Source organism: Streptomyces humidus, from assembly GCF_014649655.1.
In the GTDB taxonomy this organism is placed as follows: Bacteria; Actinomycetota; Actinomycetes; order Streptomycetales; family Streptomycetaceae; genus Streptomyces; species Streptomyces humidus.
Map to the genome: position 1 here is coordinate 115343 of NZ_BMTL01000001.1, position 57671 is coordinate 173013.

44 protein-coding genes and 5 pseudogenes (2 of these 49 running past the window's edge) are annotated in these 57671 nt (G+C 71.9%); 22 read left to right on the plus strand and 27 right to left on the minus strand.

Annotation, left to right across the window (positions count from 1 at the left end; translation table 11 throughout):
* A protein-coding gene (locus IE239_RS00495) for a rodlin (RefSeq protein ID WP_190147181.1) crosses the window boundary here: on the plus strand, positions 1 to 117 show its 3' end. The gene continues 282 nt to the left of window position 1, outside the view; the window shows 117 of its 399 coding nt (coding positions 283-399); its start codon lies beyond the left edge, outside the window; it ends in the stop codon at positions 115 to 117.
* A 79-nt stretch (positions 118 to 196) separates the two neighbouring features.
* On the opposite strand, the gene IE239_RS00500 is transcribed toward IE239_RS00495, so the two are convergent.
* From IE239_RS00500 to iolC, 8 genes are all read right to left on the minus strand, one after another.
* Positions 197 to 1051 carry an ABC transporter permease gene (locus IE239_RS00500; RefSeq protein WP_190147182.1) on the minus strand — a complete coding sequence of 285 codons (855 nt, stop codon included), beginning with the start codon at positions 1049 to 1051 and terminating at the stop codon, positions 197 to 199.
* A complete protein-coding gene (locus IE239_RS00505) occupies positions 1048 to 3693 on the minus strand; it encodes a CocE/NonD family hydrolase (protein WP_190147183.1) in 2646 nt (881 codons plus the stop codon). Before IE239_RS00505 ends, IE239_RS00500 begins: the two co-directional genes overlap by 4 nt.
* A gap of 119 nt (positions 3694 to 3812) precedes the next feature.
* Positions 3813 to 5210, minus strand: a complete 1398-nt coding sequence (locus tag IE239_RS00510; RefSeq protein WP_190147184.1) for an APC family permease — start codon at positions 5208 to 5210, stop codon at positions 3813 to 3815.
* 298 nt (positions 5211 to 5508) lie between these two features.
* Positions 5509 to 7020, minus strand: a complete 1512-nt coding sequence (gene mmsA / locus IE239_RS00515; protein ID WP_190147185.1) for a CoA-acylating methylmalonate-semialdehyde dehydrogenase — start codon at positions 7018 to 7020, stop codon at positions 5509 to 5511.
* Between the two features lie 14 nt (positions 7021 to 7034).
* The gene (iolD, locus tag IE239_RS00520; RefSeq protein WP_190147186.1) at positions 7035 to 8912 is read right to left on the minus strand and encodes a 3D-(3,5/4)-trihydroxycyclohexane-1,2-dione acylhydrolase (decyclizing); all 1878 of its coding nucleotides are present in this window, start codon (positions 8910 to 8912) and stop codon (positions 7035 to 7037) included.
* Complete coding sequence (iolB, locus tag IE239_RS00525; RefSeq protein ID WP_190147187.1) at positions 8909 to 9739, minus strand: 5-deoxy-glucuronate isomerase; 831 nt, start codon at positions 9737 to 9739, stop codon at positions 8909 to 8911. The genes iolD and iolB overlap by 4 nt, the downstream gene beginning before the upstream one ends.
* A gap of 7 nt (positions 9740 to 9746) precedes the next feature.
* On the minus strand, positions 9747 to 10640 hold the full coding sequence (locus IE239_RS00530; protein ID WP_190147188.1) for a Cgl0159 family (beta/alpha)8-fold protein: 894 nt from the start codon (positions 10638 to 10640) through the stop codon (positions 9747 to 9749).
* Positions 10637 to 11614 (minus strand): 5-dehydro-2-deoxygluconokinase, encoded by a 978-nt coding sequence (iolC, locus tag IE239_RS00535; RefSeq protein ID WP_190147189.1) that lies wholly within the window; start codon positions 11612 to 11614, stop codon positions 10637 to 10639. Before iolC ends, IE239_RS00530 begins: the two co-directional genes overlap by 4 nt.
* A gap of 178 nt (positions 11615 to 11792) precedes the next feature.
* Here iolC and IE239_RS00540 point away from each other — a divergent pair, with 178 nt between their 5' ends.
* On the plus strand, positions 11793 to 12710 hold the full coding sequence (locus tag IE239_RS00540; protein WP_190147190.1) for a sugar phosphate isomerase/epimerase family protein: 918 nt from the start codon (positions 11793 to 11795) through the stop codon (positions 12708 to 12710).
* Positions 12711 to 12965: 255 nt separating this feature from the next.
* Entirely contained in the window at positions 12966 to 13166 is a 201-nt protein-coding gene (locus IE239_RS00545) for a helix-turn-helix transcriptional regulator (RefSeq protein WP_190147191.1), read from the plus strand.
* A gap of 130 nt (positions 13167 to 13296) precedes the next feature.
* Here the strand turns inward: IE239_RS00545 and IE239_RS00550 are convergent, their stop codons facing one another.
* Entirely contained in the window at positions 13297 to 14340 is a 1044-nt protein-coding gene (locus IE239_RS00550) for a zinc-dependent alcohol dehydrogenase family protein (protein WP_190147192.1), read from the minus strand.
* Between the two features lie 180 nt (positions 14341 to 14520).
* Between IE239_RS00550 and IE239_RS00555 the strand changes: the two genes are divergently transcribed.
* Together IE239_RS00555 and IE239_RS00560 are read left to right on the plus strand one after the other, a co-directional pair.
* Positions 14521 to 14760, plus strand: coding sequence for a heavy-metal-associated domain-containing protein (locus IE239_RS00555; protein ID WP_190147193.1), 240 nt, complete (start codon positions 14521 to 14523; stop codon positions 14758 to 14760).
* A gap of 134 nt (positions 14761 to 14894) precedes the next feature.
* Positions 14895 to 17177 (plus strand): heavy metal translocating P-type ATPase, encoded by a 2283-nt coding sequence (locus IE239_RS00560; RefSeq protein WP_190147194.1) that lies wholly within the window; start codon positions 14895 to 14897, stop codon positions 17175 to 17177.
* A 794-nt stretch (positions 17178 to 17971) separates the two neighbouring features.
* Here the strand turns inward: IE239_RS00560 and IE239_RS00565 are convergent.
* The 3 genes from IE239_RS00565 to IE239_RS00575 all read right to left on the minus strand — a co-directional run bounded on the left by IE239_RS00565 (position 17972) and on the right by IE239_RS00575 (position 22219).
* Positions 17972 to 19270, minus strand: coding sequence for a citrate synthase (locus IE239_RS00565; RefSeq protein WP_190147195.1), 1299 nt, complete (start codon positions 19268 to 19270; stop codon positions 17972 to 17974).
* A gap of 241 nt (positions 19271 to 19511) precedes the next feature.
* Complete coding sequence (recD2, locus tag IE239_RS00570) at positions 19512 to 21773, minus strand: SF1B family DNA helicase RecD2 (protein ID WP_190147196.1); 2262 nt, start codon at positions 21771 to 21773, stop codon at positions 19512 to 19514.
* Positions 21774 to 21895: 122 nt separating this feature from the next.
* Positions 21896 to 22219 (minus strand): hypothetical protein, encoded by a 324-nt coding sequence (locus IE239_RS00575; protein ID WP_190147197.1) that lies wholly within the window; start codon positions 22217 to 22219, stop codon positions 21896 to 21898.
* Positions 22220 to 22440: 221 nt separating this feature from the next.
* Here IE239_RS00575 and IE239_RS00580 point away from each other — a divergent pair, with 221 nt between their 5' ends.
* The 7 genes from IE239_RS00580 (at position 22441) to IE239_RS00610 (ending at position 30072) form a co-directional block, all read left to right on the plus strand.
* Positions 22441 to 23457, plus strand: coding sequence for a LacI family DNA-binding transcriptional regulator (locus IE239_RS00580; RefSeq protein ID WP_190147198.1), 1017 nt, complete (start codon positions 22441 to 22443; stop codon positions 23455 to 23457).
* Positions 23454 to 24998 carry a sugar ABC transporter ATP-binding protein gene (locus IE239_RS00585; RefSeq protein ID WP_190147199.1) on the plus strand — a complete coding sequence of 515 codons (1545 nt, stop codon included), beginning with the start codon at positions 23454 to 23456 and terminating at the stop codon, positions 24996 to 24998. The genes IE239_RS00580 and IE239_RS00585 overlap by 4 nt, the downstream gene beginning before the upstream one ends.
* Entirely contained in the window at positions 24988 to 26937 is a 1950-nt protein-coding gene (locus IE239_RS00590) for an ABC transporter permease/substrate-binding protein (RefSeq protein ID WP_190147200.1), read from the plus strand. The genes IE239_RS00585 and IE239_RS00590 overlap by 11 nt, the downstream gene beginning before the upstream one ends.
* Before the next feature lie 128 nt (positions 26938 to 27065).
* Positions 27066 to 28034, plus strand: coding sequence for a ribokinase (locus IE239_RS00595; protein ID WP_190147201.1), 969 nt, complete (start codon positions 27066 to 27068; stop codon positions 28032 to 28034).
* The gene (gene rbsD, locus IE239_RS00600) at positions 28031 to 28420 is read left to right on the plus strand and encodes a D-ribose pyranase (RefSeq protein ID WP_190147202.1); all 390 of its coding nucleotides are present in this window, start codon (positions 28031 to 28033) and stop codon (positions 28418 to 28420) included. The genes IE239_RS00595 and rbsD overlap by 4 nt, the downstream gene beginning before the upstream one ends.
* 16 nt (positions 28421 to 28436) lie before the next feature.
* Positions 28437 to 28661, plus strand: a complete 225-nt coding sequence (locus tag IE239_RS00605; RefSeq protein ID WP_190147453.1) for a DUF6177 family protein — start codon at positions 28437 to 28439, stop codon at positions 28659 to 28661.
* A 199-nt stretch (positions 28662 to 28860) separates the two neighbouring features.
* The gene (locus IE239_RS00610; RefSeq protein WP_190147203.1) at positions 28861 to 30072 is read left to right on the plus strand and encodes a lipase family protein; all 1212 of its coding nucleotides are present in this window, start codon (positions 28861 to 28863) and stop codon (positions 30070 to 30072) included.
* Positions 30073 to 30163: 91 nt separating this feature from the next.
* Here IE239_RS00610 and IE239_RS00615 read toward each other — a convergent pair whose 3' ends face one another.
* Entirely contained in the window at positions 30164 to 30436 is a 273-nt protein-coding gene (locus IE239_RS00615) for a GntR family transcriptional regulator (RefSeq protein WP_190147204.1), read from the minus strand.
* Between the two features lie 167 nt (positions 30437 to 30603).
* Here IE239_RS00615 and IE239_RS00620 point away from each other — a divergent pair, with 167 nt between their 5' ends.
* Together IE239_RS00620 and IE239_RS00625 are read left to right on the plus strand one after the other, a co-directional pair.
* A complete protein-coding gene (locus tag IE239_RS00620) occupies positions 30604 to 30843 on the plus strand; it encodes a hypothetical protein (protein WP_190147205.1) in 240 nt (79 codons plus the stop codon).
* Entirely contained in the window at positions 30840 to 31100 is a 261-nt protein-coding gene (locus IE239_RS00625) for a hypothetical protein (protein WP_190147206.1), read from the plus strand. The genes IE239_RS00620 and IE239_RS00625 overlap by 4 nt, the downstream gene beginning before the upstream one ends.
* A gap of 78 nt (positions 31101 to 31178) precedes the next feature.
* Here the strand turns inward: IE239_RS00625 and IE239_RS00630 are convergent, their stop codons facing one another.
* The 3 genes from IE239_RS00630 to IE239_RS00640 are packed head-to-tail and all read right to left on the minus strand — an operon-like array spanning position 31179 to position 34326.
* The gene (locus IE239_RS00630) at positions 31179 to 31979 is read right to left on the minus strand and encodes a sugar phosphate isomerase/epimerase family protein (protein ID WP_190147421.1); all 801 of its coding nucleotides are present in this window, start codon (positions 31977 to 31979) and stop codon (positions 31179 to 31181) included.
* 38 nt (positions 31980 to 32017) lie between these two features.
* Positions 32018 to 33172: a dihydrodipicolinate synthase family protein gene (locus IE239_RS00635; protein WP_190147207.1), complete on the minus strand. Its 1155-nt coding sequence runs from the start codon at positions 33170 to 33172 to the stop codon at positions 32018 to 32020.
* Positions 33169 to 34326, minus strand: coding sequence for a Gfo/Idh/MocA family protein (locus IE239_RS00640; protein ID WP_190147208.1), 1158 nt, complete (start codon positions 34324 to 34326; stop codon positions 33169 to 33171). Before IE239_RS00640 ends, IE239_RS00635 begins: the two co-directional genes overlap by 4 nt.
* 300 nt (positions 34327 to 34626) lie before the next feature.
* On the opposite strand from IE239_RS00640, the gene IE239_RS00645 reads away from it, so the two are divergent.
* A complete protein-coding gene (locus tag IE239_RS00645; RefSeq protein ID WP_190147209.1) occupies positions 34627 to 35673 on the plus strand; it encodes a LacI family DNA-binding transcriptional regulator in 1047 nt (348 codons plus the stop codon).
* Between the two features lie 243 nt (positions 35674 to 35916).
* Positions 35917 to 36711: a sugar phosphate isomerase/epimerase family protein gene (locus tag IE239_RS00650; protein WP_190147210.1), complete on the plus strand. Its 795-nt coding sequence runs from the start codon at positions 35917 to 35919 to the stop codon at positions 36709 to 36711.
* Between the two features lie 66 nt (positions 36712 to 36777).
* Here IE239_RS00650 and aroA read toward each other — a convergent pair whose 3' ends face one another.
* Positions 36778 to 38025: a 3-phosphoshikimate 1-carboxyvinyltransferase gene (gene aroA, locus IE239_RS00655; protein WP_190147211.1), complete on the minus strand. Its 1248-nt coding sequence runs from the start codon at positions 38023 to 38025 to the stop codon at positions 36778 to 36780.
* 248 nt (positions 38026 to 38273) lie between these two features.
* A pseudogene (locus tag IE239_RS00660) lies at positions 38274 to 39185 on the minus strand (EamA family transporter); the annotation flags it as partial.
* A 101-nt stretch (positions 39186 to 39286) separates the two neighbouring features.
* Between IE239_RS00660 and IE239_RS00665 the strand changes: the two are divergent.
* Together IE239_RS00665 and IE239_RS00670 are read left to right on the plus strand one after the other, a co-directional pair.
* Positions 39287 to 40213, plus strand: coding sequence for a LysR family transcriptional regulator (locus IE239_RS00665; protein ID WP_190147213.1), 927 nt, complete (start codon positions 39287 to 39289; stop codon positions 40211 to 40213).
* A 100-nt stretch (positions 40214 to 40313) separates the two neighbouring features.
* The gene (locus IE239_RS00670; protein ID WP_190147214.1) at positions 40314 to 42098 is read left to right on the plus strand and encodes a glycoside hydrolase family 3 protein; all 1785 of its coding nucleotides are present in this window, start codon (positions 40314 to 40316) and stop codon (positions 42096 to 42098) included.
* 58 nt (positions 42099 to 42156) lie between these two features.
* Here IE239_RS00670 and IE239_RS00675 read toward each other — a convergent pair.
* The 3 genes and pseudogenes from IE239_RS00675 to IE239_RS00685 form a co-directional block, all read right to left on the minus strand.
* Positions 42157 to 42567, minus strand: a pseudogene (locus tag IE239_RS00675) (transposase family protein); the annotation flags it as partial.
* A pseudogene (locus IE239_RS00680) lies at positions 42534 to 42872 on the minus strand (transposase); the annotation flags it as partial. The pseudogenes IE239_RS00675 and IE239_RS00680, both read right to left, overlap by 34 nt.
* A 72-nt stretch (positions 42873 to 42944) precedes the next feature.
* Entirely contained in the window at positions 42945 to 44192 is a 1248-nt protein-coding gene (locus IE239_RS00685; protein WP_190147215.1) for a cytochrome P450 family protein, read from the minus strand.
* A 356-nt stretch (positions 44193 to 44548) separates the two neighbouring features.
* Here IE239_RS00685 and IE239_RS00690 point away from each other — a divergent pair, with 356 nt between their 5' ends.
* Positions 44549 to 45730, plus strand: a complete 1182-nt coding sequence (locus IE239_RS00690) for a low temperature requirement protein A (protein ID WP_190147422.1) — start codon at positions 44549 to 44551, stop codon at positions 45728 to 45730.
* 104 nt (positions 45731 to 45834) lie between these two features.
* Positions 45835 to 46642: pseudogene (locus IE239_RS00695) on the plus strand (IS5 family transposase).
* A 208-nt stretch (positions 46643 to 46850) separates the two neighbouring features.
* Here IE239_RS00695 and IE239_RS00700 read toward each other — a convergent pair.
* From IE239_RS00700 to IE239_RS00720, 5 genes and pseudogenes are all read right to left on the minus strand, one after another.
* On the minus strand, positions 46851 to 48263 hold the full coding sequence (locus IE239_RS00700; RefSeq protein WP_190147216.1) for a S28 family serine protease: 1413 nt from the start codon (positions 48261 to 48263) through the stop codon (positions 46851 to 46853).
* 95 nt (positions 48264 to 48358) lie between these two features.
* Positions 48359 to 48784: a hypothetical protein gene (locus tag IE239_RS00705; RefSeq protein WP_229877642.1), complete on the minus strand. Its 426-nt coding sequence runs from the start codon at positions 48782 to 48784 to the stop codon at positions 48359 to 48361.
* Between the two features lie 204 nt (positions 48785 to 48988).
* A complete protein-coding gene (locus IE239_RS00710; RefSeq protein ID WP_190147217.1) occupies positions 48989 to 52717 on the minus strand; it encodes an ABC transporter ATP-binding protein in 3729 nt (1242 codons plus the stop codon).
* 101 nt (positions 52718 to 52818) lie between these two features.
* Positions 52819 to 53169 (minus strand): annotated as a pseudogene (locus tag IE239_RS00715) (esterase-like activity of phytase family protein); the annotation flags it as partial.
* Positions 53165 to 54022, minus strand: coding sequence for a serine hydrolase (locus IE239_RS00720; RefSeq protein WP_190147218.1), 858 nt, complete (start codon positions 54020 to 54022; stop codon positions 53165 to 53167). The gene IE239_RS00720 and the pseudogene IE239_RS00715, both read right to left, overlap by 5 nt.
* A 168-nt stretch (positions 54023 to 54190) precedes the next feature.
* Here IE239_RS00720 and IE239_RS00725 point away from each other — a divergent pair, with 168 nt between their 5' ends.
* Positions 54191 to 56443, plus strand: a complete 2253-nt coding sequence (locus IE239_RS00725; RefSeq protein WP_190147219.1) for a mannosyltransferase YkcB-related protein — start codon at positions 54191 to 54193, stop codon at positions 56441 to 56443.
* A 198-nt stretch (positions 56444 to 56641) separates the two neighbouring features.
* Entirely contained in the window at positions 56642 to 57448 is an 807-nt protein-coding gene (locus IE239_RS00730) for an endonuclease I family protein (protein ID WP_190147220.1), read from the plus strand.
* Between the two features lie 157 nt (positions 57449 to 57605).
* On the opposite strand, the gene IE239_RS00735 is transcribed toward IE239_RS00730, so the two are convergent.
* On the minus strand, positions 57606 to 57671 hold the final stretch of the coding sequence (locus tag IE239_RS00735) for a hypothetical protein (protein WP_190147221.1). The gene runs 300 nt beyond the window's last position; the window shows 66 of its 366 coding nt (coding positions 301-366); its start codon lies beyond the right edge, outside the window — the gene reads right to left on this strand; its stop codon occupies positions 57606 to 57608.

Sequence of the window (57671 nt, forward strand, 5' to 3'; positions counted from 1 at the left end):
TCGTCGCAGAACCAGCAGTGCGTCGAGAACAGCACCCAGGCCAAGGGCGACGACCCGCTGTCGCACGTCCTGGACGACATCTCGGTCCTGGCGGGCAACGGCCTGGGCAACCGCTGAGACGCTGCCTGACGTACCGCCACGGCGGGTCACCGGTTCTCCGGTGACCCGCCGTTCCGCGTTCCGCGCGGAGGGGGCGTCACGACACGACGTCCTTGCGGGCGAAGCCGCGGAATGCCAGGGCGAACAGCACCAGGGCGTAGGTCACGGAGACGGCGGCGCCCTGGATCATGCCGGACCACTCGGGGGTGGGCTGGACGGCGTCGGCCCACGCGAACTGCCAGTGCGCGGGCAGGAAGTCGCGCCAGTCGCCGAGGGCGGTGACGGCGTCCAGGACGTTGCCGACGATGGTCAGGCCGACGGCGCCGCCGACCGCGCCGAGAGGGGCGTCCGTCCTGGTCGACAGCCAGAACGCCAGCCCCGCGGTGACCAGTTGGGAGACGAAGACGTACCCGACGACGACCACCAGACGCTGGGCGGCGGTGCCCGGGTCGAGCGCGCCGCCGGTGGGCAGCTCCAGCGGGCCCCAGCCGTAGGCCGCGGAGCCGACCACGAGGGCGACGACCGGCAGCAGGACCATCGCGGCCAGGCTGAGGCCGAGCCCGACGACGAGCTTGGACCACAGCAGGCGGGCGCGGGGCACGGGCGCGGCGAGCAGATAGCGCAGGGAGGACCAGCCGGCCTCCGAGGCGACCGTGTCCCCGCAGAACAGGGCGACGGGGATGACGAGCAGGAAGCCGGCCGAGACGAACAGGTTGACCGCGGCGAAGTTGGCGCCGGACGCCGTCGCCGTGTCCATCAGGGTCACCTGGCTGTTGCGGCCGCCGGGCTCGCCGCCGATGGCGAAGGCGATGAGCAGCACGAAGGGCAGGACGGCCAGGATGCCGCCCATGATCAGCGTGCGACGGCGCTTGAGCTGGCGGACCAGCTCGACGCGCAGCGGCAGGGTGCGGGACGCCTGGTAGCCGGAGGCGACCTCGGTGAGGGTGCTCATGCGGAACCTCCGATCAGGGTGAGGAAGGCGTCCTCCAGGCGACGGTGCGGTCCGACCGAGGTCACCGGGACGTCGAGCCGGACGAGCTCGGCGACCAGGTGCTGGGCGGTGCCGTCGGGGCCGAGCCGGACCAGCAGTCCTTCGTCGGCGAGGACGGCGGAGGCCACGCCCGGCAGCGCGGCGACCTTCTCCGCGACCGGCTCTTCCACGGGGGCGGCGGTGCCGACGAGGAGGGTGTCCCCGGAGCCGACGATCTCGGCGACCGGGCCCGCCTGGACGAGCTTGCCGCGGTCCATCACCACGAGGTGCGTGCAGGACTGCTCGACCTCGGACAGCAGATGGCTGGAGACGATGACCGTGCGGCCGGCCGCCGCGTAGCGGATCATCACCTCGCGCATCTCGCGGATCTGCGGCGGGTCGAGGCCGTTGGTCGGCTCGTCGAGGATGAGCAGGTCCGGCAGGCCGAGCATGGCCTGGGCGATGGCGAGGCGCTGGCGCATGCCCTGGGAGTAGGTGCGCACCGCGCGGGCCAGGGCGTCGCCGAGGCCGGCGATCTCCAGGGCCTCCTCGAGCCGGGCGTCCTCGGCCGGCCGGCCGGTGGCCCGCCAGTACAGCTCCAGGTTCTCCCGGCCGGTCAGGTGCGGCAGGAAGCCGGCGCCCTCGACGAAGGAGCCGACGCGGGAGAGGACGGGCGCGCCGGGACGGATCGCGTGGCCGAAGACGCGGATCTCGCCGCCGTCGGGCGTGATCAGGCCCATCAGCATGCGCAGGGTCGTCGTCTTGCCCGCGCCGTTGGGGCCGAGGAGTCCGAGGACCTGGCCCTTGTCAACGCGGAAGGACAGGTCGCGGACGCTGTAGCGGTCGCCGTTCGCGTACTTCTTGCTCAGGTCGGTGATCAGCAGCGGGACGTCCGCGAGCGCGGGGTCGGGGGCCGGGCCGGCGGTGCGGCGGCGGGCGGACAGGAGCAGGGCGAGGGCGACGGCCGCACCGGCGAGGGGGAGCCACCAGACCCAGGACGGCAGCGGGGCGGCGGCCGTCGTCACGGCCGGGGCGGTGGGGACCGACAGGTCGCTCTTCAGGGAGACGGTGTACGTCGCCGGGGCCGTCGGGGAGGCGTAGCCGAGGTCGGTGGAGGCGAGGACCAGGCGCAGCCGGTGGCCCTCCTCGACCTTGTGGTCGATCGCCGGGAGGGTGATCGTGACGTCCTTGCCGGCCTTGGCTCCCTCGACGCGGACCGGGGTGACGAGCTGGGAGGGCAGCACCTGGCTGCCGCCGCCCGCGACGTCGTAGACCTTGGCGAAGAGGACGGCGGTGTCGGACGTCGACTTCACGTGGACGGTGACGGTCGGGGAACCGGTGACCCGAAGGTCGCCGGCGACCGGGGCGGAGTCGAAGGCGGCGAACTGGCCGGGGAAGTCGAGGGAGACGCCGACGCCGAGCGAGGAGAGCTGGGCGAGGCCGCCGCCGCCCAGGCCGGGCAGGGCGGAGACGGCGGGCGGGCTCGCGCCGGGCGGGTTGGCGAAGGACTGCTCCTCGCGGCGGGCGGTGAGCGGGAACGAGCGGTCGCCGTGGTTCAGGCCCGGGTAGGCGTCCGCACTCGCGCCCCTGAGCCGGGCGGCGCCGTCGGTGGAGTCGACGCCTCCGGTGCGGGTGACGCGGAAGGCGGGGCCGGTGTCGGCGGCCTTGTCGCCCTTGAGGTAGCGGTCGAACCAGGTGCGGACGCGGGTCTGGACGCGGTCGCCCTCCAGGTCGCCGCCGTCGTGGCCGCCCGCGATCCAGTCGACGTCCACGGGGGCGCCGTTCTCGCGGATCGCCTTCGCGGCCGCGTCGGACTGGGCCAGGGTGAAGAGGGAGTCGGTCTGGCCCTGGACGAGCAGGGTGGGGACCTTGATGCGGTCGGCGACGGCGGACGGCGAGCGGGCTTCGAGGAGTGCGCGGGCGGCGGCGTCCGGGGCGCCGGACTCGGCGACGCGCTCGTACATCGCGGCCGGCTCGGGTGCGAAGCGGGCGGCGCCCCCGCCGGTGCTGAAGAAGACCCCGGCCCACAGCTTCTTGAACACGCCGCCGGGGAACAGGGCGTCCGCGAGGTTCCAGTAGGTGATCTCGGGGGCGATGGCGTCCACGCGGTCGTCGTACCCGGCGGCCAGCAGGGAGACCGCGCCGCCGTAGGAGGCGCCCGCCATGCCCACGCGCGGGTCGCCCGGCTTGTCGAGCCGGACCTCGGGCTGCTTCGCGAGCCAGTCGATCAGCCGGGAGACGTCGGCGACCTCGCCCTTCGGGTCGTTCAGCCCGATCTTGCCGGTGGACCTGCCGAAGCCGCGCGCCGACCAGGTCAGCACCGCGTATCCCTCGCGGGCGAGTTTCTCGGCCTGCGGCCTGACGTCGTCCTTGCTGCCGCCGAAGCCGTGCGCGAGGAGCACGGCGGGGCGGCGGCCGGTACCGCCGGCGGTGAAGTAGGAGGTGTCCAGGCGTACGCCGTCCACCGTCATGACCCGGTCGGCGCTGTGCACGGCGGGCGTGTCGTCGCCGGCGGCGACGGCCGTCCAGGTACCGGCGCCGGCGAGTACGACGACGGCGGCCACGGCGGAGACGATCCGTCGTGGCCGCCGTGGTCCTCGCAGACCGGGCAGTCGAAGATCCATGCTTCAACCGTACGGGGTCAACCTGTCATGGGGTTGTCGACCGCAGGCCGAACCTCGCACCCTCCCGGCGGCGTACACGGATGCTCCGGCGTACCGCGGACGCGGTACGCCGGGGGGGTTCAGTCGCGCGCGTCCTCGGGGAGGGACACGAGCCAGCGGGTCTCGCGGCGCGGACGGAGGTAGAGCGCCCAGTAGAGGGTGGCGACGGCGGTGATGCCGCCGGTCCACAGGAGGTAGCTCGTCTCCTGCTGGGTCAGGACGTACGCGAGCACGGCGATCAGCAGGACCGGCAGGACCGGCCACAGGGGCATGCGCCAGGCGGAGGTGTGCCGGTGGTGGCCGCGGCGGGAGAGCAGGGAGGCGACGGCGACCAGCAGGTACATCCCGGTCACGGAGACGCCGGTGACGCCGTAGAGGGTGTCCAGGTTCACGAAGCAGAGCGCGGCGCCGGGCACGCCGACGGCGAGGGTGGCCACCCAGGGGGAGCCGAAGCGGCCGAGCTTGGAGAAGGCGTCGTTGACCGGCTGCGGCCAGGCCTTGTCGCGGGCGGAGGCGAACATGACCCGGGAGTTCTGGATGACCATGACGATGCCGGCGTTGATGATCGCGAGCGCCACGCAGATGCTGACGAACGCGCCGACCGCCGAGTTGGACCAGGCGGTCACCATGGAGCCGATGTCGCCGCCGGTGAGCTGGGCGAGGTCGGAGGCGCCGAAGGTGATGGCGACGACCGGGACCAGGATGATCACCGTGGAGATGGCGAGGGTGGCCAGGACCGTGCGGGCGACGTTGCGGCGCGGGTGCTCGAGTTCCTCGGAGAGGTAGACGGCGGTCGAGAAGCCCTGGGTGATGAAGAGGGCGATGGCCAGACCGGAGACGACCAGCATGGCGGTGACGGTGTCGGCGTGACCGTCGGCGCCGGCGACCTGCATCGAGACGAGGCTGCCCGGGCCGCGGTGCCCGTGGGCGAAGCCCAGGACGGCCACGACGGCGGCCGCGATGACCTCCAGGACCAGGAAGACTCCGGTGATCCAGGCGTTGGCGCGCAGGTCGAGCAGACCGGCGAGGGTGGCGAGCAGCATGACGCCGGCGCCCGTGAGGGAGGGGTCCAGCTGCACCACCGGGGCGAGGTAGTCGGCCGTGCCCACCGCGATCACCGGCGGGACGATCACGACGACGAGGAGGGAGAGGACGAAGACCAGCCAGCCGGCGAGCCGTCCGGCCAGCGTGGACACCATGGCGTACTCGCCGCCCGCGCTGGGGATGAGGGTGCCCAGTTCGGAGTAGCAGAACGCCACGGCGACGCAGAGCAGCGAGCCGATCGCGATCGTGAGGGCGGTCGCGGTGCCGAGCGAGCCGAACAGGTCCGGGACGATGACGAACAGGGTGGAGGCGGGGGTGACGCAGGACAGGGTCAGAAGGGTGCCGCCGACGACTCCTATGGAGCGCTTGAGCTTCTGGGGACTGTCGGACGCCTGGGGGAGGGCGGTCTCGACAGGGCGGAGCGTGTCGGTCATGCGGGATTCCGATCGACTCGTGCGGCGAGGTGAGGGGCGGGAGCGCTATCGCCTCCGGCGGCTTGGTCGTACGTCGTTCGTCCGCTCCCTGCGGCTGCATGGAATCCCGACGGAAACCGCCGCGTCAATAGGTGTTCACCTACGGAATCCGTAGGTGAGACCCTCTTCCGGCTGCGCTTACGGTCGTCCACCGCAAGTGAACACGGTGGCTCGGGTCATACGGGAACCGTAGTCGGGGTGTCGAAAAAAGGAGAAGCCGTCCGGATTCCGGACGGCTTCCCCAGGAAGAGCGGGTCGGTCAGTGGTTGCGCGGGAAGCCCAGGTCCACGCCGCCGGGGCCGTCCGCCGGGTCGGGCCAGCGAGTGGTGACGACCTTGCCGCGGGTGTAGAAGTGCGTGCCGTCGTTGCCGTAGATGTGGTGGTCGCCGAAGAGCGAGTCCTTCCAGCCGCCGAAGCTGTGGTAGCCGACAGGGACCGGGATCGGGACGTTCACGCCGACCATGCCGGCCTCGATCTCCAGCTGGAAGCGGCGGGCCGCGCCGCCGTCCCGGGTGAAGATCGCGGTGCCGTTGCCGAAGGGAGAGGCGTTGATGAGGGCCACGCCCTCGTCGAAGGTGTCGACGCGCAGCACGCACAGGACCGGGCCGAAGATCTCGTCCTGGTAGGCCTTCGCCGTCGTCGGCACCTTGTCGAGGAGCGAGATGCCGATCCAGTGGCCGTCCTCGTAGCCGTCGACCGTGTGGCCGGTGCCGTCGAGGACGACCTCCGCGCCCTCGGCCGCCGCGCCCGTCACGTACGACGCCACCTTGTCGCGGTGGACCCTGGTGATCAGCGGGCCCATCTCCGACGTCGGGTCGTTGCCGGGACCGATCTTGATCTTCTCGGCGCGCTCGCGGATCTTCTGCACCAGCTCGTCGCCGATCGCGCCGACGGCGACGACCGCGGAGATCGCCATGCAGCGCTCGCCGGCCGAGCCGTAGGCGGCGGAGACGGCGGCGTCGGCGGCCGCGTCGAGGTCCGCGTCGGGCAGGACCAGCATGTGGTTCTTCGCGCCGCCCAGGGCCTGCACGCGCTTGCCGTTGGCGGAGGCCGTGGTGTGGATGTAGCGGGCGATCGGGGTCGAGCCGACGAAGGAGACGGCCTTGACGTCCGGGTGCTCCAGCAGGCGGTCGACGGCCACCTTGTCGCCGTGGACGACGTTGAACACGCCGTCGGGCAGGCCCGCCTCGGCGAGCAGCTCGGCCAGCCGGACCGCCGCCGACGGGTCCTTCTCGCTCGGCTTCAGCACGAAGGTGTTGCCGGTCGCGATGGCGATCGGGAACATCCACATCGGGACCATCGCCGGGAAGTTGAACGGCGTGATGCCCGCGACGACGCCCAGCGGCTGGCGGATGGACGCCACGTCCACGCGGCTGGCCACCTCGGTGGACAGCTCGCCCTTCAGCTGCACGGTGATCCCGCACGCCAGGTCGACGATCTCCAGGCCGCGCGCGACCTCGCCGAGCGCGTCGCTGTGCACCTTGCCGTGCTCGGCGGTGATCAGCTCTGCGATCTCGTCCCGGTGCTCGTCCAGCAGCGCCCGGAACCTGAAGAGGATCGTGGTGCGCTTGGCGAGGGAGGAGACGCCCCAGCCGGCGAACGCCTCCTTGGCGGCGGCGACCGCCGCGTCGACCTCGTCGACGGTCGCGAACGCGACCTTGGTGGTGACGGCGCCGGTCGCCGGGTCGGTGACCGACCCGAACCTGCCCGACTCGCCCGCGGCGTTCTCAACGGGCTTGCCGCCGATCCAGTGGTTGACGATCTTCGTCATGACCGAGTGCTCCTTCACAGATGGCGGCGTCGGGTGGAGACGTGCCGTTCGTACAGCTCACGTGCCTTCACCGCGGACTCTCGGGTCGCGGTCTCGGCCACAGGTACATCCCACCAGGCCTGCGCCGGCGGCGGCCCCGACACAGTGTCGGACGTTTCCGTCTCGACGTAGACACATGTGGGAGTGTCGGCGCGGCGCGCCTCGGCGAGGGCCTCGCGCAGTTCGCCGACGGTCTTCGCGCGCAGCACGCGCATGCCGAGGCTGGCCACGTTCGCGGCCAGGTCGACGGGCAGCGGGGCCCCGGTGAACGTGCCGTCCTGCGCGGTGAAGCGGTACGCGGTGCCGAACCGCTCACCGCCGACGGACTCCGAGAGGCCGCCGATCGAGGCGTAGCCGTGGTTCTGCACGAGCAGCATCTTGATCGCGATGCCCTCCTGCACGGCCGTCACGATCTCCGTCGGCATCATCAGGTAGGTGCCGTCGCCGACCAGCGCCCAGACGTTGCGCTCGGGGGCGGCCAGCTTCACGCCGATCGCAGCCGGGATCTCGTATCCCATGCAGGAGTAGCCGTACTCCAGGTGGTACTGGTCCCGCGAGCGCGCCCGCCACAGTTTGTGCAGGTCGCCGGGGAGCGAACCGGCCGCGTTGATGATCACGTCAGACTCGTCGACGAGGGCGTCGAGCGCGCCGAGCACCTGTGGCTGCGTGGGACGCATGTCGGGGTCGTCGGCCTCGTAGCAGGCGTCGACGCGCTGTTCCCAGCGCTCCTTGTCCTCGCCGTACTCGGTGACGTAGGCGTCGGCGACCCGGTGGCCGTGCGGGCGCAGCGCCGCGGTCAGCTCGTCCAGTGCGCTGCGGGCGTCCGCGACCAGGGGGAGGCCGGCGAGCTTGTGGCCGTCGAGGGAGGCGATGTTGAGGTTGAGGAAGCGGACGCCGTCGCCCTGGAACAGGGTGTTCGACGCGGTGGTGAAGTCGGTGTAGCGGGTGCCGACGCCGATGACCAGGTCGGCGGTGCGGGCCAGTTCGTCGGCGGTCGCGGTGCCGGTGTGGCCGACGCCGCCCACGTCCTGGGGGTGGTCGTGGCGCAGCGAGCCCTTGCCGGCCTGGGTGGAGGCGACGGGGATGCCGGTGGCCTCGGCGAAGGCGGCGAGGGCCTCCTCGGCGCGGCTGTGGTGGACGCCGCCGCCCGCGACGACGAGGGGACGCCGGGCTGCCCGGATCGCCCGGACGGCCTCGGCCAGCTCGGCCGGGTCGGCGCCCGGACGGCGTACGGTCCAGGTCCGCTCGGCGAAGAACTCGTCGGGCCAGTCGTAGGCCTCGGCCTGGACGTCCTGGGGCATCGCCAGGGTCACGGCCCCGGTCTCCACCGGGTCGGTGAGGACCCGCATCGCCTGGAGCGCCGCGGGGATCAGGGCCTCGGGGCGGGTGACGCGGTCGAAGTACCTCGACACCGGGCGCAGGCAGTCGTTGACGGAGACGTCGCCCGCGTACGGCACTTCGATCTGCTGCAGGACCGGGTCCGCCACGCGGGTCGCGAAGACGTCGCCGGGCAGCAGCAGGACGGGCAGGTGGTTGACGGTGGCGAGGGCGGCGCCGGTGACCAGGTTGGTCGCGCCGGGGCCGATCGACGTCGTCACGGCGTGGGTGGACAGGCGGTTCGACTGGCGGGCGTAGCCGACGGCCGCGTGCACCATGGACTGCTCGTTGCGGCCCTGGTGGAAGGGCATGTCGTCGCCGTACTCGACCAGCGCCTGGCCGAGGCCGGCGACGTTGCCGTGGCCGAAGATGCCCCAGGTCGCGCCGATCAGCCGCTGCCTCGTGCCGTCGCGCTCGGTGTACTGGGCGGCGAGGAAGCGCACCAGCGCCTGGGCCACGGTGAGCCTGGTGGTCATCGGTAACCCCCTTCTGCGTGGGCCGGGTGGAAGCAGATCCGCCATTCGCGGGTCTCGCCGGGGCCGGCCATGACGTTGAGGTAGTACATGGCGTGGCCCGGCTGGGCGATCGACGGGCCGTGCCAGCCGTCGGGGACGAGGACGGCGTCGCCGGACCGGACCTCGGCGAGGACGTCGGATCCGCCCTCGCGGGAGGGGGACACGCGCTGATAGCCGAACCCGTGCGGGCCGTCGATCTCGAAGTAGTAGATCTCCTCGAGTTCGGCCTCCTCGCCCGGCCGGTGCTCGTCGTGCTTGTGCGGCGGGTACGAGGACCAGTTGCCGCCGGGGGTGACCACCTCGACGGCGATCAGCTTGTCGCAGTCGAAGGCGTCGGCGGAGGCGAAGTTGCGCACATGGCGCAACTGGCTGCCGCTGCCGCGTTCTTCGACGGGGACCTCCGGCGCGGGGCCGTAGCGGGCGGGGAGTCGTCGCTCGCACTTCGCTCCTGCCAGGGCGAAGCGGCCTCCCGCGCCGGAGGCGATCTGGACCCGGGCGTCGCGGGGAACGTACGCGAAGTCGGAGACCGACGCGAACACCGTTTCCCTGCCCAGGAGTTGGAACTCGTCTTCGTCTGTGCGCACGGTACATCCGCCGGCGAGGGGGAGGACGATCCACTCGCTGTCACCGGTGGTGAAGGTGTGGGCGCCGCCCGGCTCCAGCTCGACGATCCGCAGGCTGCAGTGATCCCAGCCGGCCCGGCGGGGGTCGATGTCGAGCGTGTAGTGGTCGCCGGCGGTCGTGCCCCGCGGGATGTACAGGTCGGGTTGCGGCTCTGTGTTCGTCATGCGGCCCTCACAGCAGTCCTACGGCGGTGTCCACGGCGGCGGCGACGTTCCCGTCCGCCGGGTACAGCAGCGAGCGTCCGACCACCAGGCCCCGGACGGTGGGCAGTTGCAGCGCCCCGCGCCACTTCTCGTACGCGCCGTCCTGTTCCTCGACGGAGCCGCCGACCTCGCCGCCCAGCAGGACGGCGGGCAGGGTGGAGGTCTCCATGACCTGGGCCATGTCGTCGGGGTTGTCGGTGACGGGCACCTTCAGCCAGGTGTAGGCGGAGGTGCCGCCCAGGCCGGAGGCGATGGCGATCGACCGGGTGACGGCCTCGGCGGACAGGTCGTTGCCCAGTCTGCCGTCGGGGCCGCGCCGGCTGATGAACGGCTCGACGAAGAGGGGGAGCCCGCGGGCGGCCATGTCGTCGACGGCTCGGGCGGTGGTCTCCAGGGTGGTGAGGGAGCCCGGGTCGTCGTAGTCGATGCGCAGCAGCAGCTTTCCCGCGTCGAAGTTCAGCCGCTCGATGTCCTCGGCACGGTGCCCGGTGAAGCGGTCGTCGAGCTCGAAGACGGCGCCCTGGAGGCCGCCGCGGTTCATGGAGCCCATGACGACCTTGCCGTCGAGGGCGCCGAGCAGCAGCAGGTCGTCGAGGATGTCGGCGGTCGCGAGGACGCCGTCGACACCGGGCCGGGACAGTGCGAGGCAGAGGCGTTCGAGCAGGCCGGCGCGGTTGGCCATGGCCAGCCGGTCCCCGCCGACGCCGAGTGCGCCGCGGGCCGGATGGTCGGCGGCGACGATCATCAGCCGGCCGGAGTCGCCCAGCAGCGGCCGGCGCGGCCGGCGGGCGGCCGCCTCGGCGATCGCCTCGGGGTGCTGCGAGCGCAGCCGGACGAGTTCAGCGACGTCGACGTTCGTCACCGGACGGCCCCCGCCTCGATCGCCGCTTCCACCTCGGCCGGAGTGGGCATCGCGGAGGAGCACTCCAGACGGGAGGCGACGATGGCGCCGGCCGCGTTGGCGTGGCGCATGATCTTCTCCAGGTCCCAGCCGGCGAGCAGGCCGTGGCAGAGGGACCCGCCGAACGCGTCGCCGGCCCCGAGGCCGTTGAGGACGTCGACCGGCAGCGGCGGGACCTCGACGGACTCGCCCTCGCGGTTCACGGCGAGGACGCCCTTGGGGCCCTGCTTGACCACGGCGAGTTCGACGCCGGCGTCCAGCAGCGCCCGTGCCGCGGCCCGCGGCTCGCGCACCCCGGTGGCGACCTCCACCTCGTCGAGGTTTCCGACGGCGACGGTGGTGTGCTTCAGCGCCTCGGCGTAGAACGGGCGGGCCGCCTCGGCCGGGGTGCCCCCGGACGCGTCCGTGCGGTCGTTCCAGAACATCGGCCGCCAGTCGAGGTCGAAGACCGTGATGCCGGCCTTCGCCCGGTGGGCGAGGGCGGCGAGGGTCGCCGTGCGGCTGGGCTCCTCGCTCAGGCCGGTGCCGGTGACCCAGAAGACCCGGGTCTCGCGGACGGCGTCGAGGTCGAGCTCATGGGCGTCGATCTCCAGGTCCGGCGCCTTGGGCTGCCGATAGAAGTACAGCGGGAAGTCGTCCGGCGGGAAGATCTCGCAGAAGGTGACCGGTGTGGGCAGCACGGGCACGGCCGTGACCCAGCGGTCGTCCACGCCGAAGCCGCGCAGGGCCTCGTGCACATACGTGCCGAACGGGTCGTCGCCGGTGCGGGAGATCAGCGCCGTCCGCCGGCCGAGCCGGGCCGCGGCGACGGCGACGTTGGCCGCCGATCCCCCCAGGAACTTCCCGAAGGACGTGACCTGCGGGAGCGGGACGCCCGTCTGCAGCGGATAGAGGTCCACCCCTGTCCGCCCCATGGTGATCAGGTCGTACGCCATCGAGTTCCCTTCGCAATCGGCTCGCCCCCGAGAAGACCGCTCACGGGACGTCCGCGGCGCACGTCCCGTATCGGCTCTCACGGCTTTCTAGTCCCGCACGACGGGCCCTGTCAATGTTTTGTCCAGACATTCGGACCAGCCCTTGACACCCCCTCGGTGAGACCGCACTCTGACGGCCATGACGTCGTTGTCACCTGAGTCCTCACTTTCCCGCATCCGGATCGGATCGGCCCCCGACAGCTGGGGCGTCTGGTTCCCGGACGATCCCGCCCAGGTCCCCTGGCGGCGCTTCCTCGACGAGGTCGCGCAGTCCGGCTACGAGTGGATCGAGCTGGGCCCCTACGGGTACCTGCCCACCGATCCCGCCGTGCTCGCCGAGGAGACGTCGAAGCGCGGGCTCAAAGTGTCGGCGGGCACGGTCTTCACCGGGCTGCACCACGGCGAGGCCGTGTGGGAGAAGACCTGGGCGCACGTCGCGGACAACGCGGTGCTCGCCCAGGCGATGGGCGCCCGCCACCTGGTCGTCATCCCGTCGTTCTGGCGGGACGACAAGACCGGTGACGTGCTGGAACCGGACACGCTGACCCCCGAGCAGTGGCGCAACCTGACCTCGCTGACCGAGCGGCTGGGCAAGGAGGTGCGCGAGCGCTACGGACTCCGGATCGTCGTGCACCCGCACGCCGACACCCACATCGACAGCGAGGAGAACGTCGTCCGGTTCCTGGACGGCACCGACTCCGACCTGGTCTCGCTGTGCCTGGACACCGGGCACTACGCGTACTGCGGCGGCGACAGCGTCAAGCTGATCGAGACCTACGGGGAGCGCATCGGCTACCTGCACCTCAAGCAGGTCGACCCGGAGATCCTGGCGGACGTGCGGGCGAAGGGGACGCCGTTCGGGCCGGCCGTGGCCCAGGGCGTGATGTGCGAACCCCCGACCGGGGTACCCGCGCTGGGGCCGGTCCTGGAGGCGGCGCAGAAACTGGACGTGGACCTGTTCGCGATCGTCGAACAGGACATGTACCCGTGCGCGCCGGACACCCCCCTGCCCATCGCGCAGCGGACGCGGGCCTTCCTGCGGTCCTGCGGGGCGTAGGACCCTCCCGGCGTATCGCGCGTCGTGCGCCCCGCGCACACCGGTGCGTCAGATGTGTCACCCGTGTCACAAACGCCACCCTTTCGTCACACATGTCACGTGTACGCGGGTTCTCTGTCACCGTCCGTCGACAGCCGCTTCCGCACGGTCACCGGACGCCGTTCATTGGGCACAGGCTTGGTGATCGCCAGCGCAGCGCCGGCTCCCCCGGGCGGCCTCCCGGCCGCCGCCCGCGCGCGCACGGAGGTACAGCTCATGACCGACCGAAGGCTCTGGTCGTACAAGGAGATCGCGGCGCACATCAAGGTGCAGCCGGACACCGTACGGTCGTACCGCAAACACGGACTCCTGCCCCCGCCCGACCACGTCGAGGGCGGCAAGCCCTACTGGTACGCCGACACCGTCCGCGCCTGGGTCGCCTCCCGCCCGGGCAACCGCGGACGAACCGCGGGCTGACCGGGCCCGCAGTGCCGGCAGCTGTGCCCCACCGCCACCCGGCGCGTGGGGCACAGTGCCGTGGGCCGCGGCGCGCACCGCGATCCCCGCCGCGAGCGGACCGGGCCGCGCCGGGCGGACGGACGGCCGGTCAGGCCCAGGGCTCGATGACCGTCACTCCCGCGCCCGGCGCCGTGCCCAGGGCGGCCAGCGCGGCCGGCGCGTCGTCCAGCGTGATCGTCGACGTCACCAGGAGATCGGGGCGCACGGCCGCGGAGCGGACCATTTCCAGCATCGCGGGATAGGCGTGGGCAGCCATGCCGTGACTGCCCAGGAGCTCCAGTTCCAGGGCGATGGCACGGGCCAGCGGCACGGGGGTGGAGCCGTCCCGCGAGGGCAGCAGCCCGACCTGGACGTGCCGGCCCCGGCGGCGCAGCCCGTTCACCGAGGCGGCGCAGGTGGCGGGCGAGCCGAGAGCGTCGAGCGAGAGATGCGCGCCGCCGCCGGTCAGCTCGCGGACGGCCTCCGCCGTGTCCGGCACGCGCGCCGCGTCCACGCACTCCGCCGCGCCGAAGCGGCGCGCCAGCTCCAGGGCCCGGGGCGAGACGTCCACCGCGACCACCCGCGCCCCGCTCGCCGCCGCGATCATCACCGCGGACAGGCCCACGCCTCCGCAGCCGTGCACCGCCACCCACTCCCCCGCCGCGAGGCGGCCCTGGTGCACGACCGCCCGGAACGCCGTGGCGAACCGGCAGCCGAGGGACGCGGCGGTGGCGTACGACAGGTCGTCCGGGACCCCGACGAGGTTGACGTCGGCGTGTTCCAGGGCCACGTACCGGGCGAAGGAACCCCAGTGCGTGAAGCCGGGCTGGGTCTGACGTTCGCACACCTGGTGATCGCCGGCCGCGCAGGACGGGCAGCTGCCGCAGCCGCACACGAAGGGGACGGTGACCCGGTCGCCGGCCTTCCAGCGGGTGACCCGGGAGCCCGTCTCCGCCACCACCCCGGCGAGTTCGTGACCGGGGACGTGCGGCAGCACGACGTCCGGGTCGTGGCCCATCCAGGCGTGCCAGTCGCTGCGGCACAGGCCGGTGGCCTCGACGCGCACCACCACCCCGTGCTCGGCGGGCCGCGGGTCGGGCACCTCCCGCACCTCGGCCGGTTCCCCGAACCGTTCGAACACCACAGCCCGCATGCGCCCTCGCCTTCGGCTTCTCCGTCGCAGATCACCGCGAACGCTAGCCGCCCGTGCCGGGCCTGTCGCCGCCACGCCCGGACACCCTTCTTGGGTAAATACCCCCTAGGGGTATACTGTGAGGTAACGGGAGACCTTCGCGGCCCCGCACGCCCCGCCTGCCTCCACGAGGAGAACGACATGACCACTCAGACCGACACCCCGGGCTCCGTCACCACCGTCTACCAGGTGAGCGGCATGAGCTGCGGCCACTGCGAGGGCGCCGTCTCCGGCGAACTCTCGGAGCTCGCCGGTGTCACCTCGGTGCAGGCCGTCGCCTCGACCGGCGAGGTCACGGTCGTCTCCGCCGCCGCGCTCGACGAGGCCGCGGTGCGCGCCGCCGTGGACGAGGCCGGCTTCGAGCTGGTCGGCCAGGCCTGACCGCCCCGCGCCCGCCGGGCGCCCGCCCCGCGTCGCCGCCTGCCCGCGACCCGGGGAAACCCTGCACCCGCCGGGCCGTGCCGACCAGCTGATACTGGTTCCGTACGGCCCGGCCCGCTTCCTGGAGCACGGACATGACCAGCACCGCCACCCCACCGCCGACCGCACAGCCGCCGGCCCCGACCGCCGAGGTGGAACTGATCGTCGGCGGGATGACCTGCGCTTCCTGCGCGGCCCGCGTGGAGAAGAAGCTCAACCGCATGGACGGCGTCACCGCGACGGTCAACTACGCCACGGAGAAGGCCAAGGTCAGCTATCCGGCCGGCGTCGAGGTCGCCGATCTCATCGCGACCGTGGTGAAGACCGGATACACCGCCGAGGCGCCCGCGCCCGAGCCGGTCCGGCAGAGCCGGACCCACGATCACGGCGTGGACGGCGGGAAAAGCAGCGAGAGCGCGACCGCGGATCCCGAGCTCGCGGGCCTGCGCCACCGGGTTCTCGTCTCCGCGCTGCTCGCCGCGCCGGTCGTCCTGCTCGCGATGGTCCCGGCCCTGCAGTTCGACAACTGGCAGTGGCTGTCGCTGACGCTCGCCGCGCCCGTGGTCGTGTGGGGCGGCGGGCCGCTGCACCGGGCCGCCTGGACGAACCTGCGGCACGGCGCGGCCACCATGGACACCCTCGTCTCCGTCGGCACGCTGGCCGCGCTCGGCTGGTCGCTGTGGGCGCTGTTCCTCGGCGACGCGGGCATGCCCGGCATGCGGCACCCGTTCGAGCTCACCGTCTCGCGCACGGACGGCGCCTCGACGATCTATCTGGAGGTCGCCGCCGGAGTCACCGTCTTCATCCTGCTCGGCCGCTACCTGGAGGCCCGCTCCAAGCGGCGCGCGGGGGCGGCCCTGCGGGCGCTGATGGAGCTGGGCGCGAAGGACGTGGCCGTGCTGCGCGGGGGCAAGGAGGTGCGGATACCGGTCGACGCCCTGGCGGTCGGCGACCGGTTCGTCGTACGGCCCGGAGAGAAGGTCGCCACCGACGGGACGGTCGTGGAGGGCGTGTCCGCCGTGGACGCCTCGATGCTGACCGGCGAGTCCGTGCCGGTGGACGTCGGGCCCGGCGACACCGTCACGGGCGCGAGCGTGAACGCCGGCGGCCGGCTGGTCGTCGAGGCCGCCCGGGTCGGCGCGGACACCCGGCTCGCCCGCATGGCACGGCTGGTCGAGGAGGCGCAGAACGGCAAGGCCGAGGTCCAGCGGCTGGCCGACCGGATCTCCGGGATCTTCGTGCCCGTGGTGCTGCTGATCGCGGTCGCCGTCTTCGGCGGCTGGCTCGTCGCGACGGGCGACACGGTGGCCGCGTTCACGGCGGCCGTCGCGGTCCTGATCATCGCCTGCCCGTGCGCGCTCGGCCTCGCCACGCCCACCGCGCTGATGGTGGGCACCGGGCGGGGCGCCCAGCTCGGCATCCTCATCAAGGGCCCGGAGGTCCTGGAGTCCACGCGCCGCGTCGACACGGTCGTCCTGGACAAGACCGGGACCGTCACCACCGGCCGGATGACCCTGCAGGACGTGTGGGCCGTCGACGGCGTGGACGAGCGGGAGCTGCTGCGGCTGGCGGGCGCCCTGGAGCACGCCTCCGAGCATCCGGTGGCGCGGGCGGTCGCGGCGGGCGCCGCGGAGCGGGTCGGCGAGCTGCCGGCGGCCGAGCGGTTCGAGAACGTGCCCGGGCGGGGGGTGCGCGGGCAGGTGGAAGGCCGCGAGGTGGCGGTCGGGCGCCTCTTCGACTCCATCCCGCCGCAGGTGGCGCATGCCGCCGAGGAGGCCGAGCGGGACGGCCGCACGGCCGTCGTCGTGGGCTGGGACGGCGTGGCACGCGGGGTGCTCGCCGTCGCGGACGCGGTCAAGGAGACCAGCGCCGAGGCGGTCCGTGAACTGCGCGCGCTGGGCCTCACGCCGGTGCTGCTGACCGGGGACAACCAGGTGGTCGCCGAGGCGGTGGCGCGGGCCGTGGGGATCGACCGGGTGATCGCCGGGGTGCTGCCGGAGGACAAGGTCGACGTCGTCCGGCGGCTGCAGGACGAGGGGCGGGTCGTCGCCATGGTCGGGGACGGCGTCAACGACGCGGCCGCGCTCGCCGCCGCCGACCTGGGACTGGCCATGGGCACGGGCACGGACGCGGCCATCGAGGCGAGCGACCTGACGCTGGTGCGCGGGGACCTGCGGGTGGCCGCGGACGCGATCCGCCTGTCGCGGCGGACCCTCGCCACGATCAAGGGCAACCTGGTGTGGGCCTTCGGCTACAACGTGGCCGCGCTGCCGCTGGCCGCGGCGGGACTGCTGAACCCGATGATCGCGGGGGCGGCGATGGCGTTCTCGTCGGTGTTCGTCGTGACGAACAGTCTGCGGCTGCGCACGTTCACGTGAGCCGCGGAGATACCGCCGAGTAGGGCCAGGCCGTTGCCCGAGACCCCTGGAGTCCGGCGCGAGCCTCACATAAGCTCTTCACAAGGCTCGCGCATCATCCTTACGCTGGGGCCTCGATCGCTGTATCCGGTCTCTTGCGCATCTAACGGACATATGCAAGAGACACAGATCACAGTGATGCGAACGTAACCATCGAAGGAGTTCGAAGGTCTAAGTTGACGATGTCGGGAAGCGTCTTGGGGGGCGTGACCTGACATCTGAGGGTGTCTTGGGGGACGTCCTCAGAGATGCGTTGCCGGGGCAGTACACCGGGAAGCTTTGAGCGGCCCTCCCAGCGTGCGCTGTCCCGGCAGATCGCACACAGCGGTGGTGCGGCGAGCTCCGCTCGCTCGGCTCAACCGCGGGCACGACAACCGAAGATGGTCACACAACAGCGAATTCAGGCGCTGTCCTCACAACGCCCGGCCGGATCCCGTGGGGGGAATCCGCACCGGGACATGGGAAGGCGCCCTGGTCGTCGGCCCGTGGGGGGACTGGCGCCGGGGCGCCTTCCGTATGCCCGCGCGCAGGAGCCCCCCGAGAGCGCCCGCCGCCCCGGCCTCAGAGACGTGCGCCTTCACCCACCCGCACCCGAAGACCTGCACACATACCTCGAGGCCCCCGCCCCGGACACACGACTGCCCCGGACACACGGCCCCCGGACACACGACTGCCCGGGACCAAGGCCCCGGGCAGTCGGACGTCAGGACATCACGAGGGGCGCCCGGTGGTGGCGCGGCCCCTCGCCGGATGCGTCAGCGCGCCTCGACGGGGACGAAGTCACGCTCGACGACGCCGGTGTAGATCTGGCGCGGGCGGCCGATGCGGGAGCCCGGCTCCTTGATCATCTCGTGCCACTGGGCGATCCAGCCCGGCAGGCGGCCCAGGGCGAACAGGACCGTGAACATCTCGGTCGGGAAGCCCATGGCCCGGTAGATCAGGCCGGTGTAGAAGTCGACGTTCGGGTAGAGGTTGCGCGAGACGAAGTAGTCGTCGGAGAGCGCGTGCTCCTCCAGCTTCAGCGCGATGTCCAGCAGCTCGTCGGACTTGCCGAGGGCCGAGAGGACGTCGTGCGCCGCGGCCTTGATGATCTTGGCGCGGGGGTCGAAGGACTTGTACACCCGGTGGCCGAAGCCCATCAGGCGGACGCCGTCCTCCTTGTTCTTCACCTTGCGGATGAAGGAGTCGACGTCGCCGCCGCCCGCCTGGATGCCCTCCAGCATCTCCAGGACGGACTGGTTGGCGCCGCCGTGCAGCGGGCCCCACAGGGCGTTGATGCCGGCCGAGATCGACGCGAACATGTTCGCCTGGGACGAGCCGACCAGGCGGACCGTGGACGTCGAGCAGTTCTGCTCGTGGTCGGCGTGCAGGATCAGCAGCTTGTCGAGCGCGGAGACGACGACCGGGTCGAGGTCGTACTCCTGCGCCGGCACCGAGAACGTCATGCGCAGGAAGTTCTCGACGTAGCCGAGGTCGTTGCGCGGGTAGACGAACGGGTGGCCGATCGACTTCTTGTACGCGTACGCCGCGATCGTCGGAAGCTTGGCGAGCAGCCGGATCGTGGAGAGGTTGCGCTGCTTCTCGTCGAACGGGTTGTGGCTGTCCTGGTAGAACGTGGACAGCGCGGAGACCACCGAGGACAGCATGGCCATCGGGTGGGCGTCGCGCGGGAAGCCCTTGTAGAAGTTCTTGACGTCCTCGTGCAGCAGGGTGTGCTGCGTGATGTCGTTCTGGAAGACGGTGAGCTCGTCGACGGTCGGCAGCTCGCCGTTGATCAGGAGGTAGGCGACCTCGAGGAAGGTCGACCGTTCGGCCAGCTGCTCGATCGGGTAGCCGCGGTACCGGAGGATGCCCTGCTCGCCGTCGAGGTACGTGATGGCGGATTTATAGGCGGCGGTGTTGCCGTAGCCGCTGTCCAGGGTCACCAGACCGGTCTGGGCGCGGAGCTTCCCGATGTCGAAGCCCTTGTCGCCGACGGTGCTGTCGATCACCGGGTAGGTGTACTCGCCGTCGCCGTACCGCAGTACTACAGCATTGTTGGTGTGCTCGCTCACGTCATCCCTCACCGACGTTGTGCCTCTTCTTCGAGGTTGCCCTGACTGTCTCTACCATCCCCCATTTGGCGCAGGAGAGTGCACTCGGGGTCGACCATTGGGCTTATCGGCGGCACTCAGTGCCGCCAACCAGCTCATCCTGCCGCCTCGGTCACGGTTGCGGAAGAGCTCTGTGACCTTCGTGACTCATTTGATCGATCATTTTTTACACGTTCTCCGGAAGTGCCGGAACCGCCCGCGCTCAGCGGCCCGCGAGCCGGAAGTCCAGGGCCGTGCAGCGGCGGCCCGCCGACACCGTGCGCACCGCCTGGCCGATGGCCTTGCGGGAGCCGACGAGCACGACGAGCTTTTTCGCGCGGGTGACGGCCGTATACAGAAGATTCCGTTGCAGCATCATCCATGCACCGGTGGTGACGGGGATCACCACGGCGGGATATTCACTTCCCTGTGAACGGTGGATGGTCACCGCGTACGCGTGGGCCAACTCGTCCAGTTCGTCGAACTCGTAGGGAACCTCCTCGTCCTCGTCGGTCAGCACCGTCAGGCGCTGGTCGACCGGGTCGAGGGAGGTGACGACGCCCACGGTGCCGTTGAAGACGCCGTTCTCACCCTTGTCGTAGTTGTTGCGGATCTGGGTGACCTTGTCGCCGACGCGGAAGACCCGGCCGCCGAACCGCCTCTCGGCGAGGTCGGGGCGGCCGGGCGTGATGGCCTGCTGGAGCAGCCCGTTGAGGGCGCCCGCACCGGCCGGGCCGCGGTGCATGGGCGCCAGGACCTGCACGTCCCGGCGCGGGTCCAGCCCGAACTTCGCCGGGATCCGCCGGGCGGCGACGTCCACCGTGAGGCGGCCGGCCTCCTCCGTGTCGTCCTCGACGAAGAGGAAGAAGTCCTTCATGCCGTCGGTGAGCGGGTGTTGTCCGGCGTTGATCCGGTGCGCGTTGGTCACCACGCCGGACTGCTGGGCCTGGCGGAACACGCGCGTGAGGCGCACGGCCGGCACCGGACCGCCGTCGGCGAGCAGGTCGCGCAGCACCTCTCCCGCGCCCACGCTGGGCAGTTGGTCGACGTCCCCGACGAAGAGCAGGTGCGCCCCGGGCGGGACCGCCTTGACCAGCTTGTTGGCCAGGAGCAGATCCAGCATCGACGCCTCGTCGACCACCACCAGGTCGGCGTCCAGCGGGCGTTCGCGGTCGTAGGCCGCGTCGCCGCCGGGCTTGAGCTCCAGCAGGCGGTGCACGGTGGAGGCCTCGGCCCCGGTCAGCTCGGCCAGCCGCTTGGCGGCACGGCCGGTGGGCGCGGCGAGCACGACCTTCGCCCTGCGCGCGCGGGCCAGCTCGACGATCGAGCGGACCGTGAACGACTTGCCGCAGCCCGGGCCGCCGGTGAGCACGGCGACCTTCTCGGTCAGCGCGAGCCGGACGGCCGCCTCCTGCTCGGGCGCGAGGTCGGCCTTCGTGCGGGTCCTCAGCCAGGCCAGCGCCTTGTCCCAGGCCACGTCACGGAAGGCCGGCATCCGGTCCTCGTCGGTGCGCAGCAGGCGCAACAGCTGGGCGGACAAGGAGAGTTCGGCACGATGGAAGGGAACCAGCCAGACGGCCGTGACGGGTTCCGCCGCGCCGTCGGGACCCGGGACCTTCTCCCGGACGACCCCGGGGTCCTCGCCCTCCTCCGGCGGCACGGCGAGGTCCGCGAGGCACTCGATGACCAGCCCGGTGTCGACCTGGAGCAGCTTGACCGCGTCGGCGATCAGCCGTTCCTCCGGGAGGTAGCAGTGGCCCTGGTCCGTCGCCTGGGACAGCGCGTACTGCAGGCCCGCCTTGACCCGCTCCGGGCTGTCGTGCGGGATGCCGACGGACTGGGCGATCTTGTCCGCGGTGAGGAAGCCGATGCCCCAGACGTCGGCGGCCAGCCGGTAGGGCTGGTTCCTGACGACGGAGATCGACGCGTCGCCGTACTTCTTGTAGATCCGGACCGCGATGGACGTGGACACCTCGACGGTCTGGAGGAAGAGCATGACCTCCTTGATCGCCTTCTGCTCCTCCCAGGCGTCGGCGATCTTCCTGGTGCGCTTGGGGCCGAGGCCGGGGACCTCGACGAGGCGCTTCGGCTCCTCCTCGATGATCTTCAGGGTGTCCATGCCGAAGTGCTGGGTGATGCGGTCGGCGAAGACCGGCCCGATGCCCTTCACCAGGCCGGACCCCAGGTAGCGGCGGATGCCCTGCACGGTGGCGGGCAGGACGGTCGTGTAGTTCTCGACGGTGAACTGCTTGCCGTACTGGGGGTGGGAGCCCCAGCGGCCCTCCATGCGCAGGGACTCGCCGACCTGGGCGCCGAGCAGCGCGCCGACGACCGTGAGGAGGTCGCCGCCGCCCCTGCCCGTGTCGACCCGGGCGACCGTGTAGCCGTTGTCCTCGTTGGCGTACGTGATGCGTTCCAGCACGCCTTCCAGCGTGGCGAGCCGCCGCTCTCCCGCCCCCTGGGCGGCCCCGGTCTGTTGGGACATGGTCCGACCGTACCGCCCACCACCGACAGGGCCGTCCGCCCGCCGGACCCCGCGCCCGCCGGACCTCACGACAACCGCACCTCACGCCCGCCCGGGCCGCCCGCCGCCCGGCCGCCGTCGGCTCAGTCCTGCGTGATCGTCACGCAGGTGCCGACCACATAGCCGGTGACGCCGCTCCTCGTGACCTTCACCCAGCGCTTGCTGACGATGCCGCACTTCTCGTACGAGTCGGCGCCGTAGTACATCGTGCAGGAGGCCGAGGCGCTCTCGCCCTTGTTGAGCTGGGCGAGGGCCGTGCCGCCGGTGCTGGTCGTGGAGCGGATGACCACGGTCTCGAGGGCCTTGGCCGTGCAGCTCGCCGCGGCCGCCGGGGCGGCGGCCACGAACGAGGCGCCGACCAGGGCGGCCGCCCCCACGGAGGCACCGAGTATCCGGCTTGCGCGCATGTCTGTTCTCCCCTGTTCGCTTGGCACGGGCATGCCACCCGTGACGGTCCAAAACAGCCTAGGGGCCCGTGCCGCCCCGTTCATCACGATCCGGTTTCAGCCACGCCGGAGCCTTGATTAACCCCCGTGTAATCGATTCCAATCCTTCGTACACGTCGATGTAATCGATTCCAAGCCCTCACGACGTGCACGAACCGAGTCCACGAGGAGGTGGAGCGGCGATGGCGAGCATCAAGGACGTCGCTGCCGAGGCGGGCGTCTCCGTCGCCACGGTGTCACGCGTCCTGAACGACCATCCGTCGGTCAGCGACGACGCACGCAAGCGCGTGCTGGCCGCCGTCGAGGCGCTGGGCTACCGCCCGAACGCCGTCGCCCGGTCGCTGCGCACCGACCAGACCCGCACCCTCGGGCTGGTCATCAGCGACGTGATGAACCCCTACTTCACCGAGCTGGCCCGCTCCGTCGAGGAGGAGGCCCGCGCCCTCGGCTACAGCGTGATCATCGGCAACGCCGACGAACGGCCCGACCTTCAGGACCATCACGTCACGACCCTCCTGGACCGCCGGATCGACGGTCTGCTGGTCTCCCCCACCGACGGCGGCTCGCCGCGGATGCTGGAGGCCGCGCGCGGGGGCACGCCGATGGTGTTCGTCGACCGGTGGATCCCGGGCCTGGACGTGCCCGTGATCCGGGCGGACGGACAGGCCGCGGTGCGCGACCTCGTCGCGCATCTGCACGGCCTCGGCCACCGCCGGTTCGCCATCATCGCGGGGCCCGCCGCCACCACCACCGGCAGCGAGCGTGTCGAGGCCTTCCGCGCCGCACTGGCCGAGTACGGCCTCCCCCTCCCCGACGCCTACACGGGCCAGGGCGACTTCCAGGCCGAGAGCGGACGGCGGGTCACCGAGGGCTTCCTCGACCTGCCCGAGCCGCCCGAGGTCGTGTTCGCCGCCGACAACCTGATGGCGCTCGGCGCGCTGGACGCCGTCCGCGCGCGTGGGCTGCGCGTTCCGCACGACCTGGCGCTCGCCGCGTTCGACGACATCCCGTGGTTCGTGCACACCGATCCGCCGGTCACGGCGATCGCCCAGCCGACGGGCGAGCTGGGGCGGGCCGCCGTGCGCGCGCTCGTCGACCGCATCGAGGGACGGCCGCCGCAGTCGGTCACCTTCGCCGCCCGCCTCGTCGTACGCCGCTCGTGCGGCGAGTCCCCCGTAACGAACAGGAGCCAGACGTGAGCAACGCGGACGAGTTGCTGCGCATCGAAGGCATACGCAAGACCTTCCCCGGCGTGGTCGCGCTCGACAGCGTCGACTTCGACCTGCGGCGGGGCGAGGTGCATGTGCTGCTCGGTGAGAACGGCGCGGGCAAGAGCACCCTCATCAAGATGCTCTCCGGCGCCTACCGGCCCGACGCCGGGCGGATCCTGGCCGGCGGCGAGGAGGTGCGCATCCACGGCGCACAGGACTCCGAGCGCCTCGGGATCGCCACCATCTACCAGGAGTTCAACCTCGTCCCCGATCTGACGGTCGCCGAGAACATCTTCCTGGGACGGCAGCCCCGGCGGTTCGGCGTGATCGACCGCAAGCGGATGGAGGCCGACGCCGCCGTCCTGCTGGAGCGGGTGGGCGTGAACGTCTCGCCCCGCGCGCGGGTGCGTGAACTCGGCATCGCCCGGCTGCAGATGGTCGAGATCGCCAAGGCGCTCAGCCTGGACGCGCGCGTGCTGATCATGGACGAGCCGACCGCCGTGCTGACCTCCGAGGAGGTCGACAAGCTCTTCGCGATCGTGCGCAGGCTGCGCGAGGACGGCGTCGGCATCGTGTTCATCACGCACCACCTGGAGGAGATCGCCGCCCTCGGCGACCGCGTCACGGTCATCCGCGACGGCAGAAGCGTCGGGCAGGTCCCGGCGTCCACTCCCCAGGACGAACTCGTGCGGCTCATGGTCGGGCGCTCCATCGAGCAGCAGTACCCCAGGGAGCGCGCCGAAGCCGGCGCCGCCCTGCTGTCCGTCGAGGGGCTGACCCGCGACGGCGTCTTCCACGAGGTCTCCTTCGAGGTGCGCGCCGGTGAGGTCGTCGGCATCGCCGGGCTCGTCGGCGCCGGTCGTACCGAGGTCGTACGGGCCGTCTTCGGGGCCGACCCCTACGACCGGGGGACCGTGCGGGTTTCGGGCGCGCCGCTCCCCCGGCACGACGTCAACGCGGCGATGGCGGCCGGGATCGGGCTGGTGCCCGAGGACCGCAAGGGCCAGGGGCTCGTGCTGGACCAGTCGGTCGAGGAGAACCTCGGGCTCGTGACCATGCGGGCCGCGACCCGGGGCGGCCTCGTCGACCTCAAGGGCCAGCGTGCGGCGGCCGCGCGGATGGCCGGGCAGCTCGGGGTGCGGATGGCCGGGCTCGGCCAGCAGGTGCGCACCCTGTCCGGCGGCAACCAGCAGAAGGTCGTCATCGGCAAGTGGCTGCTGGCCGACACCAAGGTGCTGATCCTCGACGAACCCACGCGTGGGATCGACGTGGGCGCCAAGGTCGAGATCTACCAGCTCGTCAACGAGCTGACGGCGGCCGGCGCCGCGGTCCTGATGATCTCCAGCGATCTGCCCGAGGTGCTCGGCATGAGCGACCGGGTGCTGGTGATGGCCCAGGGCCGGATCGCCGGCGAACTGCCTGCGGAGCAGGCCACCCAGGACGCGGTGATGGCACTCGCCGTCAGCGCGCCCGCCACCCCCCGAACCACCCCTACGACCACGGAAGTGGAGGCCGGCCGTGGCCGCTGACACGCATCCGAGCACGACGGGCGCCGGTGGCGGCGCCGCGGCACTCCGCCGCCTGCTCCTCGACAACGGCGCGCTCACCGCGCTGATCGTCCTCGTCATCGCCATGTCGGCGCTGTCGGGCGACTTCCTGACCACGGACAACCTGCTCAACGTGGGCGTCCAGGCGGCCGTGACCGCCATCCTCGCCTTCGGCGTGACGTTCGTGATCGTCTCGGCGGGCATCGACCTGTCGGTCGGCTCGGTGGCCGCGCTGTCGGCGACCGTGCTGGCCTGGAGCGCCACACAGCACGGCGTCCCGGTGGTCCTCGCGCTCGTCCTGGCGGTCGCCACCGGCATCGGGGCCGGTCTGGTGAACGGTTTCCTCATCGCCTACGGCAAGCTGCCGCCGTTCATCGCGACGCTCGCGATGCTGTCGGTCGGACGCGGTCTGTCGCTGGTGATCTCCGAGGGCTCGCCGATCGCCTTCCCCGACTCCGTCTCGCACCTGGGCGACACGCTCGGCGGCTGGCTGCCGGTGCCGGTCCTCGTGATGATCGTGATGGGGCTGATCGCCGCGTTCGTGCTCGGCCGCACCTACATCGGGCGTTCGATGTACGCCATCGGCGGCAACGAGGAGGCCGCCCGGCTGTCGGGGCTGCGGGTGAAGCGGCAGAAGCTCGCCATCTACGCCCTGTCCGGCGTGTTCGCGGCCGCCGCAGGCATCGTGCTCGCCTCCCGGCTGTCGTCCGCGCAGCCGCAGGCCGCCGACGGCTACGAGCTGGACGCCATCGCCGCGGTCGTCATCGGCGGGGCCTCCCTCGCGGGCGGCACCGGCAAGGCCTCGGGCACCCTGGTCGGCGCCCTGATCCTGGCGGTGCTGCGCAACGGGCTGAACCTGCTGTCCGTCTCCGCGTTCTGGCAGCAGGTCGTCATCGGCGTCGTCATTGCGCTGGCGGTGCTGCTCGACACCCTGCGCCGCAAGGCGGGCGCGACCCCGGTGACGGCCGGGGCGGGCGGCGGCAAGGGCCGGCAGGCCGCGACGTACGGCCTCGCGGCCGTCGTCACCGTCGCCGTCGTCGGCGCGACGTCCTTCCTGCACGGCGGGAACTCCCCGAGCGCGAACCCGAGGATCGGCCTGGCGCTGTCCACGCTGAACAACCCGTTCTTCGTGCAGATCCAGTCCGGCGCGAAGGCCGAGGCGAAGAAGCTGGGCGTGGACCTGACGGTCACCGACGCGCAGAACGACGCCTCGCAGCAGGCCAACCAGCTGCAGAACTTCACCAGTTCCGGCTACGACTCGATCATCGTCAACCCGGTGGACTCGGACGCGGCCGGCAACTCGGTGAAGGCCGCCGACAAGGCGAAGATCCCGGTCATCGCCGTCGACCGGGGCGTCAACAAGGCCACGGTGGACGCGCTGGTCGCCTCCGACAACGTGGCGGGCGGTGAACTGGCGGCAAAGACGGTCGCCGAGAAGCTGGGCGGCGCCGGCAGGATCGTGATCCTCCAGGGCCAGGCGGGCACCTCGGCGGCCCGGGAGCGAGCGGAAGGTTTCGCCATGGGGCTGAAGGCCTACCCCGGCATCAAGGTCGTGGCCCAGCAGCCGGCCGACTTCGACCGCACCAAGGGGCTCGACGTGATGTCGAACCTGCTGCAGGCGCACCCGGACGTCCAGGGCGTCATCGCCGCCAACGACGAGATGGCGCTCGGCGCGATCAAGGCGCTGGGCGCCAAGGCCGGCAAGTCCGTCCAGGTGGTCGGCTTCGACGGAACCCCCGACGGTCTCAAGGCCGTCGAACAGGGCACGCTGTACGCGTCCGTGGCGCAGCAGCCGTCCCAGTTGGGGAAGATCGCCGTGGACAACGCGCTGAAGGCGCTGCGCGGCGAGAAGGTCGAGGAGACGGTGAAGGTGCCGGTGAAGGTGGTCACCGAGGCGAACGTGGCCGGGTTCAACGGCTGACCTCGTACGCTGCGCAGCGCAGAGCGCGCCACGCACAGCGCATATCGCACAACGCATTGGCGCGGAAAGGCGGGCGGTCCCTCTGGCGGGACCGCCCGTCCCACGTCACGTATCAGGGGAGTTCTTCCATGTACGACTACGACCTGTTGGTCGTGGGGTCGGCCAACGCCGACCTGGTGATCGGCGTCGAGCGCAGGCCCGCCGCCGGGGAGACGGTGCTCGGTTCCGACCTGGCCGTGCACCCCGGCGGCAAGGGCGCGAACCAGGCCGTCGCGGCCGCGCGCCTCGGGGCCCGTACCGCCCTGCTGGCCCGGGTCGGCGACGACGCCCACGGGCGGCTGCTGCTCGACTCGCAGCGGGCGGCCGGGGTCGACACGGCGGGCGTGCTGACGGGCGGGGCGCCGACGGGCGTCGCGCTGATCACCGTGGACCCCTCGGGGGACAACAGCATCGTGGTGTCGCCGGGTGCGAACGGTCGGCTGACCCCGGCGGACGTCCGGGCCGCGAGCGGCCTCCTGCACGCCTCGCGGGTGGTGTCGGCGCAGCTGGAGATCCCGCTGGAGACGGTCGTGGCGGTGGCGGCGGGTCTGGGGCCGGACAGCCGGTTCGTGCTGAACCCCTCCCCGCCGCGCCCGCTGCCCGCCGTGCTGCTCGCGGCCTGCGACCCGCTGATCGTCAACGAGCACGAGGCCAAGGTGCTCCTCGGCGAGGCGGGCGGCGCGGCCTCCGGGCCCGAGGACTGGGCGCGGCTGCTGCTCGCGAAGGGGCCGCGGTCGGTGGTCGTCACGCTGGGCGCGGAAGGCGCGCTGGTGGCGTCGGCGGACGGCGGCGTGCAGCACGTCGACTCCGTGAAGGTGGACGCCGTGGACACGACGGGCGCGGGCGACTCCTTCACGGCGGCGCTGGCGTGGCGGCTGGGCACGGGCGCGTCGCTCGCGGAGGCGGCGGCGTACGCGGCGCGGGTGGGAGCGGTGTCCGTGACCCGCCGGGGTGCGCAGGAGTCGTTCCCGACCGCCGAGGAGGTCGACGCGCTGGGCGGTGCCGGCCGGCGGGCGGACGACGCGTCCGGGACGTCCCGGCGAGGTGAGGCGCTGTGAAGAAGTCCGGGATACTCAACCGCCATCTCGCGGGGGCGCTGGCCGAGTTGGGACACGGCGACGGGGTGCTGGTGTGCGACGCGGGCATGCCGATACCGGACGGACCGCGCGTGGTCGACCTCGCCTTCCGGGCGGGGGTGCCGTCGTTCGAGGAGGTCGTCGACGGGCTGCTCGCCGAACTGGTGGTGGAGGGCGCGACGGCGGCGGAGGAGGTCAGGGACGCCAACCCCGCGGCCGCCGGACTCCTCGCGGGCCGCTTCCGGTCCCTGACGTACGTCTCGCACGAGCACCTGAAGGAACTGTCGGCGGGGGCGCGGCTGGTGGTCCGCACGGGCGAGGCACGGCCGTACGCGAACGTGCTGCTGAGGTGCGGGGTGTTTTTCTGAGGCACGCCGGGCGAGGGTGCGTGGGCGGCGCACGTCGGGCCGCGCCCTGCAGATCGTCACCCCGCCGCAGGTGCGGGTCAGCGCCCCGGCCCGCGCCACGCTCCTTCAGCCGCCCAACCGCTGGGTCGTCCAGGACCCGGCGCAGGGTTACTACGACGGGCTGTCCGGGGCGGTGCTGCGCTGGCAGGACGGAACCGTTCGCGCCCGCGTTCGGCTGCCGGGAACGGAGCCGGGGGCCTGACGGCCGGGCCCTCCGACGCGCACGGGAGGACGAAGTGCAAAGCGAACGAAACAGGCCGTCGAGACATGCCGGCCGCGGCAAACACCTCACGGGCCCAATGCATCACTTGTAATGAACCGCGCAGGTCAAACGGGTGACACGGGCAAATCGCCCTCCATGATGTGCTCGTTCCCCCACCCCTCCCATGAGGAGTACGACCATGTCGGAGACGACCGAGCCCAACGTCGGTACGTTCACCATCGGTGCCGCGATCACTGTCGAACCCCCCACCCCGGTCGAGGTGCCGGACCACGAGGACTGGACCCTGCCGAACGGCTTCGCCTGGATCTTCCGGGGCGAGGGCAACACCGTCCCCGGCAGTCTCGTCCGCCCCGTGATCATGGCCGACGGGTTCAACCTCGGCCGCAGCGAGCTCGACAAGCTGTACCAGGGGCTGGAGGGCGGCTATCCCTTCGTCAGCGAACTGCGCCGACGCGGACGGGACGTGATCCTGCTCGGGTTCGAGGAGCGCTCCGCGTCGATCCTGGACAACGCGGAAGCCGCCGCGGCCGCCGTCATGCGGGCCAACGCCGAGAAGCAGGGCGACGCCCCCCTGGTGGTCGGCGGGTTCAGCATGGGCGGCATCGTCACCCGTTACGCGCTGGCCAAGCTGGAGACGCAGCGGATGCACCACCAGACCGCGCTGTACTTCTCGTACGACAGCCCGCACCGCGGCGCCTCCATCCCCGTCGGCGTACAGGCGTTCTCGTACTTCATCCCGTTCGCGAACGACTTCGCGAAGCAGATGGACAGCCCGGCGGCCCGCCAGATGCTCTGGCGGCACTACGACAAGGACACCGGGAAGATCGGGGTCGCCGAGGAGCGCACCGAGTTCCTGGCCGCGCTCGACCGGATGGGCGGCTGGCCGCGGATCCCGCGTCTGCTCGGCATCGCCAACGGCCGCGGCGACGGGGTCGGCCTGCCGGACGTCACGCCCGGTGAGATGGCGCTGCGGATCGACGGGATCTACCCGGGCACCACCTTCTACACCCAGGCCCAGGGCGACGACGTGACGGTCGCCTACCTGAACCGGCGGTTCCCCGCGGCCGAGAAGACCATCACCACCGACGGCTTCCCCGAGCTTGACGGCGCGCCCGGCGGCACCCTGCACACGTACAAGATCCTCGCCGACACCATGCGGAAGCTCGGCGGCACGGTGGACCTGCGGCACGAGGAAGTCTGCTTCGTGCCGTCGGTGAGCGCGGTCGCCATCCGTGATTTCGAGACGCAGGCGGACCTGTATGCGAAGGTCGACGATCTGTCCCCGGAGGAGAGCGAGTTGGACGACTTCATCCTTTCGTCGACGACCACGCCGCACACCGGGATCACCGAGGAGCTGTGCACCTGGCTGCTGGACAGCCTGCCCCACTGATCCTTCGCGTCCCGCCCGAGCACCGTCGGGGCCGTCCTCCACTCGCAGCTGGCGGAGGACGGCCCCGTCACCGCTCCCTGATCCAGCCGCGTCAGGCGGGCGGTGCGGGCGCTTCGGGGGCGGGCGGCAGGGGGTCGGAGACGAACGATCCCCGGGCGCGGACGGTCACCACGAGCCCCCTGTCCCGAAGGATGTCCAGGGCGCGGCGGACGGTACCGGGACCGACCTTGTGCTCGTGGGTCATGGTCAGTTCGCCCGGCAGCCGCGTGCCCGGCGGGTACTCACCGGAACGAATCTTCCGCTCGATGATCGCGGCGAGCTGTTCATAGACGTACTGCGGCGAATCGGGGCTGATCTGGTCCACGCGTCGACCGTATGCCGCCACTCTCCACTGCGCATTACTTAGTACTACTACCAACCACTACCTACTACTACCGCTATCGCGTTAAGCTCCCGAGCGACAAAGACGCCCCGGCCGGAAGTGTGAGAGCTTCCATGCCGGGGCTGAGCCGACTATCGAGGAGTCGACCTGTGCGCAGCCTACTGGGCCTGCTGGCCGCGATCCTGAGCCTCCTTCTGCCGCCGCGCGGAGCGCACCGCGCACCCGGGCCTTCGCCGTTCCCGGACGTTCCCCCACAGTGGCCCGCCCGCGCGGCCGGGAAACGGCCCCTCCCCGCGGACGCGGTCTTCGTCGACGGGCTGCCTCTGGTGCGCCCGTACCTCGTAGCCCTGGGCCACCAGCTCCACGCCCCGGCGGGGGCCGTCGCATGAGCGCCAGGCGCTTCCGCAGCGTCGGCGTCGACCCCGCCACCGGCAAGGAGGCGTTCGTGCTCGCGCGCCCCGGCGGGGTCCTGGAGGAACTCGCCGACGCGCAGGCCCTCAAGGCGGCCGCCGTCCTGGTGACGGTCGTCGGGGCCGTGCTGGAGGCCGGGAGACCGTCCGACGCCGAACTCGCCGCGTTCGTGCCGTCGCTGCACGGAGCACTCGAGGAATGCGTGGGCATCATGGCGGCGGACAGGGAGCCCTGACGCGAAAGAGGCCGGCTGCGGGAGCCGGAGTTCTCCGGCTCCCGCAGCCTTCGGACCGTCGGGGCTCGGCCCCGTCGTTCAGAGGTTCAGGTTCGCCGTGAACCGCTCCGCCGTCTCCGCCAGGACCTCCCTGCCGTCACGCGCCCACAGACCGTCGTTGAACAGCTCGACCTCGATCGCGCCGGTGTAGCCCGCCGCTTCCACGTACCCCTGCCACTCGCGCATGTCGATCGCGCCGTCGCCGATCTGGCCGCGGCCGGTCAGCACGCCCTCGGGCAGCGGGGTCGTCCAGTCGGCGAGCTGGAAGGTGTGGATGCGGCCGCCCGCGCCCGCCCGGGCGATCTGGGCGGGGGCCTGGTCGTCCCACCAGATGTGGTACGTGTCGACCGTGACGCCGACCTGGTGGGCCGGGAAGCGTTCGGCCAGGTCGAGGGCCTGGGCGAGCGTCGACACCACGCAGCGGTCGGCCGCGTACATGGGGTGCAGGGGCTCGATGGCCAGCTTCACCCCGTGCTCCTCGGCGTAGGGGCCGAGGACGGACAGGGCGTCCGCGATGCGCTCGCGGGCGCCGTGCAGGTCCCTGGAGCCGGCGGGCAGGCCGCCGGAGACCAGGACCAGCACCTCGGTGCCGAGGGCGGCCGCCTCGTCGACCGCCCGGCGGTTGTCGGCCAGGGCCGCCGTCCGCTCGTCGGGATCGATCGCGGTGAGGAAGCCGCCGCGGCACAGGGTCGTCACCGTCAGGCCCGCGTCGCGGACCAGCTTCGCCGTCGCCTCCACGCCGTACGTCTGCACCGGCTCGCGCCACAGGCCGACGTTGACGACGCCCAGCTCCCGGCAGGCGTCGACGAGTTCGGGCAGCGACAGCTGCTTGACCGTCATCTGGTTGATCGAGAAGCGGGACAGGTCCCCGGAAGCGCTCACTGGTTCACCCCGTACAGCGACAGCAGGTTCTTCATCCGCTCCTCGGCGAGCTTCGGGTCGGGGAACAGACCCAGCCCGTCGGCGAGTTCGTAGGCGCGGGCGAAGTGCGGGAGGGAGCGGGCCGACTGCAGGCCGCCGACCATCGTGAAGTGCGACTGGTGGCCGGCCAGCCAGGCCAGGAACACCACGCCCGTCTTGTAGAAGCGGGTCGGGGTCTGGAAGAGATGGCGGGACAACTCGACCGTGGGGTCGAGGAGGGCGCGGAAGCCGGCCGTGTTCCCCGTGTCGAGGACCCGGACCGCCTCCGCCGCCAGCGGGCCCAGCGGGTCGAAGATGCCGAGCAGGGCGTGGCTGAAACCCTGCTCGTCGCCCGCTATCAGCTCGGGGTAGTTGAAGTCGTCGCCGGTGTAGCAGCGGACGCCCCGCGGCAGCCTGCGCCGGATGTCGATCTCGCGCCCGGCGTCCAGCAGGGAGACCTTGATGCCCTCCACCTTGTCGGGGTGGGCGGCGATGACGTCGAGGAAGACGTCCGTGGCCGCGTCCAGGTCGGACGAGCCCCAGTAGCCCTCCAGCGCCGGGTCGAACATCGGGCCCAGCCAGTGCAGGATCACCGGCTCGGCGGACTGGCGCAGCAGGTGGCCGTACACCTCGAGGTAGTCCTCGGGGCCCGAGGCGGCGGCCGCGAGGGCGCGGGAGGCCATCAGGATGGCCCGCGCGCCCGACTCCTCCACGAGGGCGAGCTGCTCCTCGTAGGCGGCGCGGACCTCGGCGAGCGTGCCGCCGGCGGTGAGCTGGTCGGTGCCGACGCCGCAGGCGACGCTGCCGCCGACGGCCCTGGCCTCGGCGGCGGAGCGGCGGATCAGCTCGGCCGCGCCCGCCCAGTCCAGGCCCATGCCGCGCTGGGCGGTGTCCATCGCCTCGGCGACGCCGAGCCCGTGGGACCACAGGTGGCGGCGGAAGGCGAGGGTGGCGTCCCAGTCGACGGCGGCGGGCGAGTCCGGCGACACGTCCGCGAAGGGGTCGGCGACGACGTGCGCGGCCGAGTAGACCGTCCGGGAGGTGAAGGGCGCGCCCGTGGTCAGGGCGAGGGGCTCGGTGCGGGGCTCGTAGGTGCGCAGGCCGCCGCCCGCGCCGGGCAGCTGGATCGTCACAGCGTGACCTCCGGGACGTCGAGACGGCGGCCCTCGGCGGAGGACTTCAGTCCCAGTTCGGCGAGCTGGACGCCACGGGCGCCGGCCAGCAGGTCCCAGTGGTAGGGGGCGTCGGCGTAGACGTGCTTGAGGAAGAGCTCCCACTGCGCCTTGAAGCCGTTGTCGAACTCGCCGTTGTCGGGGACTTCCTGCCACTGGTCGCGGAAGACCTCGGTGGCGGGGATGTCCGGGTTCCAGACCGGCTTGGGGGTGGCCGAGCGGTGCTGGACGCGGCAGTTGCGCAGTCCGGCGACGGCCGAGCCCTCGGTGCCGTCGACCTGGAACTCGACGAGTTCGTCGCGGTTGACGCGCACGGCCCAGGAGGAGTTGATCTGGGCGATCGCTCCGCCCTCCAGCTCGAAGACGCCGTAGGCGGCGTCGTCGGCGGTGGCGTCGTAGGGCTTGTCCTGCTCGTCCCAGCGCTGGGGGATGTGGGTGGCGGTGAGGGCCTGGACGGACTTCACCCGGCCGAACAGCTCGTGCAGGACGTACTCCCAGTGCGGGAACATGTCGACGACGATGCCGCCGCCGTCCTCCGCGCGGTAGTTCCACGACGGGCGCTGGGCGGCCTGCCAGTCGCCCTCGAAGACCCAGTAGCCGAACTCGCCGCGGACGGAGAGGATCCGGCCGAAGAAGCCGCCGTCGATGAGGCGCTTGAGCTTCAGCAGACCCGGCAGGAACAGCTTGTCCTGGACGACGCCGTGCTTGACGCCCGCGGCGGTGGCCAGGCGGGCCAGTTCCAGGGCGCCGTCGAGACCGGTGGCGGTGGGCTTCTCGGTGTAGATGTGCTTGCCGGCGGCGACCGCCTTCCTGATCGCCTCCTCGCGGGCGGAGGTGACCTGGGCGTCGAAGTAGATCTCGACGGTCGGGTCGGCGAGGACCGCGTCGAGATCGGTGGAGACGTTCTCCGGGTCCAGGCCGTGCTGCTCGGCGAGCGCCTTCAGCGCGTGCTCGCGGCGGCCGACGAGGACCGGTTCCGGCCACAGCACGGTGCCGTCGCCGAGGTCGAGGCCGCCCTGTTCGCGGAGGGCCAGGATGGAGCGGACGAGGTGCTGGCGGTAACCCATGCGCCCGGTCACGCCGTTCATGGCGATCCGCACCGTCTTGCGTGTCACGTCGATCCCTTCGTAGGCGTCGTGCGCAGCCTGTCTGCGCGTTCCGTACGCGTTGTGCGCGCCGCGTACGCCTCTTCCTGATCAGCGTGACAGCAAGCGCTTTCTATACAGGAAGAAGCTAGCCTCTGACCCGTGGTCCGGACAAGTGCATGTCCATCCCGAGTTGTTCGAGGGGGCGAACAACGGGGCTCCCGGGCCGTAAGGTCGGCTCGACACGCCCGGGAACCGCGCCTGCGAAGGCTGCCGTCCACCAGGGCATACGACGACGTACGACGAGATGTGCGACCGGAGGACTTCGAGATGACGGTGACCCTGGCGGACGTGGCGGCCCGCGCGCAGGTCTCGCCCGCGACGGTGTCGCGCGTGCTGAACGGGAACTACCCCGTCGCCGCTACCACCAGGGAGCGGGTGCTGCGGGCGGTCGACGAGCTGGACTACGTGCTGAACGGGCCGGCGAGCGCGCTGGCCGCGGCCACGTCCGACCTGGTCGGCATTCTGGTGAACGACATCGCCGACCCCTTCTTCGGGATCATGGCGAGCGCGATCCAGTCGGAGATCGGGGGGCCGGGCGGCCGGGCCGGGGGCGAACGGCTCGCGGTGGTCTGCAACACCGGAGGCTCGCCGGAGCGCGAACTGACCTATCTGACGCTGCTGCAGCGGCAGCGGGCGGCCGCCGTGGTGCTCACCGGCGGGGCCGTGGAGGACGAGCCGCACGCGTCGGCGGTGGCGGCGAAGCTGCGCAGGCTCGGCGAGGCGGGCACGCGCGTGGTGCTGTGCGGCCGGCCGCCCGCGCCGGACGCCTCGGCCATAGCGCTGACCTTCGACAACCGCGGGGGCGGACGGGAGCTGACCGAGCACCTCATCGGGCTCGGACACCGGCGGCTCGGCTACATCGCGGGCCCCGAGGAGCGCACGACCACCCGGCACCGGCTGGAAGGCCACCGGGCGGCGCTGGCCGCGGCCGGCATCGAGGAGGACCCGCGCTGGACCGTGCACGGCCGCTACGACCGGCGGGCCGGCTACGAGGCGACGCTGGAGCTGCTGCGCCGGGACCCGACGCTGACGGCGGTCGTCGCCGCCAACGACTCCGTCGCGCTCGGGGCCTGCGCGGCGCTGCGGGAGTCGGGGCTGCGGATCCCGGAGGACGTGTCGGTGGCGGGTTTCGACGACCTGCCCTTCAGCATCGACGTGGTGCCCTCCCTGACGACGGTGCGGCTGCCGCTCGCGGAGGCCGGGGCCCGGGCGGGCCGCATCGCCATGGGCCGCGAGGAGCCGCCGCACGGCGGGATCGCCACGATCCGGGGCGAGTTGATGGTGCGGGGATCCTCCGGGACGCCGCGGAGCTGACGGGGGGGGCGTCCGGGACACCGGGGAGTCGACGGTGCGCGGGTCGTCCGGGACACCGGGGAGCCGACGGTGCGCGGGCCGTCCCACGCGGGCGTGACCCGCAGAGCCCCCGCGCGCGCGGGGGCGGCCGCGCGGGGGCGGCGTCGGCCGGGGTGAGCCGTACGCACCAGTGCCAGTAGGTGCGGACGGGACTCGGCCCGTCTCGGCTGGACCCGCGCGCCGCCTCGGGGCGACAGTGGGAGCATGAAGTTCGCCTTTTCCACTCTCGGTGTCCCCGGTCTGCCCGTTTCCGAAGTGCTGCGGCTCGCTGTCGCGCACGGCTATCACGGCGTGGAATTGCGCGCCCATCCCGAGGAGCCGGTCCATCCGGGACTGAGTCCGGACGAACGGACCGAGGTCGCTGCCGAGTTCAAGGCCGCGGGCGTCGAGATCCTCGGGGTCGCCGGGTACGCGCGGGTCGCCGCGCCCGGCGACGACGAGCCCGTGCTCGACGAGATCCGCGGCCTCGTCGGCCTGGCCCGCGATCTCGGCGCGCCCTTCGTCCGCGTCTTCCCGGGCGGATCAAAGGACCAGACCGACGCGGACGCCGTGGCCGCCCGACGCCTCGGCGCAGCCGCCGAGCATGCCGCCGACCTCGGCGTGCGCATCCTGCTGGAGACCCACGACTCGCACCGCACCGGCGCGGACGTCATCCGGATCATCGGCCCCGTCGGACACCGTCAGGTCGGCGCGCTCTGGGACGTCATGCACACCTGGCTGGCCGGCGAGCAGCCGCAGGACACGTACGCCGCGCTCTCGCCGTTCCTCGGCTATGTGCAGGTCAAGGACATCGCCTCGGCCGAGGACACCACCCCGCTGGCGCTGGGCGACGGGGTGCTGCCGCTCGCGGAGTGCGTCGAGGTCCTGACCCGGCACGGCTGGGACGGCTGGCTGTGCTGGGAGTACGAGAAGCGCTGGTACGAGGCCGCCGAGCCGCTGGAGCCCCTCCTGGACGGCGGACGCGCCCACCTGGGACGCCTGCTCAACGACTCCGCGTGACGGGAGCGGGCCGCGGGCGGGGTCCTGCCGGTCAGCGGCCCGGTCCTACCGGCCAGTGGCCCGGTCCTACCGGTCAGCGGCCGCCGTGCCCAGGCCGGTGCGCGCGAACGCCTCGTGGAAGCCGGGGAAGGTCTTGCGGACGCAGCCGGGGTCGTCGAACGAGATTCCGGGGACGCGCAGGCCGGTGACCGCGAACGACATGACGATGCGGTGGTCGCCGTACGTCTTGACGTCGGCGCCGGTGGGGACGGCGCCGGGCCGGATCTCGATCCAGTCCGGGCCGGTGACCACCTCCACCCCCATCCGGCGGAGGTTCTCCGCACAGGCCTCCAGCCGGTCGCACTCCTTGACCCGGGTGTTCGCCACGTCCTCGATGCGCACCGGTCCGGAGGCGAAGGGGGCGATGGCGGCGAGCGTCGGCATGGTGTCCGAGATGTCCCGCATGTTGACGGTGATGCCGCGCAGTTCGCCCGTCCCGGCCACCGTCGTGCGGTCGGCGCCGACCTCCACCCGGGCGCCCATCCGGCGCAGGACGTCGACGAAGCCCAGGTCGCCCTGGAGCGCGCCCGCGCCCAGGCCCGGCACGGTCACCTCGCCGCCGGTGACCACGGCCGCCGCGAAGAAGTAGCTCGCGGTCGACGCGTCCGGCTCGATGGCGTAGGTGGTGGCCCGGTAACCGCCCGGCGGGACGACGTAGGTGTTCCCCTCGCGGCCCACGTCCGCCCCGAAGGCCCGCATCATCGCGATCGTGATCTCCACGTACGGCGCGGAGACCAGGTCCGTGACGGTGACGCGCAGCCCGGTGCGGGTGAGCGGGCCGAGCAGCAGGAGCGCGGTCAGGTACTGGGAGGACTGGCCGGCGTCCAGCACGACCTCCCCGCCCTCGACGCCGGCCGCCCGCACGGTGAGCGGGTGGTGGCCCTCCGCCTCCTCGTGCCGCAGATCCACGCCCAGGTCGCGCAGGGCGCGGGTGAGCGGGAGGAGGGGGCGGCGGCGCATCTGGGGGGAGGCGTCGAAGCGGTAGACGCCGTGGCCCGCGGCGGCGAGGGCGGGCAGGAAGCGTGCCGTGGTCGCGCCGTCCCGGCAGTAGACGTCCGCCTCGGCGAGCGCCGGTCCCTGCGGGCGGCCGTCGATCTGCCAGGCGTCCGGTGTCCGTCCGACGCGGTAACCGAGCCGGGTCAGGCCCTCGGCGAACCCCTCGGTGTCGTCCGAGCGAAGGGGGCGCCGGAGAGTGGTGACTCCGTCGGCGGCCGCGGCCAGGAACAGGGCGCGGGCGGTGAGGGACTTGGAACCGGGGATGTCGACGAGGGCCATGCCCCTCATGATCCCGCGCCGGTCCGCCCCACTGCCGGTACGTCCACGGGATGGACGAGTGTCGGGACCGTTCCCTCCGGGTGAACGGCCCGAGGGACGGCCGAAGGGACAGCGGGAGGCGCGACGGAAGGCGCGGCGGGAGAGACGGCCGTAGGAACCGCCCCAGGAAGGGCCGGAGGAACGGCCGCGGGAACCGCCGCAGAGGCCGCCGGAACCTCCGCGGGGACGGCCGCAGGAAGGGCGGGACGGACCGCCGAGGTCGGTGGTGCGGGCCGCCGAGCGCCGTCGTCCGTCCGGCCGGTCTTCCTCGCGGGCGCCAGGGAGGTCAGCGCCACCCCGCCCGCCAGCAGGGCGGCGGCGCACCAGCGCGGCCCGCTCACCGACTCGCCGAGGAACACGGCGGCCGACGTCATGCCGAAGACCGGGACCAGGAGGGAGAAGGGGGCGACGGTGGAAGCCGGGTGGCGGTGCAGCAGCCAGCCCCAGGCGCCGAACCCGAAGACGGTCGTCACCCACGCGACGTAGGCGAGCGTGCCCGCGCCCTGCCAGTCCAGGTCGCGCAGGGCGGCCAGGTCCCGTGCCGGGCCTTCGGTCAGGAGGGAGAGGCCGAGCAGCGGCAGGACCGGGACCGTGCTGACCCACACCATGAAGTTCAGCGCGTCCGGCGGGGACGCCTTGCGGGTGAGGACGTTCGACGCGCCCCAGCAGGCCGCCGCCGCCACGACCAGGGCGAACGCGCCGAGCGGTCCCGTGGCGCCCTCGTCCGCGGCCGCCACTCCGATGCCTGCCAGGGCCACGGCCATGCCCAGCAGACGGATCCGGGTGGGGCGTTCGCCGAGCACGGCGAAGGCGATGACCGAGGTGAACACCGACTGTATCTGCAGGACCAGCGAGGACAGGCCGGCCGGCATGCCCGCGTCCATGCCGACGAACAGCAGCCCGAACTTCGCGACGCCCAGCACGAGTCCGACCGCCAGGATCCACTTCCAGGCCACCTTCGGACGGCCCACCAGGAAGACGGCGGGCAGCGCCGCCACCAGGAAGCGCAGGGCGGAGAAGAGCAGCGGCGGGAAGTGGCCGAGGCCGATCTCGATGACGGTGAAGTTGACGCCCCAGACGGCGGCGACGAGGACGGCGAGGGCGAGGTGAGCGGGTCGCATGCGTCGAGGATCGCCCGCCCCGACCGTGAAGCACCAGCGATGATTTCTGCATGGTTGGATGAAGCAACGCTGATCTGTCACCGAGTCTCCAGGAGCCTGCCGTGCTCGATCTCCAGCGTCTGCGCGCCCTGCACGCCGTCTCGGTGCACGGGACGGTCGGCGCCGCGGCCGCCGCCCTCGGCTACACCCCGTCGGCGGTCTCCCAGCAGCTCGCCAAGCTGGAGCGGGAGACCAGGACCGTACTGCTGGAGCGGGAGGGGCGCGGCATCCGGCTCACTGACGAGGCCCTGCAACTCGTCGCCGCGGCAGCGGAGTTGCTGGCGATCGTGGAGCGGACCGAGACCGCGCTGGAAGAGCGGCGCGGGGTGCCGGCCGGACGGCTGACCGTCGTGGCGTTCCCCTCGGCGGCCCGGGGCCTGCTGCCGTCCGTGCTCGCCGAGCTGGCGCGCGAACACCCCGCCCTGGACGCCCGGCTCGCCGAGGTCGACCCGCATCTGTCGGTGGACCTGGTCGCTAAGGGGGCCGTGGACCTCGCCGTCGCGCACGACTGGGACATCGCGCCGCTGCCGGCCCCGGCCGGCGTCGAGCAGGCGGTGATCGGGGACGACGCGTGCGACCTGCTCGTCCCCGAGGGGCATCCCTTCGCCGGGCGGACCGGGGTGCGGCGGGAGGAGCTGGGCGGCGAGCGATGGATCTGCCAGCCGCCGGGCCGGGTCTGTCACGACTGGCTGGTGCGCACGCTGCGCGCCGCGGGACACGAGCCCGACCTCGTCCACACGGCCGAGGAGAACCCGACCCTGGTCGCCCTGGTCGCGGCCGGGCTGGGGGTGGCCCTCATCCCGCGGCTCGGGCGGGGCCCGCTGCCGCCGGGCGCGGTGGAGGTGCCGCTCGACCCGACGCCCGTACGGCGGCTGTACGCGCTGTGGCGGGCGGGGGCGGCACGGCGACCGGCGATCGCGGAGACGGTGCGGGTGCTGCGCGAGCAGTGGCCCCACGTGTCGGCCCATCGGCCTGAACACCAGCCCTGAACACCGAACGTGAACGCCGGGGGCGCGCCTTCTCCAATGCGCCGATGTCGGCGCCCCCGCGGGTAGCGTGCGCCACCGTCCCCCACCGGAAGGAGCGCACATGCCCTCCAGACGCACCGTTCTCGCCGTCGGCGCCGGCGTCACCGCCGCCCTCGCCGCGGGCGGCACGGCCCGCGCGGACGACCGCCGGCCCGAGGCCCTCCTGTCGCGTATGACCCTGCGGGAGAAGGTCGGCCAGGTCTTCGTCTCGCGGGTCCACGGCCACTCGGCGACCGCGCCCGACCCGGCGGACGCCGAGGCCAACCTCGCCGACTTCGGCGTGCGCACGGCCGCCGAGCTGCTCGCGCGGTACCGGCTCGGCGGGATCGTCTACTTCACGTGGGCGCACAACACCCGTGACCCGAGACAGATCGCCGAACTGTCCGACGGCCTTCAGCGGGCGTCCCTCGGGCAGCCGCGCGGTCTGCCGGTGCTGATCTCCACCGACCAGGAGCACGGTGTCGTCTGCCGGGTGGGCAGGCCGGCCACCCTCTTCCCGGGCGCGATGGCGATCGGCGCGGGAGGCGACCGGGCCGGCGCCCGCACCCTCGGGCTGCTCGCGGGCCGCGAGCTGCGGGCCATGGGCATCCGGCAGGACTACTCCCCCGTCGCCGACGTCAACGTCGACCCGGCGAACCCGGTGATCGGCGTCCGCTCGTTCGGCGCCGACCCGGACGCGGTGGCCGCTCTGGTCGCGGCGGAGATCGAGGGCTACCGGGCCGCCGGGGTGGCGGCGACCGGCAAGCACTTCCCGGGGCACGGCGACACCTCCGTCGACAGCCACACCGGTTTCCCCGTCATCACCCACACGCGCGAGGAGTGGGAGGCGCTGGACGAGCCGCCCTTCCGGGCTGCGGTCGCGGCCGGCGTCGACTCCCTGATGACCGCGCACATCGTCGTCCCGTCCCTCGACGCCTCCGGCGACCCCGCCACCCTCTCCCGGCCGGTCGTCACCGGCCTCCTGCGCGAGCGGCTCGGCTTCGACGGGGTCGTGGTCACCGACGCCCTCGACATGGCGGGCGTGCGCACCAAGTACGGCGACGACCGGGTGCCGGTGCTCGCGCTGCGGGCGGGCGTCGACCAGCTCCTCAACCCGCCGAAGCTGGACGTGGCCTGGAACGCCGTCCTGAACGCCGTGCGGGACGGTGAGCTGACCGAGGAGCGGCTCGACGAGTCGGTGCTGCGCATCCTGCGCCTGAAGGCGCGGCTGGGGCTGTTCGACGATCCCTACGTGCGCGCGGGCGAGGTCGGGCGGACCGTGGGCGTCCCGGCCCATCTGGCGGCGGCCGACCGGCTCGCCGAGCGGACGACGACGCTGCTGGTCAACGAGGGGCCGGTGCTCCCGTTGTCCGCTCGGACCCACCCCCGGATCCTGGTGCTGGGCGCCGACCCGGCCTCCCCCACCGGCACGACGGGCCCGCCCACCGGGGTCCTCGCCGCCGCCCTCACCGCACTCGGCTTCACGGCGACGGCCCTGCCGACGGGCACCGCCCCCTCGCCCGAGACGGTCACCCGTGCGGTGGCCGCCGCGGCCGGGGCCGACGCCGTGGTGGTCGCGACCTACGACGTCACGGCGGACAGCTCGCAGCGCACCCTGGTACGGCAACTGGCGGCGATCGGACGGCCGGTGGTGGCGGTGGCCGTCCGCAACCCCTACGACGTCGCTCAACTCCCCTTCGCCAAAGCCTGTCTGGCGACCTACTGCTGGACCGACGTCGAACTGCGGGCGGCCGCCCGGGTGATCGCCGGCGCGGTCTCCCCGCACGGCCGGCTCCCGGTGCCCGTGCGACGGGCGGACGACCCAACACGGGTGCTGTACCCGATCGGACACGGCCTGACGTACTGAAGGGTGTTGCACAAGGTTGTGTCTGGGCAGGTCAGGGCCCGTGGAGGCAGTCCTCTGGTCATGATGCGAGCGCGAGATTGTGCATGAGGGCGACGGCCTGGACCGCGTGGTGGAGGCCGTCGCCGCGCTGCCGGCAGTCGCGGAGGATCTTGTAGTTCTTCATCCGGCCGATCACATGCTCCACCCGTGCACGCACCTTGCGGTGCGCGGCATTGTCGGCTTCCTCACCCGGCAGCAGAGGCCGGCGCGGGCGTTTGCGGTGCGGCACGACCATTCCGCAGTTGAGGTAGGCGCCGTCGCCCAGGACGGTCACGCCCTGGCAGCGGTCGCTCAGCCCTGAGGCCCGCCAGGCGTGCGCGTCCGCGGTGGTGCCCGGCACCGGGTGAGCGGCGGCGACCACCAGGCGGGTGTCGGCATCGACGATGACCTGCACGTTCGCGGAGAACCGGTAGTTGCGTGACGATGAGCCGGCGAGGGGGCCGAAGGCCGCAACGAGCCGACGGTGGAGTCGACCGACACGGTCCAGTCGATGTCGTCGAGGGCATCGGCTGCTGCCAGGACGGCGGCGAAGATCTTCTCCCACGTGCCGTCGACAGCCCACCTGATCAGCCGTTTGTGCGCGGTCTGGAACGAGCCGAGTTCCTCGGGCAGGTCCCGCCAGGGCGAGTTGGTTCGGTACTTCCACGCGATGGCCCCGAGCGTGCGGCGGTGGTCGGCCCACCGCCGTCCGCGGACCGGATCGGCCGGCATCAGCGGCTCGATCCGATCCCACATCGCATCAGTGATCACTAACCGGCCAGGCACATCCGATCAGCTGGCGAAGCAGCTGTAGATGTTCGAATCCGGTCATCCAACCGTCCTGCGGCGAAGATGGACCGGCAGCGTCCGGTGACCGTTGCTGATCAAAGTGGGCAAAGGCTTCAACTGGGCTTCTGGAACGGCCAGTTCGATGTCGGGGAAGCGGGTGAAAAGCAGGCGCAGCGCCGTGGCCACTTCCAGACGGGCCAGCGGGGCGCCCAGGCAGAAGTGGACGCCATGACCGAACGAGAGGTGGTCTTTTGTCGGCCGGGTGACGTCGAAGAGGTCGGCGGTGGGACCGTGCCAGTCCGGGTGGCGGTTGGCGGCAGCGTAGGAAGCGAGGATCGCGTCGCCGCAGGGGATCGTCCCGCCGCCGGGCAGGGGGATGTCCGTAAGGGCGTAGCGCAGAGGCAGGTGCTTGATGGCGGGTTCGTGGCGCAGGGTTTCCTCCACGACGTCGTCCCAAGTTGCCCGGCCCGCGCGGAGATGGCCGAGCTGTCCGGGGTTGGTCAGCAAGGCGGTGGCCGCCTGGTCGATGACGTTCACCGTGGTCTCGTAACCGGCGCTGATCATCAGCAAGAGCGTGTCGCGCAGCTCGCGGTCGGTGAAACCGTCACCATCGCCCTCGTCGTCGCGTGCGGCGATGAGGAGAGTGGTCATGTCGTCGGCGGGTTCGGCGCGTTTGGTGGCGATCAGGTCGTCGAGGGCTTCGTAGAGGGATGCCGTGTTCTCGGCAGCCCGCGCGGCGGTGGCCGTGGTGTCGAAGACGCCGTCCACCACGGTGCGGAAGCCCCGCAGTTGGGTGCCGGGGATGCCCATGAGGCGGCCGAGGACCGCGATGGGCAAGGGGTAGGCGAAGTGTTCGCGCAGGTCCACGCTCTGACTGGAAGGCCGTGTGTCGAGGTCATCGAGGAGGGCGGTGACGATCGACTCCACTGTCGGCCGCAGGTCCTGGATGCGGCGGGCGCTGAGCGCTGGCGCGACCATCCGGCGCAGCCTGCGGTGGTCGCCGCCGTAGGCCGTGAACATGCTCTCCACCGCGATCCACAGGGCGAGCGGCCACGTGGACACGGTGTCGGCGTAGGCGGGCCAATGAGCGCGGCCGTCCTTGGAGACCTGCGCGCTGGTGAGCAGCTGCTTGAGCAGGGCGGGGTCCGTAACCGACCAGACGGTCAGGCCCAGGATGTCCACGCGGGTAGCCGGGCCGCGCGCGCGTAACGCCTGGTGCTCGGCGTGGTGGTCAGAGGCTTCGGGGTCCAGCACGAGGGGCGACGACTGTGGGACCTGTTCGGGCATGGAGGTTCCTCCAGGGCGGGCGGCCGGGTGACGGCAGTTCGTGTCGTTCATGCGGTGAGCCGACGCCCTCTCTGTCGGCCTCGTACAACTGACAGTGCAATCGGGCGACTTGTGACACGCCGGTCGCTCGGACGGCCCGTCCTGCGACCCCTCAACAGTTGACGAGCACGTCACCGAGCACGTTCTCAAGCGGGTCTGCACGGCGATCGGTCGTCGTCGAGGTGTGGGCATGTCCTCGGGCGCGTGTCACAAATCGTCGTCGGGCCTGGTCGTATCCGACGACCTTCGGCCGACGGATGCCGACTTGAACTGAAGGCGTCATCGTAGGCCGTTCCGCCGAAAAGATGCAGGACGTCATGAGTCAGTCCACGACCATATTCACCGCCTGGTACCGGCCGATGCTGGCTCGCCAGGCCGGTGAGGAGCATCGTGCCGCCAGTGCTCTGGAGTTGTTCTTCGATCTGTGCTTCGTGGTGGCTGTCGCGCAGGCATCATCCGCGTTCGAGCACGAGTTGGTGTCGGGCCGTCCGGGCCGGGGTCTGCTCGGTTATGCGCTCGTGTTCTTCGCGATCTGGTGGGCCTGGATGAATTTCACCTGGTTCGCGTCGGCCTACGACACGGACGATGTCCCCTACCGGCTCCTGACGTTGGTTCAGATCATCGGTGCGCTGGTGATGGCCGCGGGGGCCTCCGCGGCCCTGGAGCACGGGGACTTCGCCGTCATCACCTGGGGCTATGTGGTGATGCGGCTTGCCATGGTCAGTCAGTGGGTGCGTGCCGCCTGTACGGATCGGGAACGGCGGCGGTCCGCGTTGCGATACGCCGTGGGCATCTTGGTGCTGCAGGTTGCGTGGCTGGTGCGGCTGGCTGGGCCGGTGGACGGCGGGACCGTCACGTTCGCCGTCCTGGCCGTGCTGGAACTGGCGGTGCCGGTCTGGGCCGAGCGTGCTGAGGGCACCGCCTGGCACCCTCAGCACATAGCCGAGCGCTACGGTCTGTTCACGTTGATCGTGCTCGGTGAGTCCGTGATGGCCGCAGGCCTTGCCGTCGGTGCCGCGCTGGAGACTCACCAGCGGCTCGGGGCCGTCCTGCCGGTCGCGCTGGGCGGGCTGCTGACCGTCTTCGCGCTGTGGTGGATGTACTTCGCCCAGGACGCGCCTCGGCGGCTGCGGACGCAGAGGACGGCGATGTCGTGGGGCTACGGGCACTATGTGGTGTTCGCCGCAGCAGCTGCCGTCGGTGCGGCGCTCGCGGTCAATGTCGCTCATGTCACCGGCGATCGTGCGCTGACCGATGTCCAGGCCGCGGCCGTGTACACGGTGCCTGTCGCCCTCTTCGTCACCTGTGTGTGGTTGCTGCACCGGCGGGCCGCCCAGGTGTCCGCGGCGGGCAATGTTCTTCCGCCTGCCGCGGCTGTGGTCGTCCTGTCCTTGACGTTCGCACCGTTTTCCGTGCTCGGTACCGGGGTCGTCGCCTCGCTCCTCATCGCGGGCTCTGTCGTCATTGCACGGCGTGAAGAGGAGGAGTCCGGTTCTTGACGGGTCTGCCGCAGGGCGGCAGCCGTGTGCGGGCTAGAGCGTGTCTCTTTGGTGGGCTCATCAGTTGATCGGATGCGCCTGGCCGGTTAGTGATCACTGATGCGATGTGGGATCGGATCGAGCCGCTGATGCCGGCCGATCCGGTCCGCGGACGGCGGTGGGCCGACCACCGCCGCACGCTCGGGGCCATCGCGTGGAAGTACCGAACCAACTCGCCCTGGCGGGACCTGCCCGAGGAACTCGGCTCGTTCCAGACCGCGCACAAACGGCTGATCAGGTGGGCTGTCGACGGCACGTGGGAGAAGATCTTCGCCGCCGTCCTGGCAGCAGCCGATGCCCTCGACGACATCGACTGGACCGTGTCGGTCGACTCCACCGTCGTTCGGGCCCACCAGCACGCCGCCGGAGCACTCAAAAGGGGGCCGAAGGCCGAGGCAAGCCGGCTGACCACGCACTCGGACGCTCCCGCGGTGGGCTGAGCACCAAGGTCCACCTGGCGGCGGACGGCCGTGCCCGGCCTCTGGCCATCACCGTCACCGCGGGCCAGGCCGGTGACGCGCCCGCCTTCGAGACGGTCATGGCCCGCATCCGGGTGCCGAGGACCTGCCCCGCCATGGTCTTGGCCGACCGCGCGTACTCATCCCGCGCGATCCGCGGTCACCTGCGCAGGCGCCAGATCCGCGCGGTCCTCCCCAGCCATCGGACCAGATCGGCCATCGCCTGCGACGCGACCGCCGAGGCGGACGCCCGCCCGGCTTCGACAGCGACGCATACAAGCAGCGGAACACCGTCGAGCGGTGCATCAACCGCCTCAAACAGTGGCGCGGCCTGGCCACACGAACCGACAAACTCGCCATCGCCTACCAGGCCGCCCTCCGCCTCGCCGCCATCCTCATCTGGGCACGGCGCTGACCAAGGAGACAGAACCCAGGCCCGGTCCGGGTCCCCAGCGGGACCCGGACCGGGCCTGGAGGGCCCTGAACGGGCATCGCCCGCCCGGCGCCGCGGGAGGGCCGTGGGACCCGGGCGCGGCGCCCGGCGTCCACGGCCCTCCCGGTCCGGCCGGTGGCCGGTGTCCGTCGGCGTGCGTCGGCGTGCGTCGGCGTGCGTCGGCGTCCTGTTACGGGCGCAGTGCGGGCTCACGCTCCACGTCACGCACGTCCAGCTTCGCGTCGAACTTCGCCAGCGGCCTCGCCTGGGACACCGTCGGCGCCGGGACGCCCGCCCAGTCCAGGATGCGGGCCGTGGCCAGCGCCTTCTGGTCCGCGACCAGGCCGGCCACGTTCGCGCCGTGGTTCAGGCCGGGAGCGGTGAAGACGTAGCTGTCCTTCGCGCCCTTGCCCAGCCGGAACCGCTCGGCGCCCCACGGGTCGTTCTGCCCGTAGACGAAGAGCATGTGCCGGGCGTTGTGCCGTACCCACGAGTCGACGTCGCGCATCGCCCACGGCTGGAACGTCATCGGGATGTCGCGGGGGACGAAGTTGCGCGGCGGCTGGTAGCCGTAGCGGACGTACTTCTTCTCGATGTACGGGAAGTGGATGGTGGGCGCGCCGAGTTGGGTGCCCGCCTGGTAGTAGTACGGGGTGTACGTCGCCAGGCCCTGGTCGGCGTAGGCGGAGAAGCCGGAGATCGTGTCGACCGAGTTCCAGATCTCGTCGTCCGTGGCCTTGGCCGCGTCCGCCGGGACCGAACCGCAGTCGGACAGCAGGCTGTACTGCCAGAAGCCCCAGACGTAGTCCAGGACGACCGCCTCGTAGGCGCGGTCGAGGCTGCCGACGGTGGTGAAGGTGTAGCCGTTCTCCGCCGCGTACGCCGCGTACTTCTTCTCCAGCGGTTCGCGGCGCACCAGCGCCTCGCGCTGGACGGCGTTCAGCCGGTCGCGGCACTCCTTGGTGCCGACGGAGGCGAAGAAGCGGTCGTAGGCCGAGTCCTCGTCGTTGACGACGTCGTTGGGTGCCACGTAGGCGACGACGCCGTCCATGTCCCTGGGGTAGAAGCGCTCGTAGTAGGTGGCCGTCATGCCGCCCTTGGAGCCGCCGGTGGAGATCCACCGCTTGCCGTAGATCTTCTTCAGCGCCTCGAAGATGCGGTGCTGGTCGCTCGCCGCCTGCCAGATGTCGAGCTTGGACCAGTCCGCCGGGGAGGGACGGGACGGGGTGAAGAAGCGGTACTCCATGGAGACCTGGTTGCCGTCCACGATCTGGGTGGGCTCACGGCGGCCCGGCGTGGTGGAGACGTTGTAGCCGCCGGTGTAGAAGACCGTCGGGCGGCTGACGTCCTTGTGCAGCACCGTGATCCGCTGCTGGAACGTGCCCTTCTCGGGGTGCCTGTGGTCCACCGGCTGGGTGTAGTCGAGGACGAAGTAGCGGTAGCCGGGGTACGGCTTCTCCTGGACCAGGCTCATGCCCGGTACGGCGAGGAGCCGGTCCTTGATGTCGACGGCCTCCGGTTCCGCGGCGGTGGCCGCTCCCGCCGTGCTCAGCGTGCCTATGAGCACCATGAGCGCGAGCAGCCATCTGAGCGCCTTGCGCATGCGCGTGCACCCTCCCTGTGAGACAGATGTGCGTCGCCGGAAGGTATCGGAGCAACACCCGTCACACCAGAGGGGATTGGCACTTCACCCGGTGGTCAGCACTGGAACCAGCCGGAACGGTACGAGACTCCGGCCACCGCTCCCGTCACCCGCACGTAGCGGTGGCCCGCGTACACCCGCACCGGCGGGGAACTGCGGGTGTCCCACCTCGACTTCGGCACGGCGCGCAGTCCGCGTGGCTGAAGGCTCACCGAGATCGGCCGCCTCGCGCCCGGGCGCTTCTGGACGGTGACGGCGCAGACGTAGCCGCCGTCGCGGAAGACCTGCACCGAGCCGGTGGCGAAGGGCAGGGTGCGCACCTTGCGCCCGGGGCAGCCCGCGGCGGAGGCGGAGGCGGCCTGGGCGCTGCCCGGCGCGACGACGGCGAGCAGACCGGACACGATCAGCAGGACGAGCCCCACCGCCAGCCGTCCGCCCACCGCGCCCCTCGCCTCCTGCGGCCCCGAAGCGCCTGTGCCCACGGTCCCGTCCCTCCCACGTTCCCCGTACGCGCCGGCCGTTCACGACAGCCGTTCACGCCGGCCGTACGCAATGGCCGTACTGATGTACGGACGCCCGACACATGGCGAACGGTTGCGCGACCACGCCCCCGCGCGGAACGGCCGTCGGGACGACCCCACGGGCCTCCGCCCCTGGCGCCGCCACCCCACCGGCCCCCGCCCCGGTCACACGGCCGCAGGCGCGTCCTCGCCCACGAAGGTGCGCCACAGCCGGGCGTAGCGGCCCTCCAGTGCCAGCAACTCGTCGTGTGTGCCGTCCTCGACCACCCGGCCGTGATCCATCACCACGACGCGGTCCGCTCGGGCGGCGGTGGTCAGGCGGTGAGCGACCACCAGGGTGGTGCGGCGGCCCGCCAGACGGTCCGTGGCCTGGTTGACCTGGGCTTCCGTCGCGAGGTCGAGGGCGGCCGTCGCCTCGTCGAGGAGCAGCACGTCCGGGTCGACGAGCTCGGCGCGGGCCAGTGCGATCAGCTGGCGCTGGCCCGCGGAGAGGTTGCGGCCGCGTTCGGCGACCGCGTGCAGATAGCCGCCGTCGAGGGTGGCGATCATCTCGTGCGCGCCGACCGCCCGCGCCGCGGCCTCCACCTCGGCGTCGGTGGCCTCGGGCCGGCCGTAGGCGATGGCGTCACGGACGGTGCCGGGGAAGAGGTACGCCTCCTGCGGGACGACGCCCAGCCGGTGGCGGTACGAGGTGAGGTCGAGGGCGCGCAGGTCCGTGCCGTCGACCGTGACGCGGCCGGCGGTGGGGTCGTAGAAGCGGGCCACCAGTTTGACGACGGTCGACTTGCCCGCGCCGGTCTCGCCGACGAAGGCGACGGTCTGGCCGGCCGGGATGATCAGGTCGATGCCGGTCAGGGCCTCTTCGGGTTCATCGGCGGACCCGTATGCGAAGTGCACGTTCTCGAAGGCGATCTCGCCGTTCAGCGAGCGGACCTCGCGCGGCTCGTCGGCGGACTCCGTGGACGTCGGCTCGCGCAGCAGCTCCTGGATGCGGCCCAGGGAGACGGTCGCCTGCTGGTAGCCGTCGAAGACCTGGGAGAGCTGCTGGACGGGGGCGAAGAACAGGTCGATGTAGAGGAGGTAGGCGACCAGGGCGCCGGTGGTCAGGGTCGCCGCCTCGATCCGGCCCGCGCCCGCTATGAGGACGGCCGCCGCCGCGACCGACGACAGCAGCTGCACGAACGGGAAGTAGACCGAGATCAGCCACTGGCCCCTGATGCGCGCCCTGCGGTAGCTGTCGGAGCGCTCCGCGAACCGCGCCCCGCCGTCCCGCTCGCGCCGGAAGGCCTGCACGATCCTGAGCCCGGACACCGACTCCTGGAGGTCGGCGTTGACCGTCGACACGCGCTCGCGGGCGAGTTCGTACGCCTTGACGCTCGCCTTGCGGAAGAAGTACGTGGCGACGGCCAGGGGCGGGAGCGTGGCGAAGACGACCAGCGCCAGCTGCACGTCGATGACCAGCAGCGCGATCATGATGCCGAAGAAGGTGACGACCGAGACGAAGGCCGTGACCAGACCGGTCTGCAAGAACGTGGACAGGGCGTCGACGTCCGTCGTCATCCGCGTCATGATCCGGCCGGTCAGCTCCCGCTCGTAGTAGTCGAGCCCGAGGCGCTGGAGCTGGGCGAAGATCTTCAGGCGCAGGGTGTAGAGGACCCGTTCGCCGGTGCGGCCCGTCATCCGGATCTCGCCGGTCTGCGCGATCCACTGCACCAGCACGGAGAGCAGCGCGAGCAGGGAGGCGGTCCAGACGGCGCCCAGCGCCATCCGGGTCACGCCCTGGTCGATGCCGTGCCGGATCATCACCGGCAGCAGCAGGCTCGTCCCGGCGTCGACGGCGACCAGCGCGAGGCTGACGAGGAGGGGCGCGCGGAAGCCGCGCAGCAGCCGGCGCAGGCCGTACGACTCCTCCGGCTGCACCGCCCGTTCCTCGTCGACGTCCGGCGTGTCGACGGCCGGGGGCAGCGCCTCGACCTGGGCGAGGAGGCCGGGGGTGGCCGGCGTCCCGGACAGGGCGGTGTCCTTCGGCTCGCGGTCGCCCGTCCACAGCCGGGGGGTCACGCCGCGCTCGGCGTCGAACTCGGCGTCCAGCTCGTCGCGGACGGTCGTGTCCTCGCCCTGCTCGACCTGCCGGGCGTGGCCGGGCGAGACGCCGCCGAGCTCGTCGGGGTCGGTGAGCAGGCGACGGTAGAGCGCGGAGCGTTCCTGCAGCTCTTCGTGGGTGCCGAGGTCGGCGAGCCGGCCGCCGTCGAGGACGGCGATGCGGTCGGCGAGGTTGAGGGTGGAGCGGCGGTGGGCGATCAGCAGGGTCGTGCGGCCCTGCATGACCTGCTTGAGGGCCTCGTGGATCTCGTGCTCGACCGCCGCGTCCACCGCGGAGGTCGCGTCGTCCAGGACGAGCAGGCGCGGGTCGGTGAGGATCGCGCGGGCGAGCGCGACGCGCTGGCGCTGGCCGCCGGAGAGGGTGAGGCCGTGCTCGCCCACCGTCGTGTCGTAGCCGTCGGGCAGCTCGGCGATGAACCGGTCGGCCTGGGCGGCGCGGGCCGCGGCCTCGACCTCCTCCTGGGTCGCGCCCGGACGGCCGTAGGCGATGTTGGCGCGGACCGTGTCGGAGAACAGGAAGGAGTCCTCGGGGACCAGGCCGATCGCGGCCCGCAGCGAGTCGAGGGTGAGCTCGCGCACGTCGTGGCCGCCGATGAGGACGGCGCCCCGGGTGACGTCGTAGAAGCGGGGCAGCAGGAGCGAGACCGTGGACTTCCCCGAGCCGGACGAACCGACGACCGCCAGGGTCTCGCCGGGGCGTATCTCGAAGGTGAGGCCGTCGAGGACGGGGTGGTCGGGGTCGTAGCCGAACGCGACGTCGTCGAACTCGACGGTGGCGGGGGCGTCGGCGGGCAGTTCCCTGACGCCGTCCTTCATCGACGGCTCGGTGTCGATCAGTTCCAGGACGCGCTCGGTGCCCGCACGGGCCTGCTGGCCGACCGTGAGGACCATGGCGAGCATCCGGACCGGGCCGACGAGCTGGGCGAGATAGGTGGAGAAGGCGACGAAGGTGCCGAGGGTGATGTGGCCGCGCACGGCCAGCCAGCCGCCGAGCGCCAGCATGGCGACCTGGCCCAGGGCCGGGACGGCCTGGAGAGCCGGGGTGTAGGCGCTGTTCAGCCGGATGGTGCGCAGCCGGCCCGCGAAGAGCCGGCGGCCGACCTCGCGCAGCTTGCCGGTCTCCTGGTCCTCCTGCCCGAAGCCCTTCACCACGCGGACGCCGCTGACGGCGCCGTCGACCACGCCCGCGACCGCCGCCGCCTGGGCCTGCGCGTACCAGGTGGCGGGGTGCAGCTTCGTCCGGCTGCGCCGCGCGATGTACGCGAGGGCGGGCGCCACGGCCAGGGCGACGAGGGTCAGCGGGAGCGACAGCCACGCCATGATCACCAGGGAGATCAGGAAGAGGAGCAGGTTCCCGATCGTCATCGGGAGCATGAAGAGCAGGCCCTGGATGAGCTGCAGGTCGCTGGTGGCGCGGCCCACCACCTGGCCGGTGGACAGCTCGTCCTGCCGGCGGCCGTCGAGCCGGGTGATCGTGTCGAACATCTCGGTCCGCAGATCGTGCTGGACGTCGAGGGCGAGCCGTCCGCCGTAGTAGCGGCGCACGTAGGTGAGCGCGTAGACCAGCACGGCGGCGGCTATCAGCGCGCCGGCCCAGGGGGCCATGTCACGGGTGTGGGCGCCGATGACGTCGTCGATGATCACCTTGGTGACCAGCGGGACGAGCGCCATGACGGCCATGCCGCCCAGGGAGGAGCCGAGGGCGAGGACCACGTCCGCCGGATGACGCCAGGCGTATCGGGCCAGCCTGCGCGCCCAGCCCCGTCGCTGCTCCCCCTGCTGCGCTGCCACGCCGGTGCCTTCCTGTCGTCCTGCTCTGCCGGAAGGCACCAACGCCGAAGCAAGCGGATTTCATCCCTCCGCAACAATCGGGGCGCCGCGCGGCGGAGCGGTCAGACCCTGACGTGCAGGAACAGGAACCGGGTCGTCTGCGCCGCGTTCTGGTTGTCGTCGCTGACCAGGAGCACCCGCAGGCCGCCCCGGTCGCGGCCGGTGACCGCCATGCCCTCGAGGGTGTCGAGGAGGGGGTTCGGCTGGGGCTGCCTGGCGGTGACTCCCTGTGACGGGCAGGTCGCGAGGTCCGTCAGGAGGGTCTTGCGGATCGGACGCACGCCCGCCTGTCCCGTCAGGTTCTCGATGCCGGCCGTGTCCGTCGCGTGCCGCGGGTCGGCCGGGTAGAGGCGGACGGTGTTGCCGACGCCGGCGGTGAAGCCGCGATCCAGGACGGCGGACCGGCGTTCAGGACGCGGCGAGGTCCCGGTGGATCACCTTGGCGACGCCCTGGATGGTCGCGATGCCGTAGTCCATCGTGGCGTTGCCCTGGGTCAGGACGGTGATGACGTAGTCGTGGCCGCCGCCCTTGAAGGTGCCGATGCTGTGCACCCGCCAGGCCTGCGTGGCCCGCGACAGCCAGCCGTTCTTGACGCGCCAGGTGACGCCGGAGGGCCGCCCGAACGGCGTGCCCCAGCGCTGCGAGGGTATGACCTGGCCCATCAGCGTGTTGACGTAGGCGCGCGAGGCGTCGGTGAGGACCGCGTTCTTGGCGGTGAGCAGCTTCAGCAGCTTCTGCTCGTCGTTGGCGGTGATCTGGGTCAGGCCCCAGTAGTTGTCCGCGCCGGGCCTGGTCTGGGTCATCTTCGCGGCCGTCAGGAAGCCCCCGATCTTCGTCAGGCCCAGTTGCTTCCACAGGGTGGAGGTGGAGGCGTTGTCCGACTTGGTGATCATGGCGGTGGCGAGGGACTTCTCCTGGCCGGTCAGCGCCCGGCCGGTCTGCTGCGCGTCCCACAACAGCGCGGACAGGACGGTCACCTTGACGACGCTGGCGGAGTCGAACGCGGTGGAACCGCGCAGAAAGCAGGTGGTCTCGGCGGTGCGGTCGTAGAGGCCGACGGCGATCGTGCCCCGGCGGCCCGCGACCGCGGCGGTGATGTCCTTCTTCAGCTTGGTCGCCAGAGCGGCCTTGGTCGAGGTGCAGCTGACGGTCGCGGTGGCGGCCGAGGCGGGCGCTGCGGCCACCCCGGTGACGAGAAGACCGGCGCCGAGCCCCGCGGCGAGCAGGCGTGCGCGCCGTGTCGTGCTGGATGTCCCCTGATTCATGCCCAGTTGACACACGAGTTCACAGGAATGGTTGTACGAATCCGTCGCACGAATCTTCGGGCGCCGGAGAGATCGCGGTCAACGCGTCATCGCGGCAGGCGCGTTCTCACAGGCCACGGCCAGGTTCGGCACAGCGGCCACCCACAACGGCCGTACAGCATGCGCAGGGTGACATCTGCCACCGATCCCCTCCCCCACCCGACCGTGTCCCCCGACTGGGCGCCGCCGGCGCCGGCGGCCGGGGCGCCGCCACCGGACCGGGCGCCGCGCTGGTCCCTTCCCGCGCTGCTCGCGATCCTGGTCCTCGCGGCGGTGCTCTACGGCTGGAACCTGTCGGGCAGCAGCCTCAACAGCTTCTACAGCGCCGCCGTCTACAGCGGTACGAAGAGCTGGGAGGCGTGGTTCTTCGGCTCGCTCGACGCCGGCAACTTCATCACCGTCGACAAGCCGCCGTTCGCGCTCATGGTCATGGGTCTGTCCTGCCGGATCCTGGGCTTCGGCACCTGGCAGATGATGCTGCCGGAGGTCGCGGCGGCGCTGGGCACGATCTGGATCCTGCACGCCACCGTGAAGCGGGCGTTCGGCCATGCGTCCGCCGCCCTCGCGGCCCTCGTGCTCGCGCTGACGCCGATCACCGTCGCCATCAACCGCGACAACAACCCAGACACGGTCCTGGTCCTGCTGATGGTCGGCGGCGCCGCCCTCGCGCTGCGCGCCACGCGCGACGACCGGCTGCTGCCGCTGCTCGGCTCCGCGGTGTGCTTCGGGCTCGCGTTCAACACCAAGATGCTCCAGGGCTACATCGCCCTGCCCGCGGTCTTCGCCGTGTACCTGTACGCGTCGGGGCTGGGGTGGCGGAAGAAGGCCGTGAACCTGGCGCTGGCCGCCGTGGCCCTGGCCGTCTCCAGCTTCTGGTGGGCCACGGCCGTGTCCCTGGTGCCCGCCGACGACCGCCCGTACATCGGCGGTTCGACGGACGGCAGCGCCTGGGACCTGATCATGGGCTACAACGGCCTGGGCCGGGTCCTCGGCGGCGAGGGCAACGGCGGGGGCGGCGGCGGAGGCGGCGGCACCTTCGCCGGGACCGCGGGCATCGGCCGGATGTTCAACGACGTCCTCGGCGGCCAGATCTCCTGGCTGATCCCCTTCGCGGGCATCGCGCTCGTCGCCGGCCTGGTGCTGTGCGGCCGCGCCCCGCGCACCGACATGACGCGCGCCGCGCTGGTCCTGTGGGGCGGCTGGCTCGTGCTGCACTATCTGACCTTCGCCATGGCCGAGGGCACGATGCACCCGTACTACACCACCGCGCTCGCTCCGGGCGTCGCGGCGCTGTGCGGGGGCGGCGGCGTCATGCTGTGGCGGGCCTTCCGCGGCGGCGACGCCCGCTGGTCGTGGGTGCTGCCCGCGGGGCTCGCGGTCACCGGCGTCTGGGCGATCGTGCTGCTGCGCCGGGCCACCGGCTGGAACACCTGGCTGTGGCCCGCCGTCGGCGTGGTCATGATCCTCGCGGTCGTGGGCCTGTGCGTACTGCGGTCGGCGAGCTCCGGCGCCAGGGTCCGGCTGCTCGGCGTGTCCCTCGCCGCGGCGATCGTGGCGGCCCTCGCGGGACCCACGGCGTACGCCGCCTCACCGGCCTTCGGTTCGTCCGGCGCGATGATGGGCGGCACCAACCCGACGGCGGGTCCGTCCACCGGGAGCGGCATGGGCGGCCCCGGGGGCGGCCGGGGCGGCTTCGGCGGCGACGGCGGGCCCGGCGGCCGGTCGCCGGGGGGCACGCGGCAGGAGGGCGCCGAGCAGGGCGGCCCGGGCGGCGGCGGATTCCCCGGGGGCGGCGAACTCCCGCAGGGCGGCGGCACGGGCGAGGCTCCGAGCGGGGCTCCGAGCGGTCAGGGCGGCCAATCGGGCAGCGCTGACGGCGAGTTGCCCGGCGCAGGCGCCCAGGGCGGCGAGAACGGCACGGCGCCCGGCGGCACCACGGGCGGCGCGCCAGGCGGCATGGGCGGCGGCATGGGCGGCACCGACAGTGCGCTCGTCTCGTACCTGGAGAAGCACCAGGACGGCGCCACCTGGCTGATCGCGGTGTCCAACTCGCAGAGCGCGGGCCAGCTGATCCTGAGCACCGGCAAGCCCGTCATCTCGATGTTCGGCTTCACCGGCTCCGACAACGCGATGACGTTGGCCAGGCTCAAGGAGCTGGTGAAGAAGGGCGAGCTGCACTACATCCAGCTCGGCGGGGGCGGCGGTCCGGGCGGCGGGAACAACAGCCTGCTCACCGAGATCACCGCCTGGGTGCAGAAGAACGGCACTGCGGTGAAGGAGAGCGCGTACGGCGCGACTTCGACGTCGTCCTCCGGGGCCTCGTCTGCTGCGCAGGGCAGTCAGTCGACGGTCTACCGGCTGGACTCCTCCGACGTGAACTGACCGGCCGGCCCCCACCACACCGACGGCCCCCGACCTTGCGTCGGGGGCCGTCTCGCGCATGCCGGCTCGCGTGGGACAGGGGCGATTTGCCGCGTCCCGTCATCCGATCGACATGTCAGGTTCATTGCCATGACCGCATGTGCATGTCACTCTCCCGATTGCCGCCTTCAATCAACCCGCGTAGATCGGACACCCCACATGCTGGCGACACGCATACGCCGATGGAAGTCGGTGGCGCTTGCCACCACCGCCGTCCTGGTCGGCATCACCGCGCCCACGCTCACCGCGACCCCCGCCGCGGCGACCACGACGGCGTACGACTCGACGTACTACAAGAACGCGGTCGGCAAGACGGGTTCGAGCCTGAAGTCGTCCCTGCACACGATCATCAGCGCCAACGTCTCGAAGATCTCGTACTCGGCCGTCTGGAACGCGCTGAAGGTCACCGACCAGGACCCGAACAACAGCAGCAACGTGATCCTGATGTACAGCGGCGCCTCGCGCAGCAAGTCCCTCAACGGCGGCGCCGTCGGCGACTGGAACCGCGAGCACGTGTGGGCCAAGTCGCACGGCGACTTCGGCGAGGTGACCGGTCCCGGCACCGACCTGCACCACCTGCGCCCCGCGGACGTGACGGTCAACAGCATCCGCGGCAACAAGGACTTCGACAACGGCGGCAGCACGGTCTCGGGCGGCGGCGGAAGTCTCACCGACTCCGACTCCTTCGAACCGCGCGACGCCGACAAGGGCGACGTGGCGCGCATGATCCTCTACATGGCGGTCCGCTACGACGGCGGCGACGGCTTCGCCGACCTGGAGCCGAACGAGAAGGTCAACAACGGCAGCGCCCCGTACATCGGCAAGCTCTCCGTCCTCAAGGCGTGGAACGAGCAGGACCCGCCGAGCGCCTTCGAGGAGAAGCGCAACCAGGTCATCTACGACACCTACCAGCACAACCGCAACCCGTTCATCGACCACCCGGAGTGGGTCGAGGCGATCTGGTAGTCCACGGCTGAGGCCGAAGAGGCTGAACTCCCTTGCCTGAGCGGGAGTTCAGCCTTCCTCACCGAACATCACCCATCCAGAGCCGCCGATCGATGCGAGCGCGGACGGAAGAGGCTTTGTGGTGGTACGTCCGCACGCTCGGTGGGGGGCGGACGGGTCAGGTGCCGGGGCCTACTTCAGGGGCGGCGCCGGCGGCCTCGCCATCGTGAGGCAAGGGCAGACG

Coding starts and splice junctions, on each gene's coding strand:
- IE239_RS00500 (WP_190147182.1), bottom strand. CDS start 1,051: ATGAGCACCCTCACCGAGGTCGCCTCCGGCTACCAGGCGTCCCGCACC.
- IE239_RS00545 (WP_190147191.1), top strand. CDS start 12,966: ATGACCGACCGAAGGCTCTGGTCGTACAAGGAGATCGCGGCGCACATC.
- IE239_RS00575 (WP_190147197.1), bottom strand. CDS start 22,219: ATGCGCGCAAGCCGGATACTCGGTGCCTCCGTGGGGGCGGCCGCCCTG.
- IE239_RS00595 (WP_190147201.1), top strand. CDS start 27,066: ATGTACGACTACGACCTGTTGGTCGTGGGGTCGGCCAACGCCGACCTG.
- iolC (WP_190147189.1), bottom strand. CDS start 11,614: ATGGCGTACGACCTGATCACCATGGGGCGGACAGGGGTGGACCTCTAT.
- IE239_RS00580 (WP_190147198.1), top strand. CDS start 22,441: ATGGCGAGCATCAAGGACGTCGCTGCCGAGGCGGGCGTCTCCGTCGCC.
- IE239_RS00555 (WP_190147193.1), top strand. CDS start 14,521: ATGACCACTCAGACCGACACCCCGGGCTCCGTCACCACCGTCTACCAG.
- IE239_RS00700 (WP_190147216.1), bottom strand. CDS start 48,263: ATGCGCAAGGCGCTCAGATGGCTGCTCGCGCTCATGGTGCTCATAGGC.
- IE239_RS00650 (WP_190147210.1), top strand. CDS start 35,917: ATGAAGTTCGCCTTTTCCACTCTCGGTGTCCCCGGTCTGCCCGTTTCC.
- mmsA (WP_190147185.1), bottom strand. CDS start 7,020: ATGACGAAGATCGTCAACCACTGGATCGGCGGCAAGCCCGTTGAGAAC.
- aroA (WP_190147211.1), bottom strand. CDS start 38,025: ATGGCCCTCGTCGACATCCCCGGTTCCAAGTCCCTCACCGCCCGCGCC.
- iolB (WP_190147187.1), bottom strand. CDS start 9,739: ATGACGAACACAGAGCCGCAACCCGACCTGTACATCCCGCGGGGCACG.
- IE239_RS00690 (WP_190147422.1), top strand. CDS start 44,549: ATGAGTCAGTCCACGACCATATTCACCGCCTGGTACCGGCCGATGCTG.
- IE239_RS00720 (WP_190147218.1), bottom strand. CDS start 54,022: ATGAATCAGGGGACATCCAGCACGACACGGCGCGCACGCCTGCTCGCC.
- IE239_RS00505 (WP_190147183.1), bottom strand. CDS start 3,693: ATGGATCTTCGACTGCCCGGTCTGCGAGGACCACGGCGGCCACGACGG.
- IE239_RS00730 (WP_190147220.1), top strand. CDS start 56,642: ATGCTGGCGACACGCATACGCCGATGGAAGTCGGTGGCGCTTGCCACC.
- IE239_RS00685 (WP_190147215.1), bottom strand. CDS start 44,192: ATGCCCGAACAGGTCCCACAGTCGTCGCCCCTCGTGCTGGACCCCGAA.
- IE239_RS00670 (WP_190147214.1), top strand. CDS start 40,314: ATGCCCTCCAGACGCACCGTTCTCGCCGTCGGCGCCGGCGTCACCGCC.
- IE239_RS00560 (WP_190147194.1), top strand. CDS start 14,895: ATGACCAGCACCGCCACCCCACCGCCGACCGCACAGCCGCCGGCCCCG.
- IE239_RS00630 (WP_190147421.1), bottom strand. CDS start 31,979: ATGACGGTCAAGCAGCTGTCGCTGCCCGAACTCGTCGACGCCTGCCGG.
- recD2 (WP_190147196.1), bottom strand. CDS start 21,773: ATGTCCCAACAGACCGGGGCCGCCCAGGGGGCGGGAGAGCGGCGGCTC.
- IE239_RS00550 (WP_190147192.1), bottom strand. CDS start 14,340: ATGCGGGCTGTGGTGTTCGAACGGTTCGGGGAACCGGCCGAGGTGCGG.
- IE239_RS00625 (WP_190147206.1), top strand. CDS start 30,840: ATGAGCGCCAGGCGCTTCCGCAGCGTCGGCGTCGACCCCGCCACCGGC.
- iolD (WP_190147186.1), bottom strand. CDS start 8,912: ATGACCACCAGGCTCACCGTGGCCCAGGCGCTGGTGCGCTTCCTCGCC.
- IE239_RS00610 (WP_190147203.1), top strand. CDS start 28,861: ATGTCGGAGACGACCGAGCCCAACGTCGGTACGTTCACCATCGGTGCC.
- IE239_RS00510 (WP_190147184.1), bottom strand. CDS start 5,210: ATGACCGACACGCTCCGCCCTGTCGAGACCGCCCTCCCCCAGGCGTCC.
- IE239_RS00540 (WP_190147190.1), top strand. CDS start 11,793: ATGACGTCGTTGTCACCTGAGTCCTCACTTTCCCGCATCCGGATCGGA.
- IE239_RS00645 (WP_190147209.1), top strand. CDS start 34,627: ATGACGGTGACCCTGGCGGACGTGGCGGCCCGCGCGCAGGTCTCGCCC.